55 protein-coding genes (2 of these 55 only partly in view) are annotated in these 55923 nt (G+C 71.2%); 30 read left to right on the top strand and 25 right to left on the bottom strand.

Going from position 1 to position 55923, the window contains the following annotated elements; translation table 11 throughout:
* The 7 genes from rhaI to EDF23_RS12720 all read right to left on the bottom strand — a co-directional run.
* Positions 1–241, bottom strand: the 5' end (the start) of a protein-coding gene (gene rhaI, locus EDF23_RS12750; protein ID WP_131921835.1) for an L-rhamnose isomerase. The gene continues 932 nt to the left of window position 1, outside the view; the window shows 241 of its 1173 coding nt (coding positions 1–241); the start codon lies at positions 239–241; the stop codon falls past the left edge of the window.
* 334 nt (positions 242–575) lie between these two features.
* Positions 576–2882, bottom strand: coding sequence for an alpha-L-rhamnosidase (locus tag EDF23_RS12745; protein ID WP_131921834.1), 2307 nt, complete (start codon positions 2880–2882; stop codon positions 576–578).
* Positions 2883–3002: 120 nt separating this feature from the next.
* Positions 3003–3806 carry a carbohydrate ABC transporter permease gene (locus EDF23_RS12740; RefSeq protein WP_243648916.1) on the bottom strand — a complete coding sequence of 268 codons (804 nt, stop codon included), beginning with the start codon at positions 3804–3806 and terminating at the stop codon, positions 3003–3005.
* Positions 3807–3895: 89 nt separating this feature from the next.
* Positions 3896–4750 (bottom strand): sugar ABC transporter permease, encoded by an 855-nt coding sequence (locus EDF23_RS12735; RefSeq protein ID WP_111084495.1) that lies wholly within the window; start codon positions 4748–4750, stop codon positions 3896–3898.
* An 85-nt stretch (positions 4751–4835) separates the two neighbouring features.
* Positions 4836–6185 carry an ABC transporter substrate-binding protein gene (locus tag EDF23_RS12730; protein WP_131845794.1) on the bottom strand — a complete coding sequence of 450 codons (1350 nt, stop codon included), beginning with the start codon at positions 6183–6185 and terminating at the stop codon, positions 4836–4838.
* 382 nt (positions 6186–6567) lie between these two features.
* Complete coding sequence (locus EDF23_RS12725; protein WP_131921833.1) at positions 6568–7653, bottom strand: LacI family DNA-binding transcriptional regulator; 1086 nt, start codon at positions 7651–7653, stop codon at positions 6568–6570.
* 79 nt (positions 7654–7732) lie between these two features.
* Positions 7733–8743: a LacI family DNA-binding transcriptional regulator gene (locus tag EDF23_RS12720; protein ID WP_123291975.1), complete on the bottom strand. Its 1011-nt coding sequence runs from the start codon at positions 8741–8743 to the stop codon at positions 7733–7735.
* Positions 8744–9181: 438 nt separating this feature from the next.
* On the opposite strand from EDF23_RS12720, the gene EDF23_RS12715 reads away from it, so the two are divergent.
* From EDF23_RS12715 to EDF23_RS12695, 5 genes are all read left to right on the top strand, one after another.
* The gene (locus EDF23_RS12715; protein WP_207895494.1) at positions 9182–10537 is read left to right on the top strand and encodes an MFS transporter; all 1356 of its coding nucleotides are present in this window, start codon (positions 9182–9184) and stop codon (positions 10535–10537) included.
* A complete protein-coding gene (locus EDF23_RS12710) occupies positions 10534–10875 on the top strand; it encodes an L-rhamnose mutarotase (RefSeq protein WP_131921832.1) in 342 nt (113 codons plus the stop codon). Before EDF23_RS12715 ends, EDF23_RS12710 begins: the two co-directional genes overlap by 4 nt.
* A 43-nt stretch (positions 10876–10918) precedes the next feature.
* On the top strand, positions 10919–11350 hold the full coding sequence (locus EDF23_RS12705) for a DNA methylase (protein ID WP_123291978.1): 432 nt from the start codon (positions 10919–10921) through the stop codon (positions 11348–11350).
* 186 nt (positions 11351–11536) lie between these two features.
* Positions 11537–12451, top strand: coding sequence for a metallophosphoesterase (locus tag EDF23_RS12700; RefSeq protein ID WP_131921831.1), 915 nt, complete (start codon positions 11537–11539; stop codon positions 12449–12451).
* A 228-nt stretch (positions 12452–12679) separates the two neighbouring features.
* The gene (locus EDF23_RS12695) at positions 12680–13741 is read left to right on the top strand and encodes an NADP-dependent oxidoreductase (RefSeq protein WP_131921830.1); all 1062 of its coding nucleotides are present in this window, start codon (positions 12680–12682) and stop codon (positions 13739–13741) included.
* A 38-nt stretch (positions 13742–13779) separates the two neighbouring features.
* Here EDF23_RS12695 and EDF23_RS12690 read toward each other — a convergent pair whose 3' ends face one another.
* Genes EDF23_RS12690 through EDF23_RS12680 form a run of 3 tightly spaced genes read right to left on the bottom strand, consistent with a single transcriptional unit; the run spans position 13780 to position 16722 of the window.
* Positions 13780–14658: an ABC transporter permease gene (locus EDF23_RS12690; protein WP_207895493.1), complete on the bottom strand. Its 879-nt coding sequence runs from the start codon at positions 14656–14658 to the stop codon at positions 13780–13782.
* Positions 14645–15607: an ATP-binding cassette domain-containing protein gene (locus EDF23_RS12685; RefSeq protein ID WP_131921829.1), complete on the bottom strand. Its 963-nt coding sequence runs from the start codon at positions 15605–15607 to the stop codon at positions 14645–14647. The genes EDF23_RS12690 and EDF23_RS12685 overlap by 14 nt, the downstream gene beginning before the upstream one ends.
* Before the next feature lie 38 nt (positions 15608–15645).
* Positions 15646–16722, bottom strand: coding sequence for a sigma-E factor regulatory protein RseB domain-containing protein (locus EDF23_RS12680; RefSeq protein WP_165901121.1), 1077 nt, complete (start codon positions 16720–16722; stop codon positions 15646–15648).
* 139 nt (positions 16723–16861) lie between these two features.
* On the opposite strand from EDF23_RS12680, the gene EDF23_RS12675 reads away from it, so the two are divergent.
* On the top strand, positions 16862–18331 hold the full coding sequence (locus tag EDF23_RS12675) for an FGGY family carbohydrate kinase (RefSeq protein ID WP_131921827.1): 1470 nt from the start codon (positions 16862–16864) through the stop codon (positions 18329–18331).
* An 86-nt stretch (positions 18332–18417) separates the two neighbouring features.
* Here EDF23_RS12675 and EDF23_RS12670 read toward each other — a convergent pair whose 3' ends face one another.
* Genes EDF23_RS12670 through EDF23_RS12655 form a run of 4 tightly spaced genes read right to left on the bottom strand, consistent with a single transcriptional unit; the run spans position 18418 to position 23125 of the window.
* Positions 18418–18900 carry a ribose-5-phosphate isomerase gene (locus tag EDF23_RS12670; protein ID WP_123938530.1) on the bottom strand — a complete coding sequence of 161 codons (483 nt, stop codon included), beginning with the start codon at positions 18898–18900 and terminating at the stop codon, positions 18418–18420.
* Positions 18897–20639, bottom strand: coding sequence for a dihydroxyacetone kinase family protein (locus tag EDF23_RS12665; RefSeq protein ID WP_131921826.1), 1743 nt, complete (start codon positions 20637–20639; stop codon positions 18897–18899). The genes EDF23_RS12670 and EDF23_RS12665 overlap by 4 nt, the downstream gene beginning before the upstream one ends.
* A gap of 11 nt (positions 20640–20650) precedes the next feature.
* Positions 20651–21967 (bottom strand): MFS transporter, encoded by a 1317-nt coding sequence (locus EDF23_RS12660; RefSeq protein ID WP_207895492.1) that lies wholly within the window; start codon positions 21965–21967, stop codon positions 20651–20653.
* A gap of 27 nt (positions 21968–21994) precedes the next feature.
* Positions 21995–23125 carry a zinc-binding dehydrogenase gene (locus EDF23_RS12655; protein ID WP_131921825.1) on the bottom strand — a complete coding sequence of 377 codons (1131 nt, stop codon included), beginning with the start codon at positions 23123–23125 and terminating at the stop codon, positions 21995–21997.
* Positions 23126–23230: 105 nt separating this feature from the next.
* On the opposite strand from EDF23_RS12655, the gene EDF23_RS12650 reads away from it, so the two are divergent.
* Together EDF23_RS12650 and EDF23_RS12645 are read left to right on the top strand one after the other, a co-directional pair.
* The gene (locus EDF23_RS12650) at positions 23231–24067 is read left to right on the top strand and encodes a GolD/DthD family dehydrogenase (RefSeq protein ID WP_131921824.1); all 837 of its coding nucleotides are present in this window, start codon (positions 23231–23233) and stop codon (positions 24065–24067) included.
* A gap of 25 nt (positions 24068–24092) precedes the next feature.
* A complete protein-coding gene (locus EDF23_RS12645) occupies positions 24093–25055 on the top strand; it encodes a sugar-binding domain-containing protein (protein WP_131921823.1) in 963 nt (320 codons plus the stop codon).
* A 125-nt stretch (positions 25056–25180) separates the two neighbouring features.
* On the opposite strand, the gene EDF23_RS12640 is transcribed toward EDF23_RS12645, so the two are convergent.
* Positions 25181–25705, bottom strand: coding sequence for a DinB family protein (locus EDF23_RS12640; RefSeq protein WP_131921822.1), 525 nt, complete (start codon positions 25703–25705; stop codon positions 25181–25183).
* A 210-nt stretch (positions 25706–25915) separates the two neighbouring features.
* On the opposite strand from EDF23_RS12640, the gene EDF23_RS12635 reads away from it, so the two are divergent.
* A complete protein-coding gene (locus tag EDF23_RS12635) occupies positions 25916–27448 on the top strand; it encodes an MFS transporter (protein ID WP_131921821.1) in 1533 nt (510 codons plus the stop codon).
* A gap of 240 nt (positions 27449–27688) precedes the next feature.
* Here EDF23_RS12635 and EDF23_RS12630 read toward each other — a convergent pair whose 3' ends face one another.
* The gene (locus EDF23_RS12630; protein WP_131921820.1) at positions 27689–28717 is read right to left on the bottom strand and encodes a GTP-binding protein; all 1029 of its coding nucleotides are present in this window, start codon (positions 28715–28717) and stop codon (positions 27689–27691) included.
* A gap of 57 nt (positions 28718–28774) precedes the next feature.
* On the opposite strand from EDF23_RS12630, the gene ykgO reads away from it, so the two are divergent.
* On the top strand, positions 28775–28897 hold the full coding sequence (gene ykgO, locus EDF23_RS12625; RefSeq protein WP_131879438.1) for a type B 50S ribosomal protein L36: 123 nt from the start codon (positions 28775–28777) through the stop codon (positions 28895–28897).
* Positions 28898–28925: 28 nt separating this feature from the next.
* Entirely contained in the window at positions 28926–29582 is a 657-nt protein-coding gene (locus EDF23_RS12620; protein ID WP_131921819.1) for a histidine phosphatase family protein, read from the top strand.
* A gap of 107 nt (positions 29583–29689) precedes the next feature.
* On the opposite strand, the gene EDF23_RS12615 is transcribed toward EDF23_RS12620, so the two are convergent.
* Positions 29690–31450, bottom strand: a complete 1761-nt coding sequence (locus tag EDF23_RS12615) for a glycerol-3-phosphate dehydrogenase/oxidase (protein WP_131845778.1) — start codon at positions 31448–31450, stop codon at positions 29690–29692.
* A 191-nt stretch (positions 31451–31641) separates the two neighbouring features.
* On the opposite strand from EDF23_RS12615, the gene EDF23_RS12610 reads away from it, so the two are divergent.
* The 4 genes from EDF23_RS12610 to ald all read left to right on the top strand — a co-directional run bounded on the left by EDF23_RS12610 (position 31642) and on the right by ald (position 36285).
* Complete coding sequence (locus tag EDF23_RS12610) at positions 31642–32604, top strand: sugar-binding domain-containing protein (protein ID WP_165901120.1); 963 nt, start codon at positions 31642–31644, stop codon at positions 32602–32604.
* Positions 32605–32653: 49 nt separating this feature from the next.
* Complete coding sequence (locus tag EDF23_RS12605; protein WP_131921818.1) at positions 32654–33613, top strand: AraC family transcriptional regulator; 960 nt, start codon at positions 32654–32656, stop codon at positions 33611–33613.
* Between the two features lie 54 nt (positions 33614–33667).
* Entirely contained in the window at positions 33668–35056 is a 1389-nt protein-coding gene (locus tag EDF23_RS12600) for an FAD-linked oxidase C-terminal domain-containing protein (protein WP_131921817.1), read from the top strand.
* Between the two features lie 128 nt (positions 35057–35184).
* Positions 35185–36285, top strand: a complete 1101-nt coding sequence (gene ald / locus EDF23_RS12595) for an alanine dehydrogenase (protein ID WP_131921816.1) — start codon at positions 35185–35187, stop codon at positions 36283–36285.
* A 101-nt stretch (positions 36286–36386) separates the two neighbouring features.
* Here the strand turns inward: ald and EDF23_RS12590 are convergent, their stop codons facing one another.
* Positions 36387–37187 carry a tryptophan-rich sensory protein gene (locus EDF23_RS12590; RefSeq protein ID WP_131921815.1) on the bottom strand — a complete coding sequence of 267 codons (801 nt, stop codon included), beginning with the start codon at positions 37185–37187 and terminating at the stop codon, positions 36387–36389.
* Between the two features lie 164 nt (positions 37188–37351).
* On the opposite strand from EDF23_RS12590, the gene EDF23_RS12585 reads away from it, so the two are divergent.
* The 7 genes from EDF23_RS12585 to EDF23_RS12555 all read left to right on the top strand — a co-directional run bounded on the left by EDF23_RS12585 (position 37352) and on the right by EDF23_RS12555 (position 44593).
* Positions 37352–38335, top strand: a complete 984-nt coding sequence (locus tag EDF23_RS12585; RefSeq protein ID WP_240347381.1) for a magnesium and cobalt transport protein CorA — start codon at positions 37352–37354, stop codon at positions 38333–38335.
* A 14-nt stretch (positions 38336–38349) separates the two neighbouring features.
* Positions 38350–40464 carry an alpha-galactosidase gene (locus EDF23_RS12580; protein ID WP_207895491.1) on the top strand — a complete coding sequence of 705 codons (2115 nt, stop codon included), beginning with the start codon at positions 38350–38352 and terminating at the stop codon, positions 40462–40464.
* Positions 40465–40524: 60 nt separating this feature from the next.
* Positions 40525–41808, top strand: coding sequence for a chloride channel protein (locus EDF23_RS12575; protein ID WP_131921814.1), 1284 nt, complete (start codon positions 40525–40527; stop codon positions 41806–41808).
* 96 nt (positions 41809–41904) lie between these two features.
* Complete coding sequence (locus tag EDF23_RS12570; RefSeq protein ID WP_123292323.1) at positions 41905–42117, top strand: antitoxin; 213 nt, start codon at positions 41905–41907, stop codon at positions 42115–42117.
* 134 nt (positions 42118–42251) lie between these two features.
* Positions 42252–43544 carry a SufS family cysteine desulfurase gene (locus tag EDF23_RS12565; RefSeq protein WP_131921856.1) on the top strand — a complete coding sequence of 431 codons (1293 nt, stop codon included), beginning with the start codon at positions 42252–42254 and terminating at the stop codon, positions 43542–43544.
* Positions 43541–43990 carry a Fe-S cluster assembly sulfur transfer protein SufU gene (gene sufU / locus EDF23_RS12560; RefSeq protein WP_131921813.1) on the top strand — a complete coding sequence of 150 codons (450 nt, stop codon included), beginning with the start codon at positions 43541–43543 and terminating at the stop codon, positions 43988–43990. Before EDF23_RS12565 ends, sufU begins: the two co-directional genes overlap by 4 nt.
* A gap of 135 nt (positions 43991–44125) precedes the next feature.
* Positions 44126–44593 carry a GNAT family N-acetyltransferase gene (locus EDF23_RS12555; protein WP_131921812.1) on the top strand — a complete coding sequence of 156 codons (468 nt, stop codon included), beginning with the start codon at positions 44126–44128 and terminating at the stop codon, positions 44591–44593.
* An 8-nt stretch (positions 44594–44601) separates the two neighbouring features.
* Here the strand turns inward: EDF23_RS12555 and EDF23_RS19265 are convergent, their stop codons facing one another.
* Together EDF23_RS19265 and EDF23_RS12550 are read right to left on the bottom strand one after the other, a co-directional pair.
* Positions 44602–44754, bottom strand: a complete 153-nt coding sequence (locus EDF23_RS19265) for a hypothetical protein (RefSeq protein ID WP_165901119.1) — start codon at positions 44752–44754, stop codon at positions 44602–44604.
* Between the two features lie 16 nt (positions 44755–44770).
* On the bottom strand, positions 44771–45202 hold the full coding sequence (locus EDF23_RS12550) for a GNAT family N-acetyltransferase (protein ID WP_207895490.1): 432 nt from the start codon (positions 45200–45202) through the stop codon (positions 44771–44773).
* Between the two features lie 63 nt (positions 45203–45265).
* On the opposite strand from EDF23_RS12550, the gene EDF23_RS12545 reads away from it, so the two are divergent.
* Positions 45266–45835, top strand: a complete 570-nt coding sequence (locus EDF23_RS12545; protein WP_131921811.1) for a phosphoglycerate transporter — start codon at positions 45266–45268, stop codon at positions 45833–45835.
* Between the two features lie 24 nt (positions 45836–45859).
* On the opposite strand, the gene EDF23_RS12540 is transcribed toward EDF23_RS12545, so the two are convergent.
* From EDF23_RS12540 to EDF23_RS12530, 3 genes are read right to left on the bottom strand one after another with little or no spacing between them, the layout of a single operon-like run.
* On the bottom strand, positions 45860–46435 hold the full coding sequence (locus tag EDF23_RS12540; protein WP_165901118.1) for a DUF308 domain-containing protein: 576 nt from the start codon (positions 46433–46435) through the stop codon (positions 45860–45862).
* 52 nt (positions 46436–46487) lie between these two features.
* A complete protein-coding gene (locus EDF23_RS12535) occupies positions 46488–46730 on the bottom strand; it encodes a hypothetical protein (RefSeq protein ID WP_243648910.1) in 243 nt (80 codons plus the stop codon).
* A 52-nt stretch (positions 46731–46782) separates the two neighbouring features.
* A complete protein-coding gene (locus EDF23_RS12530) occupies positions 46783–47265 on the bottom strand; it encodes a MarR family transcriptional regulator (RefSeq protein WP_123938545.1) in 483 nt (160 codons plus the stop codon).
* A gap of 61 nt (positions 47266–47326) precedes the next feature.
* On the opposite strand from EDF23_RS12530, the gene EDF23_RS12525 reads away from it, so the two are divergent.
* The 3 genes from EDF23_RS12525 to EDF23_RS12515 all read left to right on the top strand — a co-directional run bounded on the left by EDF23_RS12525 (position 47327) and on the right by EDF23_RS12515 (position 49673).
* Positions 47327–47695, top strand: coding sequence for a VOC family protein (locus EDF23_RS12525; RefSeq protein ID WP_123292001.1), 369 nt, complete (start codon positions 47327–47329; stop codon positions 47693–47695).
* Positions 47696–47761: 66 nt separating this feature from the next.
* Positions 47762–49165 (top strand): LLM class flavin-dependent oxidoreductase, encoded by a 1404-nt coding sequence (locus EDF23_RS12520; protein WP_207895489.1) that lies wholly within the window; start codon positions 47762–47764, stop codon positions 49163–49165.
* Between the two features lie 4 nt (positions 49166–49169).
* The gene (locus EDF23_RS12515) at positions 49170–49673 is read left to right on the top strand and encodes a GNAT family N-acetyltransferase (protein WP_131921809.1); all 504 of its coding nucleotides are present in this window, start codon (positions 49170–49172) and stop codon (positions 49671–49673) included.
* A 4-nt stretch (positions 49674–49677) separates the two neighbouring features.
* On the opposite strand, the gene EDF23_RS12510 is transcribed toward EDF23_RS12515, so the two are convergent.
* Positions 49678–50265 carry a VOC family protein gene (locus tag EDF23_RS12510; protein WP_131921808.1) on the bottom strand — a complete coding sequence of 196 codons (588 nt, stop codon included), beginning with the start codon at positions 50263–50265 and terminating at the stop codon, positions 49678–49680.
* A 117-nt stretch (positions 50266–50382) separates the two neighbouring features.
* Positions 50383–51138, bottom strand: coding sequence for an SGNH/GDSL hydrolase family protein (locus tag EDF23_RS12505; RefSeq protein ID WP_207895488.1), 756 nt, complete (start codon positions 51136–51138; stop codon positions 50383–50385).
* A gap of 173 nt (positions 51139–51311) precedes the next feature.
* Here EDF23_RS12505 and EDF23_RS12500 point away from each other — a divergent pair, with 173 nt between their 5' ends.
* The 4 genes in view from EDF23_RS12500 to EDF23_RS12485 are tightly spaced (at most 55 nt apart) and all read left to right on the top strand, a layout consistent with a single transcriptional unit that may run on beyond the window.
* Positions 51312–52871, top strand: coding sequence for an NCS1 family nucleobase:cation symporter-1 (locus EDF23_RS12500; RefSeq protein WP_131921807.1), 1560 nt, complete (start codon positions 51312–51314; stop codon positions 52869–52871).
* Between the two features lie 55 nt (positions 52872–52926).
* Positions 52927–53691 carry an aspartate/glutamate racemase family protein gene (locus EDF23_RS12495; protein ID WP_131921806.1) on the top strand — a complete coding sequence of 255 codons (765 nt, stop codon included), beginning with the start codon at positions 52927–52929 and terminating at the stop codon, positions 53689–53691.
* Entirely contained in the window at positions 53688–55112 is a 1425-nt protein-coding gene (allB, locus tag EDF23_RS12490) for an allantoinase AllB (RefSeq protein WP_131921805.1), read from the top strand. The genes EDF23_RS12495 and allB overlap by 4 nt, the downstream gene beginning before the upstream one ends.
* 43 nt (positions 55113–55155) lie before the next feature.
* Positions 55156–55923, top strand: the 5' portion of a protein-coding gene (locus EDF23_RS12485) for an alanine--glyoxylate aminotransferase family protein (protein ID WP_131921804.1). It continues 465 nt past the right edge of the window; only the first 768 of its 1233 coding nucleotides appear in the window; the start codon lies at positions 55156–55158; its stop codon lies off the right edge, out of view.

Raw genomic sequence — 55923 nt, 5'->3', positions numbered from 1 at the left:
TGAGGTCGCTGAAGTCGTCGACGAGGTCCCACGGGATGTGCAGTGCCACGGTCGGTGCGAGGCCCGTGTACTTGTGCACCTGGGCGGCGTCGGAGATCTTCTCGTACGGGTCGCGCGGGGTGCCGGGCGTGCTGAACACCTTGAAGCGGGTGCCGGAGTTGCCGAAGGCCCAGCTGGGCAGCTCGATCTGCTGTCGTGCGAGCTGGTCGGCGATGCCGGTGAAGGTCGGGGTCGATGTCATCGTGTCACTTCCTCGTGTGCGATTGAATCGTTTCATACAGTACGGGTCGCGGCGGGCTGCCGCAACCGTGTGGGGTGTGTTGCGTCGCGCACCCCGTTGCGGTCTTCGCGCCCCGGAGAGTCGGGGCGCGATGACCGCACGGGGGCGCGACGCGGGACGGGCGCGGGCGCGATGCGCGCACGGGGCGCGGGACGGGCGCGGGCTGCGCGCCCCGTTGCGGTCTTCGCGCCCCGAAGAGTCGGGGCGCGAAGACCGCCCGGGGGCGCGACGCCGGGTGAGCGCCGTCAGGCGTCCCGCGCACCCACCGTGACCAGCCCACCGTCCGCTCCCCGCGCTACGCCGCCGGCACAGCAGCCGGCGCGCGCAGCTCGTGCGACCCGGCGCCGAGCCGCTGCTCCGCAGCACCCGGTAAGCGCACCACTGCGGTGACGCCCTCCGGCACCTGTGCACGGACGAGCAGCTCGCCGTCGACGAGCTCCCACCGCACCGCGATGTGCCCGTGCACGGAGTCGAGCGACGTCGACGCCCACGTCAGGCCACCGCCCGGCTGCGGTGCGATGAGCACGGAGGCGTACCCCGGTTCGAGCGCCGACAGACCGCCCACCACCCGGTGCATCCAGTCCGCCACGGCACCGAGTGCGTAGTGGTTGAACGAGGTCATCTCACCCGGGTTGATGGTGCCGTCCGGCAGCATCGAGTCCCAACGCTCCCAGACCGTCGTCGCACCCATCGTCACCGGGTACAGCCACGACGGGCACTCCGTCTGCAGCAGCAGCCGGTACGCGTCGTCGAGGTGTCCGGTCTGCGTCAGCGCGTCGGTGATGAACGGCGTACCCGCGAAGCCCGTCGAGATCCGGTACCCGGACTGCTCGGCCAGCTCCGCCAGGCGGTCGCCCGCACGGCGCTCGTCGTCCTCGTCGAGGATGCCGAACACGATCGCGAGCGCGTAGACGGTGGTGCAGTCGCTCCGGATGCGGCCGTCGGTCACGTAGTGCTGACGGAACGCGGCCTGGAGGCCCGTGGCGAGCTCCTCGGCTTCCGTCGCCTCCGCCTCGTGGCCCGTCAACCGCGCCGCCTGCGCCACCAGGGTCGCGCTGCGGTACGCGCACGCCGTCGCGACGACGCCCGGGTCGGCCTTCGCCTTGGCGGCGTCCTCCGGCGGGGCGTCCGGGTCGAGCCAGTCGCCGAACTGGAAGACGGTGTCCCACAGGCCCTCGGGTGACAGGTGGCCCTTGATGCGGCGGAGGTGCGCCGTCATCGAGTCGAGCTGCTCCTCGAGCACCGCGGTGTCGCCGTACGCCTGGTACAGGGTCCACGGCACCCAGACGCCGGCGTCCGACCAGATGGCGGTGGCGTCGGGGGTACCGAAGTCCTCGGCGGGGGAGTACTTGAGCACGTCCGGCACCACGAACGGGATGACACCGTCGGCGTGCTGCTGCTCGAGCCACACGTCGCGGAGCCAGTCGCCCAGGAACGCGCGGGTGTCGAACAGGTAGGACGCCGTCGGCGCGAACGCTGCGATGTCGCCCGTCCAGCCGAGGCGCTCGTCACGCTGCGGGCAGTCGGTCGGGACGCTCAGGAAGTTGCCCTGCATGCCCCGGATGACGTTGTCGTGGAACGTGTTGAGCAGCTCGTGGCTGGACTCGAACGTGCCCGTCCGGGTCAGGTCGGAGCCGACCTGCACCGCGGTGACGGCCGCGCGGAGTTCGTCGAGCGTGCCGGTCCAGCCGTCGACCTGGGCGTACCGGAAGCCGTGGAAGGTGAAGCGGGGCTCGAAGTGGTCCTCGCTGCCGCTCAGGGTGAAGTGGTCCGTCGCCTTCGCGGTGCGCAGCGGGCGGGTGCCGAGCTCGTCGTGTTCGAGCACCTCGGCGTGCTTCAGGGTCAGCACCGTGCCCGCGGGCCCAGAGGCGACCACGCGGAGCCAGCCCACCAGGTTGACCCCGAAGTCGATCAGCGTCGCGCCGGACGGGCTCGTCCAGACCTCGACGGGGGCGATCTCGGCGAGGGGTCGGACCGGCGGCACGGTGTCGGCGACGAGTTCGCGCTCGCCGATGTCGACGGTGCGCACGGCGCTGGTGCGTCCCTCGTGGCCGTCGACGCTCGGTGTGGTGACCTCGCCGGGCGTCAGGAAGGAGCCGTCGCGGAGCCGGGCGTCGATGTCCTCACCGTCGTACAGCTGATCGGCGGTGATCGCGCTGGACAGGGCCTGCCAGTCCGTGTCGGTGGCGACGAGCTGTTCGTGGCCGTCGGCGAAGGTGATGCGGAGCTCGGCGAACCCGGCGGGCTCGTCGGCGTACCAGCCGCCGCCACCACCCCAGGCGAGCCGACCGGCGGCCCAGCCCTTGCCGAGCACGAGTGCCAGCACGGCGGCACTGCCCGCGGCCGTCTCGGTCAGGTGCGCCGTGACGTCGTGCGAGACGACGCGGATGCGCCACTCGTAGCTCGTCCACCCCGGTTCGAGCAGGTGGTCGGAGACGCGTTCGCCACCGAGCCACGCCTCGACGACGCCGAGGGCGCTGACGTCGAGGGTCGCGCTCGTGACCGCGCCGTGGCCGTCGTCGAGGGTGAACTCACGGCGCAGGATCGGTGCGCTCCCGAGGTCGGCGTCGCTCGTGATGAACGGTGCTGTCCAGGCGGTCATTTGGTGTGTCCTTTCACGCGACCGGTCGTCGTCGACCGGTGCGGGGGTCCGGGGCCCGGCCGCCCGCCCGGGTGGGCGGTGCGGCGGAGGCGGGTCGCGCCTCCAGGCCGGGGTCGGGCGTCAGCCCTTGACTGCGCCGCTGGTCATGCCGGCGACGATCTGGCGGTTGAAGAAGATGTACAGGATCAGCGGCGGGATCGTGATGAGCAGGACGTCGGTGAACAGCAGGTTGAGCTGGCTGACCGACTGGCTCTGGAACGAGTAGAGCGTCTGCTGCACCGTGGCGTTCTCGGACCCCGGCAGGAAGTACAGCGGGTTCGTGAAGTCGTTGAACACCGTGACGGACTGCACGAGCACGACCGTGATGATGACCGGCTTGAGCAGCGGCAGCACGACGCCGAAGAACAGACGGATCGGTCCGGCGCCGTCGAGGACGGCTGCCTCGTCGAGCTCCTTCGGGATCGTCGCCACGAACGCCCGGAAGAGCAGGATGCAGAACGACAGGCCGAAGGTCGCCTCGATGAGGATCATCCCGCCCATGGTCTTGAACAGGTTGAGCCCCTGCAGCACCCAGATCGTCGGGACGATCGCGGGCGGGACGATGAGGCCCGCCAGGACGAAGAAGTTGATCACGCCGTTCCACTTGCTCGGACGACGCTGCAGCACGTACCCGACCATCGCGGAGAACACGACCATCACGATCACGCTGCCCACGGTCAGGACCGCACTGTTCAGGAACGCGCGGACGATCACGCCGTCACCGGATCCGAACACGGCCTGCAGGTTCTGCCAGAGCTGCCACTCGGTCGGCAGGCTGAAGCCGAGCTGGTTCGCCTCGGCCGGGTTCTTCATGGCCTGCAGCAGGACGAAGACGAACGGCACCAGGAACACCACGAAGCTGACGACGATGGCGATCGAGCCGATGACCCACCGGCGGGTCCGGCCCGGGTGGCGGTTCCGGCTCGCCGGCGTCGGCGCACGGCCGGCGGTCCGGCGGGGGCTGGTGACGGCGGTCACAGGTCCGCCTCCTTGCGGTTGAGGAGCCACGAGATCGGGACCATGATCGCCGTGACGACCACGAACAGGACCACGTTGCCGGCGGTCGACAGGCCGTAGAACCCGGCCTGGTACTGCTTGTAGATGACGCTCGCGATGACGTCACTGGTGAACCCTGGCCCACCGCCGGTCATCGCCCAGATGAGGTCGAAGGACCGCAGCCCGCCGATCAACGACAGGATGATGACGGTGCCCATCGCGGGACGCGACAGCGGCAGGGTGATGTTCCGGAAGATCGACCACGCGCTCGCGCCGTCGACCCGTGCGGCCTCGAAGTACTCCTGCGGGATCGCCACGATGCCGGCGATGAAGATGAGCGTCGCGATGCCGACGCCCTTCCAGACGTCCACCGCGGCGACGCTCCACAGGGCGAGTGCCGGGTCGGTCAGCCACCCCGGAGTGGGGAGGCCGACCGAGCCGAGGACGCCGTTGATGATCCCGTGGAACGGGTCCATCAGCGCCTTGAACGTGATGCCGATGCCGATCGTCGACACGAGCACCGGGAAGAACACGACCGCCCGCAGGTAGCCGCGCCCCAGCACGGGCGACGTGAGGAGCAGGGCGAGGGCGAGTCCGATGACCACCTTCGCCGCGCTCGTCACGAAGCCGTACTGGAACGTGTGCACGAACCCGGAGACGAGCTGCGGGTCCTGGAAGAACCGGACGAAGTTGTCGAAACCGATGAAGGTCTGGTCGAACAGCGTCCAGCGGGTGAGGGAGAAGTAGAACCCGGCGAAGGTGGGGACCGCGAAGAACACGACGTACAGCGCGATCGCGGGGATGAAGAACCACGCGGGGTAGAACGAGCGCATCCGCTTGCGCGCGGGACCGGTCCCGCCGGAACCCGCTCGGGTCGTCGCCGGCTCGAGTGCCGTCGTGAGTGTCGCGGTCACCGTGTCACCAGCCCTTGATGCCGAGCTGCTGGGCCTGCTGGACGACGTCGTCGTCGTACTGGTCAGCACCCTTGGCCGCGTTGGTGATGCCGGAGCCGACCTGCACGCAGATCTTCTCGAGGTTCGGGCCCTTGATCGGGGACAGGAACTCGAGCGCCGGGCTCGCCTTGCCGTCGTCCAGGTACTTCTGCAGGTCGTCGATCATCGGGGGCACGTCGTCCGGCAGCGAGCAGGTCGAGATGACGTACGGGCCACCGGGGGTTCCGGTGTCGTTCTGCACCTTGCAGCCGTCGGCCGAGTTCGCGAAGGCGATGAACTTCTTCGCGGCGGCGAGCTCGTCACCTTCGGTGGTCTTCGGGATGTACAGGCCGTTCGGCTCCCAGATGGTCAGGTTCGTGTCGTCGGCGTCCTCGGCCGGCAGCGCGAACGCTCCGATGTCCGCGACCGCGTCGGGGCTGTCCTGCTGCAGGGTCGAGATCGCGTTCGTCAGCATCGGGTACTGCGCCCCGGTGCCGTCGGCGAGCATCTTCAGGCCGTTCGCCTGCGTGGCCGAGGCGTAGTCCTCGTTGTAGAGGTCCTTGTCCTTGCCCTCGGCGAGGTGGTCGAAGCCGGCGAGTGCGGGGTCCTTGGCGTAGGACTCCTTGTTCGCGGTGTAGTTGTCCGCCCAGTCCTTGTCCTGCGCCGTGATGTTGGCGAAGTCGCCGAGCACGAACAGCTGGCTGGTCCAGGTGTCGCCGTACGTCTGGATGATCGGGGCGACCTTGCCGGCGTCCTTGATCTTCTCGCTGTTGCTGATGAACTCGTCCCACGTGGTGGGGACGCTGAGTCCGAGGTCGGCGTAGACCTTCTTGTTGTACATGACGCCGCCGCCGAAGCTCGTGCCGAAGGGAGCGCCGTAGACGCCCTTGTCGGTGCTGACGACCTTGGTGAACTGCTCGTCGACGTCCTTCGTCCAGCTCTCGTCGGACAGGTCCACCAGGGTGTTGTCCGGGTTGAGGGCCTGCATGAGCGAACCGGAGTTGTAGTTGAAGACGTCGGCCATCTCGCCGGTCGACAGCTGGGTCTTCACCAGGTTGTCGCCGTCGGTGCCCTGCGGGCGGGTGTCGAACTTGACCGTGATGTCGGGGTTGGCCTTCTCGAACGCCTCGATGAGCGGCTTCGCGGTGGCTGCGGTCGCGGGTGAGTTGTCGGCCTGGTAGGTGATCTGCACCTTGCCGCCGCCTTCGTCGGCGGAACCGCCGGACGAACACGCCGCGAGCCCGCCGATCAGGACCGTGGCGCCGCCGATGGCGACGAGCCGTTTGACGACGGCGCGCTTGGTGAGCGTCCTCGTGGTCAGGGAACGAGCTGACATTCCTTACCTCCTCGTAAGGCCCGGGGCGGGGTACCCCGGGTGAAACGGACCCGGACCCCGCGTCGTCGTGGGCTCCGGTTGCTGCTGTTTAGAACGTTTCAATCAGGATGGAACCACGTGGATTGAAGCGTGTCAATCGCTGTGCCGATTTCGTTACGGGAACGCGCATGCCTGGTGCGCGCGGTCCGCGTTGCCCCACCCGCCCTGCTTCGCCCGCCCTGCTTCGCCCGCCCTGCTTCGCCCGCCCTGCCTCGCCCGCCCCGCCCCGCCCCACCCCACCCCACCCGCGAAAGCGACAGTGTGCCGCGAACTGTTCGCGTGGATCTGTCGCTTTGCCGGACCAGACGGCGTCCCGTGCCGCAGGACTGTCGCTTTCGCGCGCTCAGGCCTCGGTGCGGCGCGGGTCGCTCGGCGCCGTGGCCCGCGCGGCCGCTGCACCGGCGCGGCCGAGCGTGCTCTCGCGGGGCACGAGCTCGCTGCCGAGCACCACGGTGCGGTGGACGTGCATCGGGTCGGAGAGCTCCTCGAGCAGCAGGGCCACCGCCGTCGCGCCCATCTCCTCGCCGTGCATGGTGACCGAGGTCAACGGCACCGCGCCACCCCACGCCACCGAGTTGTGGTCGCACCCCGACACCGGGATGTCCTCCGGCACGCGGATGCCGGCGGCTCGGAGCTCGGAGACGACCGCCATGGCGAGCAGGTCGGTGACGCCCAGGACGCCGTCGGGCCGTTCGGCGACCGGCATCGCGGCGATCCGCGCGCCGGCGTCGGTGCCGCCGGGCGGGTCGATGTCACCGGCGTCGACGTCGACGAGTTCGACTCCGGCGTGTTCCGCGATCGCGCGGAGGAGCCCCGCGCGGCGACGGGCCACCGGCTGCAGGTCGGGCCGGGCACTCACGAAGCCGATGCGTCGGCAGCCCTGCTCGATGAGGTGCTGTGCGGCGACGTACCCGGCCTGCTCGTTGTCGACGACCACCGAGCAGGCGTCCACCTCGGTCGGTTCGTAGTTGACGTAGACGACGGGCAGGCCGTGCTGCTTCGCCGCCTCGACCTGTGCGCGGGACTCCGTCATCGAGGCCAGCAGGATGCCGGACACCCGGGTGCTCTCGAGGAACGCGAGGTGTTCGCCCTGCGCCTCGAGGTCGTTCTCGCTGCTGGCGACGAGCAGGGTGCGCCGGCGTTCGCGGGCGGTCGTGTGCGCACCGCTCACCACGTCCGTGAACAGCGAGTTGCGGAGCGAGGCGACCACGAGACCGATCGCCCGGGTGCTGCCGGACACCAGTGCCCGGGCGTTGCGGTTCGGCGTGTACCCGAGTTCGGCGATCGCGTCGTGCACGCGTGCGGCCGTGGACTCGGCGACCCGCTCGGGATGGTTCAGGACGTTCGAGACCGTCGCCAGCGAGACGCCGGCGCGAGCTGCGACGTGGTGCACGCTCGGCGGGCCGTCGCGCCGGGGGACATGCACCATGCTCCGATCGTAGGCCGCAGCGGCGGCCGGTCCGTGCCGCAGAGCCGGGCAGGCTGGTGGGCAGACGTGAGGCGGTCGGCTACGCGTCGGCGACGGAGGACTGCCGGACCACGAGCTCCGGCGTGAACTCGACGTGCTCGAGGTCGATGCCCTGCCCGAGCTCCACCTGCTTCGTCAACAGCTCGATCGCCTGGCGCCCGAGGTCCTGTGCCGGCTGGCGCACCGAGGTCAACGGGACGACGGCTGCCTCGGCGAAGGCGATGTCGTCGTAGCCCACGATCGCGATCTCGTCCGGCACTGCGATCGTGCCGCGCATGATGAACGCCTGTTCGAGGCCGACCGCGAGCAGGTCGTTCGCCGCGAACACCGCGTCCGGCCGTTCACCGCGGGGGCGTGCCTGGAGTTCTTCGCCGATGCGACGTCCTTCGAGCACCGACAGTGACGCGGTCGGCAGGACCTCGAGCTCGATACCCGCTGCCCGGGCCGCCGACAGTGCCCCGGCGTGCCGGTCGGCGACCTGACGGATGCTGGACGGGCCACCGACGAACGCGATGCGTGTCCGCCCGATGGCCGCGAGGTGCTCGACCGCGATGCGACCGCCCGCGACGTCGTCCACCGACACCGAGGCGAAGTGCTCGTCGTCGGCGCGGCGGTCGACGAGCACGACGGCGGTGCCCTGGTCGCGCAGGCGGGCGAGGCGGGACAGGTCGTCACCGGCGGGGGAGATGAGCAGGCCGGCGACGCGGCGTTCCTCGAACAGGTCGACGTAGGTGCGCTCGCGGTCGGTGGACTCGTCGGAGTTGCCGATCAGGACGGCCAGGCCCTTGTCCATCGCGGCGTCTTCGGCGCCGCGCGCGACGTCGGTGAAGAACGGGTTGCCGCCGTCGAGCACGATCAGGCCGACGGTGGAGCTGCGGCCGGCACGGAGCTGGCGTGCGGAGTCGTTGCGGACGAACCCGAGCGCGGCGATGGCGGACTGCACCCGGTCGACGGTGGTCGGGGCCACCTTGTCGGGACGGTTCAGGACGTTCGACACCGTCCCCAGGGACACGCCGGCGAGCGCTGCCACCTCTCGCACACTGACCGCCATGTGGCCATCCTGGCATCGCACCTGCGCCTCCGGGTGGTGCGCGCCGTGATCTGTGGAAAACGGCGGACGGGAGGCGCGGTGCGGGCTGGGCCCGGGCCTCCCGTCCGGTGGGTGGGCAGGTCCACCGCACGGTGCGAGATTGTGGGTGCGGCCGCGCCCCGTGCGTGCTCCGCTCCGGCGTCGCACCGTGCGTGCTGCGCCGCCACGTGCGAGGTTGGCCGCTCGGTGCGCGCTTGCAGCGCCGCACGGAGCGGGCAACCTCGCACCGAGTGAGCGACCGCGCACCGTGCGGACGCGGGCCCGCACCGCGCGGACGCGGACGCGGGCGCGCCGCACGCGGACGCGCAAAGCACGGACTTGCCAAGGCCCGCCGGGGCGCACTATCGTCTCGCTGTCCCGTTGAAACGATTCACTGGCGAACACGCGAACGGAGGACCAATGGCGGTCCGAATCGGAGCCCGGAGCACCACGGGCTGGAAGGCGACCGTCTCGGTCGCCATGTCGAACTACATCGAGTCGGGGTCGATCATCGCGATCGCCACGAGCCTCAGTCTGTGGCAGGCGCAGTTCCACGTCGGCGACCTCGAGGTCGGTCTGCTGGCGAGCCTGTCGGCGAACGCGTTCGGCGCCGCCGCCGGCGCCATCATCGGCGGACCGCTGTGCGACCGCTACGGCCGGAAGTTCATCTACACCTACGATCTGCTGCTCTACATGCTCGGCATCCTGCTCGCGGTCTTCGCCGGCAGCTACGGCATGCTGTTGGTCGGCTTCATCCTGACCGGCATCGCGGTCGGCGCCGGGGTGCCGGCGAGCTGGACCTACATCGCCGAGCAGGCACCGGCGGACAAGCGTGCGGCCCACGTCGGCACCGCGCAGCTCGCCTGGTCGATCGGCCCGATGGTCGGCTTCGCGTTGGCCATCGCCGCCGCACCCCTCGGACTGCTCGGCAGCCGGCTCATCTTCGCGCACCTGTTCGTCGTCGCCGCCGTCGTCTGGTGGCTTCGCCGCGGGCTGCCGGAGTCGGCGATCTGGAAGGACGAGCGCGCCGCGACCGGCACCGCGAACTTCTTCCACGGGATCACCCAGCTGTTCAGCCGGCGCCGGAACCTGACCGCGATGCTGTTCCTGTTCGGCGTCTACGCGCTCTGGAACACCGTCGCCGGGCAGGCCGGCATCTTCCAGCCGCGGGTGTACTCGGCCACCGGGGTCACGAGCGTGACCGAGCAGTACGGCCTGCAGATCCTGGTGTGGGGCTGCACCGTCGCCGCGACCTACTTCGGCTTCATGCGCTACGGCGACCGGGTCAGTCGACGGTTGCTGTTCGCCCTCGGCGCGGCGCTGGCGATCGTCGCCTGGGCCGTCCTGATCTACGCACCGGCGAACCTCGGCACGCTGCTGTTCTTCGCCGTGGCGTGGGGCATCTCGTCGGGCATCGGCGCCCAGGCGTTCTACGGCCTCTGGACGAGCGAGCTCTTCGCCACCCGGTACCGGGCCAGTGCGCAGGGCGTGCTCTTCCTCGCCGCGCGGGTCATGGTCGGTCTGCTGAGCATCTGGTTCCCGCTGCTGCTGTCCGACATCGGGCTCCGTGCACTCGGTGGACTCATTCTGGGGCTCCTCGCGATGTCGTTCCTGGTCGGCACCATCTGGGCGCCGCGCACGCAGGGCAAGACGCTCGAGGCGATCGAGGCCGAGCGGTACGGCACCGTGACCACCGTCACCGGTACCGTGCGCACCGCCGACGAGCGCGCCGTGCAGGACGCCGAACGGCGTCGCCGCGCCGAGGCCGACCGGTGACCCGCGTCTGCTTCCGACTGCAGGTGCAGGCCGAGCACCTGGACGCCTACCGCGAGCGGCACGCTGCGGTCTGGCCGGCGATGCTCCGGGCGATCGCCACGGCGGGGCGGCGGAACTACTCCCTGTTCCTCGACGACGACGGCCTGCTGATCGGCTACTACGAGACCGACTCGGTGGCCGATGCCGACGCGTCGCTCGCGGCCTCCGAGGTCGCGAGCGCATGGGAGGCGCACATGCAGGACCTGTTCGACGGCGCCACGGGCCGGGCGGACCAGACCGCGCGGGTGCTGCCCGAGGTGTTCAACCTGGAGGACCAGCTGGCTGCTGCCGCCGAGTGAGCAGCGGGGGAGCGGGGAGCGGGGAGCGGGTAGCGTCCGGTCCATGGCCGACGTGACCCACGCCGCGGACCTCGGGATCGACCTGTCCGACGGCAAGCCCCAACAGCTCTACCGGTGGTTCCTCGCGAGCATGCTCTTCGGCCGGCCCATCCGGCAGGAGCAGGCGGCGGCGACCTACCGCGTCCTCATCGACCACGGGTTCACCAGCCCGGGGAAGTTCGCGGGCGCCGGACGCGAGCAGCTGCGGAGGGTTCTGGACGAGGGCGGCTACGCGCGGTTCGACTACCAGATGACCGATGCCCTGCACGAGACGATGCACACGCTCGACGCCGACGAGGGCTCCGTGTCGCACCTGGTGAAGACCGCGGCGTCGCGGAAGGACCTGCGCGAGCGACTCGCCGCGCTCAAGGGGATCGGTCCGAAGACGATCGAGATCTTCCTGCGGGACATCCCGGACGCGGTGCTGCCGGACTGACCGCCGGTGCGTGCCCGGGTGACTTCGTGAGCAGAAACGGTCGAGTCTGACGCCCCGACCCGACCGTTTCTGCTCACGAAGCGCCCACGAAGCGCCCCGCCACGAAGCGCCCCCGCCCCCGCCCACGACCCGCCACGAGGAACCCCCGCCCAGCCCGCCCATCGCCCCCGTGGCTAGCGTGGAGCCATGCAGCCGCCCGCAGCCGGAACCCTCCGCGTCCTCCACCTCTCCGACACCCACCTGACCGGCGACGGCGCCCTGCACCAGGGGTCCGTCGACACCACTGCAGCACTGGACGGCGTGCTCGCCCGCGTCGACGGAGTGCCCGGCATCGGCCTCGTCGTCATCTCGGGCGACGTGTCCGAGGACGGCAGCCCCGAGTCGTACGCCGCCGTCCTCGAGCGGGTCGGCGGATGGGCCGAACGCCACGGAGCCGCCCTCGTCGCGGTCCCGGGCAACCACGACCTGCGCGAGGGCTTCCGCCAGGTGCTGTCCAACGGCCACGTCCTCGGCGAGGGCGGCCGCCCCGTCATGCACACGATGGAGTACCACCCGCCGACGGTGCCGGTGTGGGGGCAGTCCCTCGTCGCCGGCCGGAGGATCGTCACGGTCGACACGAGCGTGCCGGGTGCCGGCTACGGCGAGCTCAGTGACGCCAGCCTCGAACGGCTCCGCACCGCGCTCGCCGGGGACCACGCCCCGCACGGCACGCTCGTCGTCCTGCACCACCCGCCCCTGCCGGCCCCGACCGAGCTGCACGAGGCACTCCGGCTGCAGAACCCCGAGGCGCTCGCCGACGTGATCCGGGGTTCCGACGTGCGCGTGGTCCTGGGCGGGCACTACCACCACCACTTCGCCGGCTCGCTGGCCGGCGTCCCGGTCCTCGTCGCCCCCGGGGTCGCGAACGACACGGACGTCACCGGCTCGTACGACGAGGAATCGGCGTACGTCGACAGCGGCGTCCTCGTCGTCGACGTCGCCGAGGACGGCTCCGTCTGGTCGACGCCGCTGCGCGTCCCACGACCCGACGCCGACCCGCTCGCGTTCCACCTCGACGCCGAGACCGTCGCGTCCGTCATCGCGGCAGCCGGCAAGCACTGAGCGGCAGCCAGCAAGCACCGAGCGGCTGGCGTGCAGTGAGCGCGCGACGCGCACCGGGCGCGCGAGGCGTACTGGACGTGCGCGACCGACGGACGGGAGGCCCGTGGCGGCGCCGCCACGGGCCTCCCGTCCGCTCGTCGGTACCGCCCACGGCCGGTACCCCGCCTGCTCGGGCTGCACGCGGGGAAACCGAGTAGGCCGGACGCACACGCCAGCGAAGGAGCACCCATGCGGAACGGCAAGGCAGTCCAGTACGACCGGTACGGCGACTTCAGCGTGGTCGAGCTCGTCACCCAGGAGAAGCCGACGGCCGGCCCCGGCGAGATCGTCGTCGAGATCGTCGCCGCCGGGCTGAACCACATCGAGCGCTTCCTGCGCGAGGGGAAGCTCCGGGACCACATCGAGCTCGAGTTCCCGGCACGGCAGGGCGTCGACTTCGCCGGCATCGTCCGGGCGCGGGGCGACGGCGTGAAGGACCTGCGGGTCGGTGACGAGGTCATGGGGCACGCACCCCAGGGCGGCTCGCACGCGAACTGGATCGCGGTGCCGCGTGGTGCCGTCATCAAGAAGCCCGAGTACGTCGGGTGGGAGGTCGCCGGTGGCCTGTACCTGGCCGGGTGCACGGCGGTGTCGGTGGTGCGATCGCTCCGCCTCGGGCCGGACGACACCGTCGTCATCACGGCTGCTGCGGGCGGTGTCGGCCACATCGAGAGCCAGCTGGCGCACGACGCCGGTGCGACCGTGATCACCCTCGGCAGTGCGCGCAACCACGACTACCTGCGGCAGATCGGCACGCTGCCGGTCGTGTACGGCGAGGGCGAGGAAGACCGCATCCGAGCGATCGCGGACGGCCGACCGATCACCGCCTTCATCGACAACCACGGGGAGAGCAACGCCGAGCTCCTGGCCGAACGCCTCGGGGTCAGGGACGAGCGCTTCGTGTCGTCGGACGAACGCCGCGACATCGAGCTGCGGTTCCTGCGCGCCCCGGCAGAGGACGAGGAGACTCGTGAACTCCTGACCACGTTGGCGAAGGCCCTGCAGGAGCGCCGCTTCCAGGTGCTCATCTCGGGCTTCTACCCGTTCGAGTACATCGTCGAGGCGTACGAGGACCTGGCCGAGATGAAGTCACGCGGCAAGGTCGTCATCGGGATGCAGACGGTCGAGACCGGAGCGCGGCTCGACTGGTACCGCTCCGAGAAGGCCCGCGACCTGCGGGACCGGTACGCGGATGCGCGCGGCTCGGAGGCGGAGACGATGGCGGGCGGCTCGGCGAGTCCGGCGAGCTGACGGCGGTCGAGCTCGGCGGTCGGGCCCGGCGGTCAAACTCAGCTCAGGATGTCCTTCGCGGCGAACCGGCTGTACGCCAGCGCGCCGAACACGACGACGTAGCCGAGCTGCAGCAGTGCGTTCGACGCGAACGAGTCGAACGAGATCGGGTCGCGGAGCAGGTCGCCGAACCCCAGCCACTGGTGCGAGAACAGGTACGGGTGCAGCCAGTCGAGCTGGGGGAGCTGGTCGAGGACCTGGGAGGCCCCGGCCAGCACCACCGTCGCGGCCATCGCCCCGACCGGCACGTTCGTCAGTGTCGAGGCGAACATGCCGATCGCCACGAGTCCGAGCATCGACATCGCCACGTAGAGGGCGAGGAGCAGTGCCCGACCGGCGTACGACGCTCCGCCGACCTGGGTGCCGGACAGCAGGGTGACCGGACCGATCGGGAACAGCACGGCACCGATCGCCGCACCGACGAGCACCACGAGCAGCGTGGCCGCCAGGCAGAACGCGACCGCGCCGGCGAACTTGACCAGGATGAACCGCACCCGGCCGGTCGGTGCGACGAGCAGGTAGCGGATGGTGCCGTGGCTGGCCTCGCCCGCGACGGTGTCGCCCGCGACGACGCCGACCGTGAGCGGCAGGAACAGCGGGATCGACACCGTCAACGCGGTGAACGCCACGAACAGGCCGTTGTTGGTGATGTCGCCGAGGAACGCCGGGCCGCCGTCGTCACCGTCGGTCGTCAGCTTCACGGCGACCGCGATCAGGACGGGGACGAGCGCGAGCGCCCCGAGCATCGCCCAGGTACGGCGACGTCGGAACACCAGCGCGAGTTCGGAGCCGAGCAGGGCGAAGGGACGTTGGCGGCGCGGGGCCTCGGCCTCGGCATCGGCGTCGGGCAGTGCACGGGCAGTGTCAGGCAGCGACATCGAAGCCCTCTCCGGTGAGCGCGACGAACAGGTCCTCGAGCGTGCCGCCGCCGACCGTCAGCCCACGGACGCGGACGTCGGCGCGGACGAGTTCGGCGGTGATGGTCTCGGGCAGCAGCTCGTGCGGCAGGTCGGCGACCAGGACGTCCGCGCCGCCGTCGTGCCGGGGGACGAGTCCGAGCCTGCTCAGCACGCTGCCGGCCTGCCCGACGTCGGGCGTGCGGACGGTCACGGTGCGTGCTCCGGCGGACCGCAGCTCGTCGAGTTCGCCCTGCGCGACGAGCTTGCCGGTGCGCATCACCGCGGCGTGGGTGCAGACCTGCTCGATCTCGGCGAGCAGGTGGCTCGACACGAACACCGTCGTGCCGTCGTCCGCCAGGGACCGGATGAGGTTGCGGACCTCGCGCGTGCCCTGCGGGTCGAGGCCGTTCGTCGGTTCGTCGAGCACCAGCAGGTCGCGCGGGGAGAGCAGTGCGTTCGCCAGGCCCAATCGCTGCTTCATGCCGAGCGAGTACGCGTGCGCCTTCTTGTCCGCCGCGTGCGTCAGGCCGACACGGTCGAGGGCGCTGGCCACGCGGGCCGTGCGGGTGCGCGGGTCCGACGTGGGGTCGGCCGCGTCGAAGCGCTGCAGGTTCGCGCGCCCGGACAGGTACGGGTAGAAGGCCGGCCCCTCGACCAGGGCGCCGACGCGCGGCAGCACCTGGTGGAGCGCCTTCGGCATCGACCGGCCGAGCACCTCGATCGTGCCGCCGGTCGCGCTCGACAGCCCGAGCAGCATCCGGATCGTCGTCGTCTTGCCGGAGCCGTTCGGCCCGAGGAACCCGAACACCGCGCCGCGCGGCACCGACAGGTCGATGCCGTCGACGGCGCGCTGCTTGCGGAAGACCTTCTGGAGGCCCGTGGTGCGGATCGCGAGCTCGGTGCCCGTGGTCGGACGGGTCGCGTCCACGGCGGCCGGTTCCGTCGTGCGCGCGGGTTCCGGTGCGCTCACTTCGCGGCGGCGACCAGCGACGACACCGGCACGGCACCGGCGAGGACCCGACCGTCGTCGGTCAGGTAGACCGACACGAGCGAGGTCTGGACGGCACGGCCGCCGTCGACGGCCTTCGTGAGCTGGCCGAGCAGGCCCGAGGCCTCGTCGCCGAGGGACGACTGGTCCACGGTGCCGGCGGGGAGCTCCGCGATCGTGCCCCAGCCCTTGCCCGTGAAGGTCGGCTCGTCACCGTCGTGCGCACCGCGGGCGTGGTCGCCCTTCGCGTGCGCACCGTGCTCGGCGTCGGACAGGTCCTTCTCGGTGACCTTCGCGTTCGACGGGGGCGCGAAGTCGAAGAGCCGTGCGGCCGGTGCGCCGTAGTCGAGGCTCGTGAACCCGACCTGCACCGCGGGGTCGTCCTGCCCGGCGGCCTGGATCGTCGCGCGCAGCGGGAGCCCGGTCTGCTGGTCGACCGCCAGTCGGACGGTGCCGACCAGGGTGTCGGAGGACTTCGGCGTCAGCGTGATCTGCCAGGCGTCGTGACCCGCGACGCTGACCTCGGTCGACTTCGAGACCGTGGTGCTGGGGGTGATGGCGTCGATGGCCTGCTCGGCGATGTCGGTCGGCGTGGTGGCGCCGTCCTGCAGGTCCTTCGCGGTGTCGGAGGGGAGGGTCACGTGCGTGGCCGTGCGCTCCTTCGAGTCCCAGGTCCAGACCTCGGACCCGTTGCGGACCACGTCCTGCTCGGCGAGCTGCTGCGTCAACTGCACGCGCTGCTTGTCAGCGCCGTCGACGTACACGCGGGCGGTGTGCGACGAGGTGAGCAGCCCGAGCACGTCCGAGGCGTCGCCCTCGAGCGAGGAGCCGCCGGAACCGGTCGGCAGTTCGGGGAGTCCCAGGTCGCTCGACTGCGAGAGCTTGCCGGAGTACTGCGCGTCCGAGGACTTCGCGATGCTGGCGATGACGTCGGCCGCGGTCGGGTTCGTCCCCGCGATCGGGTCGTTCGCCGCGTTCGCGATCATCGGGGCGGCGACGGCGCCGGCGACGACCACCGGCGCGATGACTGCTGGCAGCCAGGCTGACTTCTTCATCGGGTTCCCCTCGTGGAGCATCGGAGTCGTGAGTACGGTACGTCCGGCCCCCGACAGGACGCTGGGCGTCGACGGATCGCGATCGTTCGTAGACTCGGGGCGCGACCGACGGCGGTCGCGTGGCGGCGAAGGAGGCGGCATGCGGGCGGTGCTCGGTCTGGACATCGGGACGTCGAGCACGAAGGCGCTGCTGGCCCGGTTCGACGGCACCGTGATCGCCGAGGTGAGCCGCCGACACGACGTCGACCGTCCGGCCCAGGGACTGGTCGAGATGGACGCGGCCGTGTGGTGGGACGAGTTCACGACGCTGACGCACGAGCTCCTCGCGCTCGTCCCCGATGCCGACGTGCAAGCCGTGGGCGTGAGCGGCATCGGCCCCTGCGTCCTGCTGACCGACGACGCGGGTGATCCGCTGCGCCCGGCGGTCCTGTACGGCATCGACACCCGGACGGCCGACCTGCTCGACGAGGTCACGGCGGAGCTCGGGGGCGAGGACACGATCCGCGCCCGGTGTGGCTCCGGACTGAGCACCCAGGCCGCCGGCGCGAAGCTCGCGTGGGTCGCCCGCCACGAGCCCGACGTCTGGGAGCGCGCGGTCCGGTTCACGATGCCGGCGTCCCGCGTGGTGGAGCTGCTGACGGGGGAGTACGTCCTCGACCACCACTCGGCCAGCCAGACCACGCCGCTCTACGACGTCCACGAGAACACCTGGATCACCGAGTGGTGCGAGCAGCTTGCGCCCGGCCTGCCCCTGCCGCGGCTGCTGTGGTCCGGCGACCAGGCGGGCGTGGTGACGCGCGAGGCGGCCGCGGCCACGGGCCTCCCGGTCGGTATCCCCGTGACGGCCGGCACCATCGACGCATGGGCGGAGGGCGTGAGCGTCGGGGAGTCCGTGCCGGGCCGGATGTTCCTGCAGTACGGCACCACGATGTTCATGATCGCGCCGACCGCCGAGCCGACGCCGGTGCCGGGCATGTGGACGACGGTCGGGACGCACCCGGGGCAGCCGAGTGTGTCGGGTGGGATGGCGACCTCCGGGGCGATCACCGACTGGCTGCGTCGGCTGGTCGACGGCGAGTGGCCGACGATGCTCGAAGAGGCTCGGTGTGCGGGCATCGGCGCGAACGGGCTGCTGATGCTGCCGTACTTCGCGGGGGAGCGGACGCCCATCGCCGATCCGGACGCGCGCGGGGTGATCGCCGGGCTGACGGTGCGGCACACGCGTGGGGACATCTACCGGGCGACGCTCGAGGCGACGGCCTACGCGGTCCGGCACAACATCGAGGTACTGCGTGCGGCCGGAGTCGAGGTCCGCGAGCTCGTCGGGGCCGGCGGCGGGTTGCTCGGACGGCTCTGGCCGACGATCGTGAGCGACGTGACCGGGCTGCGGCAGACGGTGCCGTCGGTGACCGTGGGAGCGTCGTACGGGTCGGCGTTCTTGGCGGCGCAGCTCGTGGCCGACGTCGACATCCGGCAGTGGAACCCGCCGGCCACGGTCATCGAGCCGGACCCCGTCGCGACGGCGGCCTACGAGCCCGGGTACCGCGACTACCGCGAGCTCTACGAGGCGACGAAGGCCGTCGTGCACCGGCTAGCCGCGCGCAGCTGACCGTTCGACACCGCGCAACGGACACAGCACCGCGCAGATGCACGGTGCTGTGTCCGGAGCCTGGTTCCGCGGGAGTGCCGCCGCGCCTACGCCTGGGCGTCGACGCCGGCGGGCGCGCTGCCGTCGTACTCGCAGATGGCCTGGACCTTCGAGGCGCTCGCGCTCGTCCGGTCGAACTCGTAGCCCAACCACTCCTTCGCCATCCGGCGGGCGACCTCGACGCCGACGACGCGCTGGCCCATGCAGAGGACCTGGGCGTCGTTCGACAGGACCGAACGCTCGACCGAGAACGAGTCGTGCGCGGTGACGGCCCGGATGCCGGGGACCTTGTTCGCCGCGATCGCGACGCCGAGTCCGGTGCCGCAGATCAGGATCGCGCGGTCTGCTTCACCCGACGCGACGAGTCGTGCAGCATCGACGGCCACGTGCGGGTAGGCGGTGTGCCCGTCCGCGTCGACACCGACGTCGACGACCGACGCCACCCGCGGGTCGGCCTGCAGGTCCTGCTTGATGATCTCCTTGTAGTCGAACCCGGCATCGTCCGAGCCGATCACGAGACGGTACGTCATGCGTGTGTTCCTTCCAGTTCGTTCGCACGGGCAGCGAGGACTTCGCCGACCCGCGTGAGGATCATCCCCATCGAGGTGGCACCCGCGTCGGGTGTCCCCAGGCTCTTCTCCGCCAGCGGCCGGGCACGCCCGACCTTCGGCGTGAGGTCGGCTGTCTTGTCGGCCTCGTCACGAGCGACTTCCGCTGCAGCCTGCCACGCGTCGGTGAGCGAGGAGCCAGCCGACACCGAGGTCCGCAGTGCATCCACGAACGGCAGCAGTGCGTCGAGCAGCGTCTTGTCCCCGCGGGACGCCCCGCCCAGGTGGACGATCGAGTCGGCGAAGGCCTGTGCGGCCTCCACGACGTCGGACGCCTCGTACGCGGAGCGGTCGTCGCGCAGCGACCGTCCGAAGGCCTCGAGTGCCGCACCCCACAGGACTCCCGAGGTGCCGCCCGCGAACTCGGCCCACGCGTCACCGGCGCGTCCGAGGACGAAGGCGACCCCTGCCTCCTGGCCGACCCGGTCGACTGCCTTCCGAGCCGCGCCGATCCCCTTGACCATGCCGCGTCCGTGGTCGCCGTCGCCGGCGACGGCGTCGATGCGGCCGAGCTCCTCCTCGTGCTCCCGCAGGAGCGCGTCGATCGCCTCGATCGCGTCGCGTGCCGTCTGCGCGGCCTGCCGGGAGGCATCACTCGCGTCCGGCACGGCCGTCGCCTCGTCCTCGGCGTCGTCCACGGCGTCGGCCGGCAGCAACGCTGCGATCGGCGCGGCCGCCTTGCGGTACGCGGGCGTGTAGGTGTCGGCGCGCCACAGGGGGTCGAGCTCGTCGTCGAGCCACTGCAGGGTCAGCGAGCAGCCGCCCATGTCGAGGCTCGTGACGAGTTCGCCGACCTCGGGTTCGACGATCTCGAGGCCGGCGTCCTGCAGCAGCGGGAGGACGCGTCCCCAGAGCAGGAACAGTTCCTCGTACTTGGTGTCGCCGAGGCCGTTGAGGATCGGGGCGACCCGGGTGCCCGCGTTCGCCGGTCGGTCGGCGAGGAGTCGTTCGACGAGCAGCGCCGCGAGGTCGGTGGCGCGGAGCAGTGGGACGTCCTCGATGCCGGGTTCACCGTGGATGCCGAGCCCGAGTCCGAGGTGGCCGTCGGGCACGGTGAAGAGCGGCTCGGTGGCGCCGGGCATGGTGCACCCGGAGAACGCGACACCGATCGTGCGGGTGGCGGCGTTCGATGCGTTGCCGAGGCGCTCGACCTCGTCGAGGTCCGCGCCCGCGGCGGCCGCGGCACCCATCGCCTTGAAGACCGAGAAGTCCCCGGCGATGCCACGACGCTTCGACTCCTCGTCGGCGCTCGCGATGTCGTCCGTGACCACGACGATCCGGGTGTCGATGCCCTCGGCGCGGAGCCGCTCGGCGGCGAGCCCGAAGTTCATCGTGTCACCGGCGTAGTTGCCGAACGACAGCACGACGCCCTTCCCCTGGTCGGCCGCCTTGGCGACCGAGTACACCTGCGCGGTGGACGGCGAGGTGAAGACGTTGCCGACGACGGCGCCGGTGGCGAACCCCGGGCCGACGATCCCGCAGAACGCGGGGTAGTGGCCGGAACCGCCGCCGACGACCACCGCGACCTGGGGGTCGGCGCCCTCGGTGGGCAGGGTGACGACGCCGCCGTGGACGCCGCGGACGCGGTCGGCGTAGAGCGCGAGCCAGCCGGCGAGCTGGTCCTCGGCGAACTCGTCGGGGGCGTCGTGGATCGTGGTCATGCTGGAGTCCTTCAGTGGGAGGTGCGGGTGCCCTGCGGCACCTTGAGGAAGTGGATCATCACGAACGCGCAGGCGTACAGGCCGACGAACGTCCAGGTCGCGGCCTGACCGCCACCGCCGAGCGCGAAGACCGCGGCGACCACACCGGTGCCGAGGAACGCCGCGCCGCCGGCCGCCGTCGTGTACATCGCCATCGCGGCGCCCTTGTGCTCGGGGGCGAGCGCCGGCATGATCGCGCCCATCGGCACGAAGCCGGCGAGCAGGCAGCCGAACACGCAGCCGGCGACGACGGAGAGCACGTAGCCCCAGTCCGACCCGGCGGGGACGAGCTGTGGGACGTACCACCAGGCGATGAGGCCGAGGGCGGACCCGACGATGCCGAACCACTTGACGGTGCGCTGCCAGCCGATCTTGTCGCCGACCCAGCCGAACAGGGCGTTCACCAGGATGTTCGTCGCGTAGACGCACACGGTCATGAGCAGCCAGCGGCTCTGGCCCCACCCGCGCTCGTTCGCGATCACGGCGGGCAGGACGACGAACATGCCGAACTCGGGCGCGGTGTTGATCAGGCGGACCAGGAAGCCCATCAGGATCTTCGGCCGGGTGACGGTCAGGCGGATGCCGCTCGTCAGCACCTGCCAGGCGCTCTCACCGGCCGGTGCGATGCGGGAGAACCCGTTCGGCAGCCGCACGCCGAACAGCATGATGAGGAAGCCGATCACGACGAGGCCGATCGAGGCGACCATCGCGCCGGTCTCACCGATCGTGCCGCCGCCGAACACCGGGATGGCGCCGATCGCGAAGAGGGAACCGAGCGTCGGCAGGCCACCCGTGAAGGCGACGTAGAACCAGCCGACCGCCGAACCGTTCCGCTCGACCGGGGTGGTGATGTTCACCCAGACCAGGAACGCGAAGGCGAAGAGCGGGTAGCCGAAGCCCCGGACGGCGTAGGCGACGGCCGCGAACGGCACGCTGCCGATGTTCAGCGCGAGCAGGAAGAGCACCTCGAAGACGACCCAGACGGCGAACCCGAGGATCATCACCCGGCGCGGCCCGATCAGGTCGGAGAGGGCGCCGGAGACGTAGCTGCCGATCAGGGCGGCGAGGCTGTAGAAGGTCACGATCGTCGCGACGGTGGCCTCGGGGCTGCCGAGGACCGCGACCATGTGCGGGGTGATGAAGTTCGACTCGACGCCGTTCCCGGTCATGAAGACCAGGACGGCGACGAACCCGAGGGCGAGCGGGCGGGGGATCCCCATCCGGTCGAGGCGGCCCTCGGCGCGAGGGGTCGTGGGCGCACCGGTGGCGCGCTGTGTCGTCGTTGACATGCTTGCTGACTCCAGGGGTCGGCGGGCTCAGGCCTGCAGGGACGGGAGGATCGAGACCTTGACGCTCGCGCCGGCGGAGTCGCCGACCAGGTCGAGGGCCTCTTGGAACCGCTCGAGCGGGAACTGGTGCGTGCAGATCTCCGACATCGGCAGGGTCTCGGCCTCGAGCAGCTTGATCGCCGCCGGCCAGGTGTGCGGGCCGAGGTGGGCGCCCCGGACGTCGAGCTCCTTGTCGTCCGAGATGATCGACCAGTCGACGGAGACGGTGTCCTTGAACACCGAGTACTCGACGAAGGTGCCGAGCTTGCGCAGCAGGTTGAGGCCCTGGGGGACCGCGGACGGGTGGCCGGTCGCCTCGATGTAGACATCGGCGCCGTAGCCGTCGGTGAGCTCCTTCACCCGGGCGACCGCGTCGTCCTCGGCAATGTTGATCGTCAGGTCCGCGCCGACCTTGCGGGCCAGCTCGAGCTTCGCCTCGACCACGTCGAGGGCGATGATCCGGAGCGGGTTCTTCTGTCGAGCACCAGCGATCGCGGAGAGGCCGATCGGTCCGGCGCCGGCGATCACGACCGTGTCGCCGAACTTGATGTCGCCCCGCTCGACGGCGTGGAACGCGCAGGACAGCGGCTCGGCGAACGCGGCGACCTGACCGGGCAGGGCGCTCGACACCGGGTGGGTCAGGGCCTTGGCGGGGACGAGCACGTACTCGGCCATCGCGCCGTCGTAGCCCTTGAAGCCGAACATGTCGTGGACGTTGCACATCCAGTACGCGCCTTCGAGGCAGTAGCGGCACTCCCAGCACGGCACGATCTGCTCGCACGCGATGCGGTCCCCGAGCGAGACCTTCCGCTTCGCCAGGGTGTCGTCGTCGCCGGAGACGATCGTCCCGACGAACTCGTGCCCGGGGATGCGGTCCGTCTCGGCCCAGGCGGCGCGGTTCTCGTCACCCCAGAACTTCGCGGCGCCGTGGTAGCACTTCAGGTCGCTCGCGCAGATGCCGACGGCGTCGGTGCGGAGCAGGAGCTCGCCGGGGCCGGGCGTCGGCACGGGGCGTTCCTCGAGCCGGTAGTCGCCCGGGCCGTGGACGACGACGGCTCGCATCGTCGTGGGGATGGTCGTGGTGGCGGTCGTGGCCGCGTTCTCGGTCGTCGTCGACATGCGCTGCTCCTTCGTTGGATGGCTTCGGCGACGACTGTACACCTCGCAGAACGTTTGTCCAGAACACAATTTCTGCTAGGTTCGACCCGACGCAAAGGAGCGAACATGACGACCAGCACCACCACCGACTTCGCCGCAGCCCTGCGCCCGGGCCCGGACACCGTCGACCTGACGAACGACTTCACCGGTCGCACCGCAGTGGTGACCGGCGGCGCCTCCGGCATTGGGCACGCTATCGCCCGGGCACTCGCCGCACGGGGTGCGCGGGTCGCGATCGTCGACGTCCGTGCGGACGGCGCAACGACGGCGGCGGCCGACCTGCCGGGCGCGGCCGATGCACCGGGCGCGGCCGCGGGCCTCCATGCCGGGTTCGGCTGCGACGTGACGGACGAGACGTCCGTGGCGCGCACCGTCGCCGACGTCGTCGCACAGTTCGGCCGCATCGACGTGCTCGTCAACTGCGCCGGGATCGCCGCCCTCGCTCCGGCGGACGAACTGTCCGCCGAGACCTGGTCGAGGACGATCGACGTCAACCTGACCGGCACCTTCCGCGTCGCCCAGGCCGTCGGTCGGCACATGCTCGCCGCCGGGTACGGGCGCGTGGTGAACATCGCCTCACAGGCCGCGCACGTCGGCATCGACGGGCACGCCGCCTACTGCGCCTCGAAGGCGGGCGTCATCGGACTCACCCGTGTGCTCGCGCTCGAGTGGGGCGGTCGCGGCGTCACCGTCAACACCGTGTCGCCGACCGTCGTGCTCACCGACCTCGGCCGTGCCGCGTGGGCGAACGAGAACGGCATCCGGCACCAGGACGAGATCCCGACCGGCCGCTTCGCCACCCCCGACGAGATCGCCGCCGCGGTGCTGTTCCTGGCGGGGGAGTCGAGCGCGATGGTGAACGGCGCCGACCTCCGGGTGGACGGCGGGTTCACGATCCGCTGAGGTGTGCCGGGGATACGATCGGCGCATGTCCGCCGAGAACCCTACCGCCGAGGGTGCCCGGACCCGGTTCCCGCTCGACACCGTGTACCAGGCGGCGCGGATGTACTACCTCGAGGACGCCACCCAGGTCGAGATCGCTTCGCGCCTCGGTGTCTCGCGTCCGACGGTGTCGCGGCTCGTGGCCGAGGCGCGCAAGGCCGGACTCGTCCGCATCGAGGTCGTCGACCCGTTCCAGGACGAGACCGTCGCGCTCGCCGAACGGCTGCAGGTCGTGCTCGGCATCCGAGCAGTGCACCTGGCCGCCGTCACGCACACCGCCACGCTCGGCGCCGACCTCGCCGCACCCCTCGCCGCAGCGGTCGAGGGCATGGGACTCGTCCCCGGCGACGCCGTCCTGATGTCGTCGGGCCGCACGGTGTACGACGTCGCACACGCCGGCATGCCGAGCCTGCCCGGCGTGCAGCTCGTCCCGACGGTGGGCGGCCAGGCCGACCCGATGCCGTGGTTCCAGACGAACGAGATCACCCGGACCGCTGCGGAGCACTCCGGAGCGATCCCCGCCTTCCTGTTCGCGCAGGCGCTGCCGTCGCCCGCGATGCGCTCCTCGCTCGACGAGGACCCGGCCTTCCAGCACGTCGTCGGGCTCTGGGGCCGGGCGAAGGGCGCGATCCTCGGAATCGGGGCGCCGACCCCGACGCGCGATGCCCTGGCGCGGGGCATCCCCGTCGAGGACGCCGCGTTCGACCACGCCGCCGGTGACGTCTGCCTCAACTTCTACGCCGCGGACGGCTCGCCCATCGAGTTCCCCGGCAGCGACCGGATGGTCCGGACCTCACGCGAGGTCCTGTCCGGTGTGCCGCACGCCGTCGGCGTCGCCGTCGGGAGCGCCAAGGTCGGCAGCATCGTCGGCGCTGTGCGCGGAGGGCTCGTCAACGAGCTGGTGTCGGACGCCGCGACGGCCCGCGCCCTGCTCGACGCGCTCGCCTGAGCGCTCTGCTCGGCGCCTGCAGGTGCGCGTTCCTTCCCAGAACGGGCGCGATGGAAGGCGCTTTCGGGCATACCTGGTCGTTTCTTCGTGGCAGGTACGCCCGATTCCGGCAGGTACGCCCGAACCTAGTGCGTGCGCCGCACGTCCCACAGGTGGTGGACGGGGTCGTGCGCGTAGTACGTCGCGAGGCTCGCGACGGTGAAGGCGCTGCCGTCCGACCGCAGTCCGGTGCGCTCGAGCTGGTCGTCACGGACCTCGTCGAACGCCCGCGCTGCCCGGTGTGCGGCCTCGCCGAGCTCCCGGACGACGACGGCCGGGTCCTGCTCGCCGTACTGGTCCTGGACCGCTGTGGCGTCCTGGTCCCAGTTCGGGAACGTCGGGGCGTCCTCTGTGAGCATCAGGGCGAGCCGCTCGGTCATCTTCCGGTGCACGTCGCGCACGTGGGCGCCGTACTCGAGTGCCGACCAGGTGTGGTCGTCGGGACGCTCGCGCACGTCATCCCGGCCGAGTTCGGTCGGCCACGCGGTCGTGTTCGCGTCGATGATCCCCGGCACGTCGCGGATCGACACCGTGGTGCCGTCGTAGCCGCACTCGGGGCAGGTGCCCTCGATGACCCAGGTCCAGCTCTTCGTCTCGGGTTCGATCGCCATGCGCCGATGTTATGTCCTCGTTACTCAGCCTGGCGGATCCGCAGACGCATGCGGATCGGGCCTTCCCCCCGTTCGGGTGACACGCCGCTGCCTGGGAATCACCGGCCAATGACATTTCGGTTGCTCGGTAACGTCGCTCGCTGTTCCCGAGCCGGTCTCCGCCGGCCCGAGCCGGTCCCTGCCGGCTCGTCACGATCCTCGAGGAGAGACATGGGCTCCGATCCCAGCCATACCCCGACCCGGCCGCACCGACGTCTGCGCGAGAGCGACGTCACCGTGGTCGACAAGAGCATGATGCGCCGCGCGGTGAGCGGCATGGTCGTCGGCAACACGATGGAGTGGTACGACGTCGGCGTCTACGGCTACCTGGCGGTCACGATGGGGAAGGTCTTCCTGCCGACCGCCGAGCCCGCCGTGCAGATCCTGTTCAGCCTCGGTGTCTTCGCTGCGACGTACATCGCCCGTCCGCTCGGCGGCATCGTCTTCGGCCGTCTCGGCGACCGCATCGGGCGCCAGAAGGTGCTCGCGACGACGCTCATCATGATGGCGGCGTCGACGTTCCTCATCGGAGCGCTGCCCGCCTACGCGACGATCGGGGTGTTCGCACCGGTCGTGCTGGTCGTGCTGAAGCTGGCGCAGGGGTTCTCCACCGGCGGTGAGTACGCCGGTGCGACGACCTTCGTGACCGAGTACGCCCCGGACCGTCGCCGCGGGTTCTTCGCGAGCATCCTGGACTTCGGCAGCTACCTGGGCTTCGCGCTCGGTGCGACCGTGGTCTCGGTGCTGCAGATCACCCTCGGCGAGGACGCGATGGTCGCCTACGGCTGGCGCTTCCCGTTCCTGGCGGCCGGTGTGATCGGCGTCGTCGCGATCTGGTTCCGTCTGCGCATCGAGGAGTCGCCGGTGTTCCAGGCGACCCAGGCCGCGCAGGAGGCCGCGTCCGAGACCCGCGCGTCCTTCGACGGGGAGCGTCCCGCGAACGTGCTCGTGATGGTCCGAGACCACTGGCGGCCGATCGTCATCGCGATCATGCTCGTCGCGGCGTCGAACACCGTCGGGTACGCCCTGACCTCGTACATGCCGACCTACCTGACCGACTCGCTCGGGTACTCGCCGCTCGACGGCACACTGCTGACGATCCCGGTGCTCCTGCTCCTGGCGGTCATGCTCCCGCTCACCGGCAAGCTGTCCGACAAGCTCGGTCGACGCGTCGTGATGTGGATCGGTGCCGCGACGACCGTGGTGCTCGTCGTGCCGGCGTTCATGCTGATCGGGCACGGTGCGCAGTGGTCCACGCTGGCCGGACTCGGGCTGCTCGCACTGATGACCGCGCTGTGGGTGTCGAACCAGGCGGCGTCGCTGCCGGCGCTGTTCCCGACCTCGACGCGGTACGGCGGCATGGGCTTCGCCTACAACATCGCCATCGCGGTCTTCGGTGGGACCACGCCTCTGATCGTGCAGGCGCTGCTGACCGTGACCGGGGACGAACTCGCCCCGGCGTACTTCTTGATGGCGATGAGCGTGGTCGGTGCGATCGGCGTCTTCTGCATGAAGGAGTCCTCGCGCCGTCCGCTGCCGGGTTCGATGCCGGCGGTGGAGACCGAGGCCGAGGCGAAGGAACTCGTGCTCACGCAGGACACGAACCCGAACCTGGACCTGGGGGACCTGCCGTTCGCCGCGCAGGACGCCGCCGCCCGGGCCGCGGGCGAGGCCGCCGACGCCGAGGGCGTGCCGGCGCGCTGACGCCGGGGGCGCTCGCGACGCGACCACGGGCGGGAGGCGCGGTGCAGGTCCGACCTGCACCGCGCCTCCCGTCTGTGCGTGCGCATGGTGCGACGATCCACGCGTCGATCGACTCGTGTTCTGTCGGAAGATGCGCACGCACGGGATGCGTGTGCATGCTGCGACGATCCACGCGTCGATCGACTCGTGTTCTGTCGGAAGATGCGCACGCACGCACGCACGCACCCGCACGCACCCGCCTCACTCGTGCCGGTGCTCCGACGCCGGGTCCACCGCCGGCCACACGGGGAACGGGTCCGCCCACCCGCGCCACAGATCCGGCCCGGCCAGCAGCTCCGGCGGCGTGAGCAGCGCCCCGTCGAGGGCACGTTCGATCGCCCGCACGTCGAGCCGCTCGCCGACGAACCACAGCGCCTGCCCGATCGGGGCGTCGGCGTCCCACGACGGGTTCGCGGTGGGGTCGAGCGCGAGCATCGCCCCGAAGCTCGACCACGAGCCGACGTGGTCCGGGCGTGACGCCAGCCGGAAGAACCCCTTCGAGCGGAGCACCCGGCCCGAGCTACCGGCGGCCAGGTCTCGCTCGATCACGGTGGCCAGTCGCCCGGGGTGGAACGGCAGCGGCTCCCGGTAGCGCATCGCGACCAGGTCGTCGCGGGCGTCCCGGCCGGTGTCGGCGCCGCTCGACAGGGCGCGCATCCACCCGGCGCCCGAGGCCAGGACCCGAGCGGCCCCGCCGTTCGACGCGGGCAGGTCGCGCGCGGTCCGGAGTGCGGGCAGCGCCACGATCTCGGCCTGCGGTGCGAGCCGGTGCAGCAGTGCGACCAGTGCGCGACGGCGGCGCAGGGACAGTGGCGCGAGACGGTCGAGCGCGATGACGGTCGCGTACTCGACGAGGGACGCCACCCGGTCGGCGGCCACGAACGCGTCGTCGACGTCGGACCACAGCAGGTGGGCGATGTCGTCGGCACGCAGTACCCCGACCACGTGTCGGAGCACCCGGTCGTCGCCGGTCTCGCTCCGGGCGGCGTTCGCGAGCATCATGCCCACGGCGCGGGCGTCGGAGCCGGGTCGCAGGGTGACGACGAGGCCGTGGTCGGCGTCGGGGCCGCAGGCGCGGTCGAGGTGGTCAGCCCGCTCGGCGACCGCGCGGGCCGCTGCGAACGCGCTCCCGTCCACGTGCATCCGGTGCCCGGTGGTGATCCGGGCGGCGACGCGGTCGGCGTCGGCCTCGTGGAGGGCGGTGACGAGGGTGATGGCAGCAGCACGCATGTCGGGTACCCTACCTGAAAACCGTTCTCAACAAGAGAGCGCCGACGGAGGAGAACCATGAAGGTCCGCAACTCGCTCAAGGCACTGAAGAAGATCCCCGGCTCGCAGGTCGTCCGTCGCCGCGGCCGGGCCTACGTCATCAACAAGCAGAACCCCCGCTGGAACACCCGCCAGGGCTGACGTCGGCGGTGGTCCGTAGGGTGGATCCATGCGACTGCTGCTCATCCGCCACGGCCAGACCCCCGCGAACGTGAACGGCGTCCTCGACGCCGAGGTGCCCGGACCCGGACTGACCGAGCTCGGCCAGCAGCAGGCGGACGCCCTGCCGGCAGCCCTGGCCGACCGGGGGATCGAGCGGCTCTTCGCCTCCACCATGGTCCGGACGCAGATCACCGCGGCACCCCTGGCGGCGTCGCTCGGGCTCGAGCCCGTCGTGCTGCCCGGTCTGCGTGAGATCGAGGCCGGGGACACCCAGGGCAAGAGCGACAAGGTGTCCGTGCAGCTGTACATCTCGACGGTGCACGGCTGGTCCGGCGGGGACCGCACGACCCGGATGCCGGGGGCGGAGAGCGGGCTCGAGTTCTTCGAGCGGTACGACGACGCCGTGCGGCAGATCGAGGCCACCGGCGTCGGCGTGGCGGCGGCGGTGAGTCACGGTGCGGCGATCCGTACCTGGGCGAGCGCGGCCGCCGACAACACCCCGGACCACTTCGGCACCAAGCGTCACCTGGAGAACACCGGCATCGTCGAGCTCGAGGGGTCCTTCGCCGACGGCTGGCACCTGGTCGACTGGGAGGGCGAGCCGATCGGTGGTGACCAGCTCATCGACCGCACCGCGCTGGACCCGACCGGCGAGCGCTACTGACGCAGGGTCGCCGACGCGACCAACGGCTCGCGAAGGCGACCTCATGACGGACGGGAGGCCCGGTACCAGCTGGTACCGGGCCTCCCGTCCGAATGCGGTCGCGTCGACTACGCGAGCTGCGACGCCGACGCCTGTGCCGTTGCGGACGTCAGCGGCACGATCACGCGGTGCGCCTCGCGCAGCACGTCGAGCGTGCGCTGGACCTCGTCCGCGCGCTCCTCGGGCGTCCAGTCGAGCGCCCCGGCGAGCACGTCGGCCAGCTCGTCGAGCAGGTCGATCGTGACACCGCCGACGAACGCGAGGTTCGTGCGGCGCAGCACCACGTCGACCAGGTGGACGGCCTGCTCGTGCTCGGCGAAGTACGCGACCTCGGCGCGGGTGAGCGACGGGTCGGACTCGAGCGCCTCGACGGGGCCGTCGGTCAGGACGTCCACGACCTCGGCGGCACGGGTGCCGTAGCGCTCCAGCAGGCCTTCGACCAGGGACTCGTCCAGACCGTCACGGTGCGAGGTGATCCACAGGGCGCGCTGCGCGTCGGTGGTCGGGAACTCCTTGCCACCGCCGATCGCCATGCCGGTGGTGTCGACCTTGCGGGTCATCCCGAGCTTCGTGGTGGCCTCGGTCGACAGGTGCGCGGCGAGGGCGCGGAACGTCGTCCACTTGCCGCCGACGAGCGACAGCACGGTCGACTTCGGCAGCCCGGCGATCTGGGTGTCCACGATCCGGTAGTCACGCGAGACGAAGCCGGGGGCGGTGTCCTCGTGGCGGGGGAGCGGGCGGATGCCGGAGTAGCTGTAGACGATGTGGTCGCGGGTGACGTCGATCTGCGGGAACACGTGCTTCACGAGCCCGAAGAAGTAGTCGATCTCCTCGTCGGTGGTCGTGACCGGCTTCGAGGGGTCGGCGTCGATGTCGGTCGTGCCGATGAGGACCCGGCCCTTGAGCGGGTAGATGAGGACGATGCGTCCGTCGTCGTTCTCGAAGAACAGCTCGCGGCCCTTGGTGGCCTCGAGCAGCTCGTCGTTCTGGACGACGATGTGCGAGCCCTTCGTGCCGCCCATGAACTTCGTCTCGCCGCCGAACGCCTCGTTCGTCAGGTCGGTCCAGGGGCCGGATGCGTTGATGACGACCTCGGCGGTGAACACGAACTCCTCGCCGGTCTCGCGGTCGCGCAGCAGCACGCCGCCGTCGCGGGTGCCAGCTGCCTCGACGTAGTTCGTCGCGCGGGCGGTCGCGGCGGAGCCGGTCCCGGTGCCTGCGGCGATGCCGTCCTTGAGGACGTCGAGGGCCAGGCGCTCGGGCTCGTGCACGCTCGCGTCGTAGTAGGTGCCCGTGTACTTCAGGTCCTTGTTGAGGGCGGGCATGTCCTCGAGCGCGGCCTTCTTGGTGCGGAAGACGTGCTTCGGGACGGAGCCGCCGTCGCGCGAGAAGGAGTCGTAGATCGTCATGCCGATCTTGATGAGCATCGCGCCGCGCTCCTTGGTGGAGCGCTGCTTGTGCGTCAGCATGCGCAGCGGGGCGTTCATGATGCCGGAGAACGTCGAGAAGATCGGCATCGTGGTCTGCAGCGGCTTGACGTAGTGCGGGGCGATGCGGATGAGGCCGTTGCGCTCCTGGACGCTCTCGCGCACCAGGCGGAACTCGCCGTTCTCGAGGTAGCGGATGCCGCCGTGGATCATGTGGCTCGACGCGGCGGACGCACCGGAGGCGTAGTCGCCGCGCTCGACCAGGGCGACGTCGACGCCCTGCAGCGCGAGGTCGCGGAACGTGGCGATGCCGTTGATGCCGCCGCCGACGACGAGGACCTGCGCGTTCGGGCGCTCGGTGAGGGCGGTCACCGTGTTCCGGGGCTGTGTCTTCTTCGACATGGTTCGTCGCTTCCTTCGTCTGTTCTCGTGGTCAGGATCGATCGTGCGCCGGTTTGGGAGGTCGGGCAACTTGCGTGCACGAACGTGCAGCACACGTGTCGTGCGCTCCGATCCGGGGGCCGGGAGGCACGACAGGGGTTGCAGAGGCCCTGCACGTCCGTGCATGGTTGCGTTCGACAGATCGGAGCACCATGAGCGATGCGGCTCAGCCCATGCGCACGCAGCAGGCGCTGCGCGCCGCCCACCTGTACTACCTGCAGGACCTGACGATGGACGCCATCGCGGACGAACTCGCGACCTCGCGGTCCTCGGTGTCGCGCCTGCTGAAGTACGCCAGGGACACCGGTCTCGTCGACATCCAGATCCGCTCACCCCTGGACCAGGCGGCCGCGCTGAGCCGCAGCATCCGCTCGCGGTTCGGGGTGCACGCGCACGTCGTCCCGGTGCCGGACCACACGAGCGACGTCGACCGGCTGGAGCGGGTCGCCCTGTCCGCCGCGCGGATCCTGACGCAGTACGTCGAGTCGAACATGGTGATCGGGATCTCGTGGGGCTCGACGGTGAGCGCGGTCAGCCGGTACCTCGTGCCGAAGACCACCCACGGCTCGACGATCGTGCAGATCAACGGCGCCGCGAACACACGGACCACGGGCATCGTCTACGCCTCGGAGATCCTGCGGCGGTTCGGCGAGGCGTACGGCGCGTTCGTGCAGCAGTTCCCGGTGCCCGCGTTCTTCGACGACCCCGCCACGAAGGAGGCGCTGTTCCGCGAGCGCTCGATCCGCCGTGTGCTCGACCTGCACGAGCGGATGGACCTGGTCGTGTTCGGTGTCGGCGCCCCGCAGGCCCCGGTGCCGTCGCACGTGTACTCCGGCGGCTACCTCGACCCCGCCGACCGCGACGAGCTCACGAAGGCCCAGGTCGTCGGGGACGTCTCGACGGTGTTCTACCGGGCCGACGGGTCGTGGCGGGACATCGGCGTGAACGCGCGCGCCGGCGGGCCGGACCTCGACACCATCAAGCGCGCTCCGCGTCGGGTCTGCGTCGTCGCGGGCCGGTCGAAGGCCGCGTCGTTGCGGGGTGCGCTGGCGTCCGGGCTCGTCACGGACCTGATCCTGGACGAGAGCGTCGGGCAGGCGATCCTGCAGCCCTGAGTCAGGATGTGACCCGGTTCTGTCGGGGGTGCCGGGTACGGTCTCGGCCATGGTGATCTCGATGGACCGACCGGGCGGCCGGTACTCCCGTCGCGTGGTCGGCACGGACGTCGACCAGGCGCTCGCCTTCTTCGGGCGCGACTACGACTTCCGGGCACCCGCGGTCCGGCGCACCCGCCCCACCGCGCACTGGGACTTCGCCGGCGTCGGCGACGACCGGATGTCGCTGCGGTCGTCGCGGTTCATGGTCGACCTGCGCAGCGAGAGCCAGGTCGACGACGAGTTCCTGGTGGCCTGGATGCGGAGTGGCTCCAGCCGGATCACCTGCGGCGGCGAGACCTGGGCGCTCGAAGCCGGCGTGCCCGTCGTGCTGCCGTTCGCCGAGCCGTACTCCCTGCACCACCGCGACATCGCGCTGAACCTCGTGCACCTGGACCGCGACTTCGTCCGGGCGATCGTCGGCGAGGACGACTTCGCCTTCGAGCCGATGCAGCGCCCGACGGCTGCGGGCACGGCCGCGTGGCAGGACGTGGTCCGGACGCACGCGTCGACGTGGCTCGACGTGGACCACGACCTCGACCCGATCGCGCAGCGCGACATCGCCGAGGCCTTCGCGACCGCTGCGATCCGTGCGTTCCCGCAGCGCGATCGCTGGCGCTCGACCGTGGCCGGCGGCGGTCCGGAGCACGGGCGCGTCCGCCGGGCGCTCGACTTCGTGCACGAGCACGCCCGCGAACCCATCGGCACACCCGAGATCGCCGCGGCGGCGGGGCTCAGCCCGCGCGGGCTGCAGCAGTCCCTGCGACGGCACCTCGACCAGACGCCCGGCGACCTGCTGCGCGAGGTGCGGCTCGACGGTGCGCGGGCAGACCTGCTCGGGGGTGCGCGCGACGAGACCTCGGTCGCCGAGATCGCCCGGTCGTGGGGCTTCGGACACCTCGGGCGGTTCTCGGCGACGTACCGTGCCCGCTTCGGCGAGCTGCCGAGCGAGTCGCTCCGCACGCGCTGACCGCCGTGGGGGCACCGAGCCGGGGAGTCCACCCGGCGGCGGTAGCGTGACGACATGGACACCGTCGTCACCGAGCTCCGTTCCGCACTGCAAGACCCCGACGGCACCGTCGTCCGGACCGAACCGGGCGTGCTCGACGCCGCGCGGACCGACAAGTCCGGCTGGATCGCCCCTGGCGGTCCGGTCGCGGTCGTCGAGGCCCGCACCGTCGAGCACGTGCAGGCGACACTCCGGACCTGCTCGGCCCTGGGCGTCCCCGTCGTTCCGCGCGGCGCCGGCACCGGTCTGGCGGGTGGCGCGAACGGCACCGAGGGCACGGTGGTCCTCAGCGTCGCGCGGATGGACCGCATCGTCGAGGTGTCCGTCGAGGACGAACTCGCCGTCGTCGAACCCGGGGTGCTCAACGGTGCGCTGAACGCCGCCGTCGCCGAGCACGGGCTGCGCTTCGCACCGGACCCGGCGAGTGCGGCGATCGCGAGCGTCGGCGGGAACATCGCCACGAACGCCGGTGGTCTGCGGTGCGTGAAGTACGGCGTCACGCGCGAGGCCGTGCTCGGACTCGACGTCGTGCTGGCGGACGGCCGGCTCGTGTCGACCGGCCACCGCACCGTCAAGGGGGTGACCGGTCTCGACCTGACGGCGCTGCTCGTCGGGTCCGAGGGCACGCTCGGTGTCATCGTCGGCGCGACGGTCCGACTCGTGCCGATCCCGGCGGGGGAGCCTGCGACCCTCGGGGCCGTCTACCCGTCCGTGCAGCAGGCGGCAGCCGCGGCAGCGGCCGTCGTGGCGGGAGCGGATCGGCCGTCGACGGTCGAGCTGCTGGACGCCCTGGCCCTCGAGGGGATCGCGGCGTACCTCGGACCCGAGGTGATCGTCGAGACGGTGGGGAGCACCGCGGCGGGCGGGGTCTTCCTGCTCGTGGAGTTCGACGGCCCGGGCGCGACCGAGGCCGCGCTGGGAGCCGTGCCGCGCCTCCAGGCCGAGGGCGGAACCGTGCACCTGGCCGGGTCGGAGGCGGAACGCGAGCGCCTGCTGACGATCCGCCGGTCCTTCCACGCCGCGATGGAGTCGCGAGGCCGGGTGCTCATCGAGGACGTCGCCGTGCCGCGCAGCCGGCTCGCCGAGATGTTCGCCCGCGTGGAGGAGATCGGTCGCGAACACGGTGTCCCGATCCCGACCGTGGCGCACGCCGGCGACGGCAACCTGCACCCGAACTTCGTCTTCGACGGCGACGAGGTGCCGGCTCACGTCTGGGACGCCGCCGACGCGATGTTCCGTGCCGCGATCGAGCTGGGGGGCACCCTGACCGGCGAGCACGGCGTGGGGGTGTTGAAGCGTCGGTGGATCGGTGACGAGCTCGGCGACGACGTGCTCGAGCTGCAGCGGGGGATCCGACGGGTGTTCGACCCGGCAGGCATCCTGAACCCGGGCAAGGTCTTCTGAGCGACTGATCGCCGAATCTCATCGCACGGATGCGCCGTGCGTCGTCAGGATCTTCGACCGTAACGTCACCGCAACGAATCCGGCGCTGAATGGTGTGGACGAGAGCACCACCCACGAAGGAGTCTGCGATGCGCATCGGCGTCCCCACCGAGATCAAGAACAACGAGTACCGCGTGGCGGCCACCCCGGCGGGTGTCGCGGAGCTGGCGCTGCACGGCCACCAGGCCCTGGTGCAGGCCGGAGCCGGCACCGGGTCGGCGTTCCCCGACGACGAGTACCGCACCGCGGGCGCCGAGATCGTCGACACCGCCGCCGAGGTCTGGGCGCGCGCCGAGCTGATCCTGAAGGTCAAGGAGCCGGTGGCGTCCGAGTACCCGCTCATCCGTCCGGGCCAGGTGCTCTTCACGTACCTGCACCTGGCGGCCGACCGCCCGCTGACCGACGCGCTCATCGACTCCGGAGCCACCGCGATCGCCTACGAGACCGTGCAGCTGCCGGACCGCTCGCTGCCCCTGCTGTCGCCGATGTCCGAGGTCGCCGGGCGGCTGTCCGCCCAGGTCGGCGCCTACAACCTGATGCGCACGAACGGCGGACGCGGGCTGTTGCTCGGTGGGGTGCCCGGCACGCCGAAGGGTCGTGTCGTCGTGATCGGCGGTGGGGTCGCGGGCGAGCACGCGGCGACGATGGCGCTCGGCATGGGGGCCGACGTCACGGTCTTCGACATCAGCCTGCCCCGCCTGCGCGCGCTCGACGCCCGGTTCGACGGGCGGATCACCACGCTGCGGTCGTCGGCGCACGCCATCGCGGAAGCCCTGCGGGACGCCGACCTGGTGATCGGTTCCGTGCTCATCCCCGGGGCGTCCGCGCCGAAGCTCGTCACCGACGCCATGGTCGCGGACATGCGGCCGGGATCGGTACTCGTCGACATCGCGATCGACCAGGGCGGCTGCTTCGAGGGCTCGCACCCGACCACCCACGACGACCCGACGTTCGCGGTGCACGACACCGTGTACTACTGCGTGGCGAACATGCCCGGTGCCGTCCCGCGCACGAGCACGATCTCGCTGACGAACGCGACGCTGCCGTACGCCGTCGCGATCGCCGACCGCGGGTGGGAGGCCGCGCTGGCCGCCGACCCGTCGCTCGCCCTCGGCCTGAACGTGCACGCCGGCCAGGTCAAGAACGAGGCCGTGGCGGCCGCGCACGGCTTGGTGGCGTCGGCGCGGTAGGCCGGCCGCCTGCGGACCCGGCGCTGGCGCGCGTTGTTTCGCGCTCAGCGACAGTTCACGCAGCCTCGCGGCCGTGAACTGTCGCTGAGCGCGAATGTTGGCTACGCCGTGCGCGCCGCCAGGCCACGCGCGCCGGACCAACCCGCCCGTGTCCGCACGGCGACCGTCACCACCACGACCGCGGCGGCTGCGACCACCGCGGCCACGGCGGTCGGCGTCGACACCAGCGGACCGTCGAGCCGCGCGACCGCCACCCACGCCAGACCCCAGGCCAGGGACAGCATCGGCGCCAGGCGACCCCGACCCCACACCGCCAGCAGCAGCCCGACGAGCCCGGCCACCGCTGCGACGAGCACACCCCAGACGTCCTGCCCGAGGTCGAAGCCCCGGAAGCCCGCTGCCGTCAGCACCGCGGCCGTGTTCGCTGCCGTCGCGACGCACACCCACCCGAGGTAGAGGCCGAACGTGCCGTCGGTGACGATCGCCTCGACGACGCCGGAGGGCTTCGTCCGTCGCAGGATCGTGAACGTCCAGACCAGCACCGCGAGCAGGGCCACGATGATCGGTTCGCTCGCCCACAGGAACCCGAACTGCACCGACAGGATCCACGCCGCGTTGAGCAGCAGGGACAGGATCGCCGGCACCGCTAGCTTCGCGTGCCGGTCATCGTCCGACGTGCGGAAGAGCTGGCGGATGGCGTAGGCGATGAGGCCGACGTAGACGACGCTCCAGATCGAGAACGCCGGGCCGTCCGGTGCGATGGCGGTCGACGACGCGGACAGTGCTCCGCCGGCAGCGTCTTGGATCGGCGTCCCGCCGGCGGCGCCGGACCCGACGAACGCCCCGACCACCGCGACGACGGCACTCACGGCGACTGCGATGCGCTTCCAGATCCTCTTCATGACCGTTCCCTTCGTCAGCATGCTGATGACCTGCACCGTAGGCGGGCGGTCCTGTCGGGCGCGCAGCGTGCGTTCAGCCTGTGGGGGACGGCGGACGGGAGGCCCGTGGCGGGCCCGCCACGGGCCTCCCGTCCGAAAGCCGGTCACCTGCGTACGGTGGTCGCGTGAGCGTCGAGATGAACACCGTGTACGTCGACCGGATCGCCCCGATGGCGAGTCCGTCGCTGGACGACACCTTCCGGATGCTCGACGAGCAGGGCGCGAGCGCGTGCATCGTGCTGTACCAACCGGACGCGCAGGAGCTCGGCGACGTCGCGGTCGCGCTCGGCCTGCACGAGCTCGCGGTCGAGGACTCCGCCGAGGGGCACCAGCGACCGAAGCTCGAGCGGTACGGCTCGACGCTCTTCGTGGTCCTCAAGCCCGCGCTCTACAACGACGGGCAGGAAGAGGTGGCGTTCGGCGAGGTGCACGCCTTCGTCGGAGAGGACTTCTTCCTCGTCGTGGTGAAGGCCGACCCGCGCGGCAAGCCGACCGTCCCGCGAGCACTGCAGCGGATGAGCGGCAAGCCCGGCCTGGTGACGGTCGGACCGCAGGCGCAGCTCTGGGCGCTCATGGACACGATCGTCGACGGCTACGTGCCGGTGATCGACGGGCTGGAAGAGGACATCAACCAGATCGAGGACCAGCTGTTCGCGGGCGAGGCCGGGGTCTCGCGGCGCATCTACGAACTGTTCGGCGAGGTCGTCGACTTCCAGCGTGCGGCGCGCCCGCTCATCCACATCATCGAGAACCTGCACCGCGGCGCCGAGAAGTACCACCTGCCGATCGAGATGCAGCGCCGGTTCCGCGACGTCCTCGACCACGCCATCCGCACGGTGGAGCGGCTGGACACGTTCCGGCAGCTGCTGCAGAACGCCCTGACGGTCGACTCGACGCTCGCGGCGCAGAAGCAGAACGACGACACGAAGCGGATCTCCGGCTGGGCGGCGATCCTGTTCGCCCCGACGCTCATCGCCGCCATCTACGGCATGAACTTCACGCACATGCCCGAGCTGACGTGGACCTGGGGCTACCCGCTGTCGATCGTGGGGATGATCCTGTTCGCCGCGATCCTGTGGGTCGTGTTCAAGGTCAAGCGCTGGTTCTGAGGAAGACTGGGGCCGTGACCTCGTACGACCTCGTCCACCTGACCGCCGGGGGCGTCTCCCTCGTCCTCGACTGCCGTGACCACGCGCTGCCCGCGGTGGTCCACTGGGGAGCAGCCCTCGGGCCACTCGACGACGACGCGCTCGTCGCACTCGCCGACGCGGACGTCGCCCCCGTGGCCCAGAACGAGATGGACGACCCCGTCCGTGTCGCCGTGCTGCCCGAGCCGAACCGCGGGTGGAGCGGACGACCCGGCCTGGCCGGACACCGCGACGGCCACGACTGGTCGCCGGCGTTCACCGTGCGGGCGCTCGACGTCACCGACACGACCGTCACGGCCGAGGCTGCCGACGACACCGCGGGGCTCGCGGTCCGGCTGACGATCGAGGTGCTCGTCTCCGGACTCGTCCGTGCCCGGGCTGCCGTCACGAACACCGCCGACGGCGTCTACACGGTGGACGACCTGACGGTGGCGATGCCGATCCCGTCCGGTGCGCGCGAGGTCCTGGACTTCGCCGGTCGGTGGGGCAAGGAACGCACCCCGCAACGCCGTGAACTCGTCGTCGGCACCCACCAGCGTGAGAGCCGCAAGGGCCGGACCGGCGCCGACGCCGCGACCGTCCTGACGGTGGGGGAGCCCGGCTTCGGCTTCGCCCGCGGGCAGGTCTGGGGCGTGCACACCGGGTGGAGCGGGAACCACCGGCACCACGCCGAACGCCTGTCGACCGGGCGCCAGGTGATCGGCGGCGGCGAACTGCTGCTGCCGGGCGAGGTCCGGCTCGGCACGGGCGAGACGTACGAGGGGCCGTGGGTGTGGTTCACCCACGGTGACGGGCTCGACGACCAGGCCCGACGCTTCCACCGGTGGCTCCGCAGCCGGCCGCAGCACCCGACGACTGCGCGGCCGATGACGATCAACGTCTGGGAGGCCGTGTACTTCGACCACGACCTCGCCCGGCTGACCGACCTGGCGGAGCGCGCCGCGGCCCTCGGGGTCGAGCGGTACGTGCTCGACGACGGGTGGTTCCGCGGCCGCCGGAACGACCACCTCGGGCTCGGTGACTGGTACGTCGACGAGGACGTCTGGCCCGACGGGCTCGGGCCGATCGTGGACCGTGTCCGGGCCCTCGGCATGGAGTTCGGCCTGTGGTTCGAACCCGAGATGGTGAACGAGGACAGCGACCTCGCCCGCGCCCACCCGGAGTGGATCATGCAGGCGGACGGCCGACTGCCGATGCGGTCCCGCGACCAGCAGGTGCTCGACCTGGCGATCCCCGAGGCGTACGAGTACGTGCTCGAGCGGATGACGGCGATCATCGGCGAGTACGGCATCGAGTACGTCAAGTGGGACCACAACCGCGACCTGGTGGAGGCCGGGTTCCCCGGTGGCGGCGCGGCGGTGCACGAGCAGACCCTGGCGACGTACCGGCTGATGGCGACCCTGAAGGAGCGCTTCCCGACGCTCGAGATCGAGTCGTGCGCGTCGGGTGGCGCCCGGGTCGACCTCGGCGTGATCGAGCACACCGACCGCGTCTGGGTGTCCGACGACATCGACCCCCTCGAGCGGCAGCAGATGCACCGGTGGACGCAGCAGCTCCTGCCCCCGGAACTCCTCGGCGCGCACATCGCGAGCGGCAGGAACCACTCGACGGGCCGCGTCCACGACCTGGCCTTCCGGGCCGGCACCGCGCTCGTCGGGCACCTGGGCATCGAGTGGGACCTCACCGAGGCGACGGCGGAGGAGTCGGCGTCGCTGGCCGAGTGGATCGCGCTGTACAAGGAGCTGCGCGGGCTGCTGCACGGCGGCGACCTGGTGCGGATGGACGAGGTCGACGACTCCCGGCTCGTGTACGGCACGGTCACGCCGGACCGGCAGCACGCCGTCTTCTTCCTGGCGAGCATCGGGCGGTCCGAGGTGTCCGGCACCGGCCGGGTCACCTTCCGCGACCTCGACCCGGACGTCTCGTACCGCGTCGACCCGATCGTGGTCGGTGACGGGCACGGGATCGTCCGGCCGGACTGGTGGAGCGGCGCACGGGTGTTCAGCGGTCGGGTGCTCGGCACGGTCGGCCTGCACCCGCCGCTCATGCCCGCCGACTGCGTGGTCCCGTTCCGGCTGACGGCCGTCTGACGACAGGCGGGACGACCGGGAGGCCCGGTGCCGGTGATCGGAGCCGCTAGGGTTTCCGACATGCCGCGCTCCGGACACGCGACCCCCGTCTGGGCGCTCAAGCTCGCCGTCGTCACCGCCCTGGTGGGCGTCTCCGGCGGCATCGCCGGCATCGCCGTGTGGCTCGCGCTGCAGCTCATCCAGTTCGTGGCCTTCGGGTACGGCTTCGGTGGGCACCTCGAGGCGGCGGACGCACCGTCGGCGCTGAACCGGTTCCTCGCCCTCGTGGCCGCCGGTGTCCTGACGGGCTTCGCCTGGTGGGCGCTCCGGCGCTGGGGGCGTCCGATCGTGTCGGTCACCGCGGCGGTCGGCGGCAAGCGGATGCCCGCACTCGCGACCCTGGCGAACGCCGGCGTGCAGATCCTGGCGGTCGGGCTCGGCGCCTCGATCGGCAAGGAGGTCGCCCCGCGCGAGGTCGGCGCCTGGCTCTCCCAACTCGTCACCCGTCGTGCCGGTCTCACCCCGCGCGAGACGAAGATCCTGGTCGCCTGCGGAGCGGCAGCGGGCCTCGCCGCGGTGTACGACGTCCCGCTCGGCGGTGCGCTCTTCGCCGTCGAGGTCCTGCTCGGCGAGATCAGCTTCGCCACGGCCCTGCCCGCGTTCGCCACGAGTGCGGTCGCCGCGTTCGTCGCCCGGCTCGTGATCCCGGACGAGGTGCTCTACCACGTGCCGGCGATGCACATGTCGCCGTCGCTGCTCGTCTGGGCGATCGTCGTCGGGCCCGTCCTCGGCCTGGCGGGCGTCGGGTTCGTGAAGCTCACCAACCGGCTGCAGGGCATCGCGCCCAAGGGCTGGCACCTGCTCGTCGTGCTGCCGGTGGTGTTCGCCATGGTCGGGCTCATCGCGGTGCCGTTCCCGGAGATCCTCGGCAACGGGCGGGCGCTGGGCCTCGTCGCGATGAACGCCTCGCTCGACGACGACACCGTCGCCGGCCTGGCGCCGATCGTGCTGCTCCTGCTGCTCGGCGTCGTCCGCACGATCACCACGTCGGCCACGATCGGTGCCGGCGCGGTCGGCGGCACCCTGACACCATCGATCGCGATCGGTTCGGCGATCGGCGGCGGCCTCGGGGGCGCGTGGCTCCTGCTCTGGCCGGCTGACGGCCCGGGCCTGGCGGCCTTCGCGTTCGTCGGCGCCGCGGCGTTCCTGGCGACCACGATGCGGGCCCCGTTCACGGCGCTCGTCCTGGTGGTCGAGTTCACGCAGGAGGGCACCGACATCCTCATCCCGTCGCTGCTCGCGGTGTCCGGGGCGGTCGCGGTCGGGTACGTCCTGGCACGTCGACGCAGCGCCCAGATGGTGTGAACACTTCGTCACGTTCCGGGACAGACGACGGTTCTGCGGCCTACGATCTGCGGCATGACGGAGCGACGGGCTCCGCACCGAGCTGAGGAGCAGGCCATGGCGGGGTTCGACGACATCACGAAGAAGGCCCAGGACTTCCTGAAGGACAACAAGGTCCAGGACGCCCTGAAGAGCGAGAAGGCCGAGGACATCAGCGACAAGGTCCTCGGGGGCGTCGCCGACGCGGTCAAGAAGGCCACCGGCGGCAAGTACGACGACAAGATCGACGGTGCCCGCGACGCTGCGGACAAGAAGATCGGCAACGAGTAGCCCCACCGTGCGACGGCCCAGGACCCGGCGTGGTCCTGGGCCGTTCCCGCGCCGACTGGACGCCGTCGGGAACAACGGCCACCATTGACGGGTTGCTCCGGACAGCAACACCAGGAGGACGAGACGTGACAGTCGTGGCGCCGAACCAGCCGCTCACCGAGGCCGATGTCGAGACGATCAAGTCGGACTTCCCGATCCTCGCGCAGGACGTGAACGGGCAACCGTTGGCGTACCTGGACTCCGGGGCGACGGCGGAACGCCCGACCCAGGTCCTCGACGCCGAGCGCCGGTTCCTCGAGCACGACAACGCCGCCGTGCACCGCGGCGCGCACACGCTCGCGGCGCTGAGCACCGATGCCTACGAGGACGCCCGCGCCACCGTCGCCGACTTCATCGGCGCTGCCGGTCCGAGCGAGGTCGTCTGGACCGCGAACGCCACCGACGCCCTCAACCTCGTCGCCTACGGCATCGCGAACGCCAGCCGTGGCCGCGGCGGGGTCGACGCCGCTCGCTTCCGCATCGGACCGGGCGACGAGATCCTGGTCACCGAGGCCGAGCACCACGCGAACCTCGTGCCGTGGCAGGAACTCGCCGCGCTGACCGGCGCGACGCTCCGCTGGGTCCCGGTCGCCGACGACGGCACCTGGACCGCCGAGGACGCCGCGGCCCTGATCACCGACCACACCAAGGTCGTCGCGTTCGCACACGTCTCCAACGTCACCGGCATGGTCGCGCCCGTCGAGCAGATCGTCGGTCTCGCCCACGCCCGTGGCGCACTGGTCGTCCTCGACGCCTGCCAGTCCGCGCCGCACCGGCCGCTCGACGTGCAGCAGCTCGGCGTCGACTTCGCCGCGTTCTCCGGGCACAAGATGCTCGGACCGAACGGCATCGGCGTGCTCTGGGGCCGCAGCGAGCTGTTGAACGCGCTGCCCCCGTTCCGCACCGGCGGGTCCATGATCACCACCGTGACCATGGAGGCGTCGGAGTTCATGCCGGCACCCGAGCGGTTCGAGGCCGGTACGCAGCCCGTGTCGCAGGCCGTCGCCCTGGCCGAGGCCGTCCGCTACCTGCAGGGCATCGGCATGGAGCGTGTCCGCGCGCACGAGGAGCACCTCGCCCGGCGCATGCTCGACGGCCTGGCCGCCGTCCCCGGCATCCGCGTGGTCGGTCCGCCGGTCGGCGTCCCGCGATCGGGCCTGGTGTCGTTCGACGTCGACGGTGTGCACGCCCACGACGTGTCGCAGTACCTCGACGCGCAGGGCATCGCCGTCCGCTCGGGGCACCACTGCGCCCAACCCCTGCACCGCCGACTCGGCCTGGTCGCCACCAGCCGCGCGAGCACCTACGTCTACACGACCGAGCACGACGTGGACCGGTTCATCGCGGCCGTCGGCGAGGTCCGCGGCTACTTCGGAGCGACCGTATGAACTCCCTCGACAGCCTGTACCAGCAGGTCATCCTCGACCACGCCAAGGCCCGGCACGGCGACGGCGACCTGCCCGACGCCGACGCCTCGCACTTCGAGCGCAACCCCACGTGCGGCGACGAGATCACCGTCCGCATCCGTCTCGAACCGGGCACCGACCGCATCGCCGGTCTCGCCTGGCAGGGCGACGGCTGCTCGATCTCGATGGCCTCGGCATCGGTCCTCACCGACATGGCGGTCGGCCGCACGGTCCCGGAGCTCCTCGCACTGACCGACGAGTTCCGCACGATGATGCGCTCCCGCGGCGTCGGCGAGCCCGACGAGGACGTCCTCGAGGACCTCATCGCCTTCCACGGCGTCTCGAAGTTCGTCATGCGGGTCAAGTGCGGCATGCTCGCCTGGGTCGCGGCGGAAGCCGCCGCGCGTGAGGCGACGGCGTCCCGCTGAGCCGGGTGCGGCTCGCGATCGCGACCACGTGACGGCCAGGAGGCCCGGTGCGGGCCCGCCACGCGCCTCCCGTCCGCAGCTGGTCACCGACCGGGCCCCGAACGGCTTGAATGGTGTGCCTGTCGGAGGGGCGCGATGATCTTCGAGACGGAGCGACCCGGCGCAGGCAGGGCCGACGCGATCGTGCGGGACTACCTGACCGAGGTCGCGTCGCGGTGGTACCGGCGGGCGGCGACGCCGGCCGAGGTCGACCGCGCGATGCTCGACGAGCCCTTCGACGACCTGCAAGGGGACTCCGGGCTGTTCGTCGTCGCCTCGGACGGGGGAGCGGTGGTCGCGTGTGCCGGCGTGCGTTTCGTGGGTGTCGTCGGTGAGCTGACGAAGGTTTTCACGCTGCCGGATTGCCGCGGTCGCGGTGTCGGTTCGGCACTCCTGCGGCACGTCGCGGAGGTCAGCCGGGCGCGCGGGATCACGTCGCTGCGGCTCGACACCCGGGCCGAGCTCGCCGAGGCCTGCGCGCTGTACGAACGGCTCGGGTTCGTGCAGGTCGCGCCGTTCAACGACGACCCGTACTCCGACCGCTGGTACGCGAAGGTGCTGTAGCGCCCGGCTCAGGGGCGGTACTCGTCTCGCGGCTTCGTGGATCGGGTAGGTGGCTGGGCCGGTGCGGTGGCACCGCCGGAACCGATGGCGCTCAGTACGGCGGCCAGGTACTGCAGCGTGGTCAGCACCACCCGGCCGATGGATCGCAGGACGTGGCTCATGCGGCGAACCTATCGTTCAGACGTGACGATGCGTCATGAAGACGTCGACGTCGCCCTCGGTGTCGACGACGAAACCGTGCCGTTCGTAGAGCCGGCGCGCGGCGCTGCCCTGCAGGACGTTGAGTCGCGTCGCACCCGCGTGGGGTTCGGCCAGGACGGTCCGGAGCACTGTCGATCCGACGCCCCGCCCCTGGACCTCCGGCGCGAGGTAGAAGTGCTCGACCCAGCGGGTGTCGTCGTCGATCCGTGTGGCGATCGAGCCGACATCGCGGCCGTCGACCACGACGACACGGGTGTGCTCGGGCGCGAAGGCATCACGCATCCGCCCGCGGACCCGGACCGCGTCAAAGCGGCCGAGACGCTCCAGGTCGGCACGGAGGACCTGCGCACGCAGCTCGACGAGCCACTCGATGTCCTCGGGGATGCTGTTCCGCAGTGTGACGTCCACCCGTCGAGCCTAGGAGTCGTCGGCGTGGATCCCGTGCTGGTGATCGGCTCGTACCCTGGTCCGATGGATCAGGACGGTGTCATCGACCTCGTGGCGGCACGCCGCGCCTCGGCCGGGCACCCCATCGTCGTCGGCATCTCGGGGTACTGCGGCTCCGGGAAGTCCACGCTGGCGCGCAGTCTGGCCGGGACGGTGCCGGGCGCGGTGCGGATCCGTGGAGACGACTTCCTCGATCCGGAGCGGTCCCACCGGCGGTCGGGTGACTGGGACGGTGTCGATCGGGAGCGTCTGACGTCGTCCGTCCTCGAACCGCACCGGACGGGGCGAGCGAGCACGTTCCAGCGGTTCGACTGGTCGGTCCGGGCACTCGGTCCCGCGGAGCCACTGCCGACGACGGACGTCGTGGTCGTCGACCTCATCGGCCTCTTCCACCCCGACGCGATGCCGCACATCGACGTGGCGGTCTGGTGCGACGTGGACCTCCACACCGCCGCTCGTCGCGGCATGGCCCGCGACCGCCGGCTCGGACGTGACCACGACGACCTGTGGCAGGACGTGTGGATCCCCAACGAACGCGACTTTGAAGCGCAGTTCGCCCCGAGGGACGCTGCCGACGTCGTCTTCGACGGGTGACGAACCCCCGCACAGAGGCCGTGGTCAGGCCGCTCGACCGGCGGTCGTGGCGGACCGGTGAGCGCGTCCGACGGTGACCCCGAGGGCGATCTGCACGATGCCGAACAGGATCAGGAAGCCCGCGATGGCGACGACGGCCAGCGCTGCCCCGATGGACGGCAGGTTGATGACGAGCACGCCGATGACGATGCTGAGCACCGCGGCGCCGATCGTCAGGGCACGGTTCGTCGGTGTCGGGGCGTAGAGCAGGGTGATGCCCTCGACCAGCCAGGCGAAGCCGATCACGAACGCGATCCACCGCACCCCGACCGGCGGGGCGACGAGCGCCACGATGCCCCCGGCGAGGATCAGCGCACCGAGGACGACCAAGCCGATGCGGCGGCCGGTGCCGATCCCGTGGGCGAACGCACGGACGATCATCGACAGGCCGGACACCAGCAGGTAGATGCCGAACACCCACGCGACCGCGAACAGCGTCGCGTGCGGGAGCACGAGTGAGGCGACACCGACGAGGACCGCCACGATGCCGACGATCAGCAGCGCGGTCCATAGTCGTCGATCCCCGCCGACGTCGGTGACGACGTCGTCCTGCAGCGCCATGGCGTCCGCCCTTCCCTGAGAGGATCTGGTCCTGCGCGCTTCTGCGTCAGGGCTACTCCTCGGAACTGCCCGTGTCCGGTGCCGATACGGACGCATCGGTCCGCGCGGGGTTGATGCGGCGTGGCGGACGCGCTGGCCACGTGACGAGCAGCAGCACCGCGAGCGGGCCGAACAGCAGCGTCAGGAGGAACCAGGTCCACGCCGATCGGTTCCGGGTCCGGGCGTACCCGCCGGCGAGCATCGCGACGCTGAGCCAGAGGCTCGACAGGTACAGGCCGGTGAAGTCCTCGTGCACGAACGGTTCCCTTCGAGAGATACATCAATACCGGTCGAAGGGTAGCGCGTCCTCAGACCGTGCTGGCCTCGTCGTTGGTGGTGCGGCGGAGTGAGCGCACCATGCTGCGCAGCGCCCCCCGCGCCGCCACCTGCTGCTCACCCGACAACCCGTCGAGCATCCGGACCTCGACGCCGCGGACAGCCGCGCTCGCGAGCTCGAGGCTCGCCCGCCCGCTCGCCGTCAACCGCGTCGGGAGCGCCTTGCCCACCGGCGCCTCGGTGGCCCGCGTCACGAAGCCGTCCCGTTCCAGGGCCTGCAGCAGCACGTTCATCGACTGCCGCGTGACGAAGGCGCCGCGTGCGAGCTCGGAGTTCGACAGCCCGGGCCGCTGTGCCAGGAGTTCGAGGCACGAGTAGTGCGTCATCGTCATGCCGAGCGGGCGCAGCACGGCCTCCATCGCAGCGCGGAGCGCGCTCGCGGCTTCCTTGAGCAGGTATCCGAGGGACGTCTCGAGGTCGATGACGTCGCTGCTGTCGGTGCCGTCTTGACTCATGTCAGGAGTCTGACATAGGTTGTGCCGTGTCAGAAAACTGACACAACCGAAGGAGCACCACATGCCCGTCACCGGCCCCGACTTCATCTCCCTGCAGACCCGCGACCTGGCGGCGTCGCAGGCGTTCTACGAGCAGTACCTCGGTCTCGTCCGCTCCCAGGCCGGCCCGCCACACGCCGTCGTCTTCGAGACGACGCCCATCGCCTTCGCGCTGCGGGACGTCGTCCCCGGCACCGACCTCGACGCGGTCTCGCAGCCGGGCATCGGCGCGGCGATCTGGCTGCACGCGACCGACGTGCAGGCCATCCACGACGCCCTGGTGGCCGACGGCCACACGATCGTGTCGGCACCGATCGACGGCCCGTTCGGCCGGACGTTCACGTTCGCCGACCCGGACGGCTACCAGGTCACGCTCCACGACCGCGCCTGAGCTGCGGCCGTCACGCTTCGTCACGATGGATGACGGACGCAGACCCCGCACGTAGCGTCGCCAGGCGTGACCAGCAGCAGCGAACCCCGGCAGATCCGCTTCAACGCGTTCGACATGAACTGCGTCGCCCACCAGTCCTCCGGGCTGTGGCGGCACCCGCGCGACCGATCGCGGGACTACCGCGACCTGACGTACTGGACGGACCTGGCGAAGACGCTCGAAGGCGGGGCGTTCGACGGCATCTTCATCGCCGACGTGCTGGGCACGTACGACGTGTACGGCGACTCGAACGAGGCCGCGCTCCGCACGGGCTCGCAGGTGCCGGTCAACGACCCGATCCTGCTGGTGTCGGCGATGGCGTCGGTGACCGAGCACCTCGGCTTCGGGATCACGGCGGGCACGGCGTACGAGCACCCGTACCCGTTCGCCCGGCGGATCTCCACGCTCGACCACCTGACCAAGGGGCGCGTCGGCTGGAACGTCGTCACCGGCTACCTGCCGAGCGCCGCAAGGAACATGGGCCAGACCGACCAGCTGTCGCACGACGACCGCTACGACGTGGCCGACGAGTACCTCGAGGTCCTCTACAAGCTGTGGGAGGGCTCGTGGGAGGACGACGCGGTCGTCGCCGACCGCGCGTCCGGCGTCTTCACCGACCCGGCGAAGGTGCACCCGATCGAGCACCACGGCAAGCACTTCGACGTGCCGGGCATCCACCTGTCCGAGCCGTCGGTGCAGCGTTCGCCCGTCATCTACCAGGCGGGCGCGTCGCCGCGCGGCATCCGCTTCGCAGCGGAGAACGCCGAAGCCGTCTTCGTGGGCGCACCGACCGTCGAGCAGCTCGCGTCGACCGTCGCGAAGGTCCGTGACGCCCTGGAGGCAGCTGGTCGCGACCGCTACGCCGCTCGCGTCTACACGCTGCTCACCGTTATCACGGACGCCACCGACGAGCTGGCCCAGGCGAAGTACGAGGACTACCTGTCGTACGCGTCGGAGCTCGGTGCGCTGGTGCTCAACTCCGGCTGGATGGGCGTCGACCTGTCGCAGTGGGACCTCGACGAGCCCCTCGGCGATGTCGAGTCCAACGCGATCCAGTCGGCTGCGGCCAACATCGCGGCGGCCACCGGCGAGGACGGCAGCTCGTGGACGATCCGCGACCTCGCCCGGCACACCGCGATCGGCGGGCTCGGGCCGGTCGCCGTCGGCGGGGGCGCGACCATCGCCGACCGGCTGCAGGAGATCCAGGAACGCACCGACGTCGACGGGTTCAACCTGGCGTACGCGGTGACCCCGGGCACGTGGGAGGACGTCATCGAGTTCGTCATCCCCGAACTCCGGGCGCGCGGGGCGTACCCGACCGGCTACGAGCCCGGTTCGCTGCGGCACAAGCTGCACGGCCGCGGTGACCGGCTGCCCGAGGAGCACCGTGGAGCGTCGTTCAGGATCGGCAGCAGCGCGGTCGTAGGCTGACCGGGTGATCGAACCGTCCGTGTCCGTGCGTCCAGCGGCCCCGGACGAGGTGTCGGCCTGTGTCGACCTGTGGGTCGCAGCGGTCGCGGCACGGGACAGCGTTCCGGAATCCGACGCGGTGCGAGCCCGCGCGGCGTCGAAGTTCGACGTACCGCGCGTCGCACTGCTCGTCGCTGCCGGATCGGCCGGTGCGATCGACGGCTTCGCGCTCGTGACGGCACCGGGGTCCGGACGGTCGACCGACCCGTCCGACGCCGCCTACCTGTCGCTGCTCGCCGTCCGCCCGGACGTGCAGGCGCGGGGTGTCGGGCGTGCGCTCCTGGCCGCATCGGTCGACGCGGCGTCGGCGGCGGGACACCCCGCGGTGGTCCTGCACGCACTCGCCGGCAACGAGCGGGCGCTGCGGCTCTACGAAGCCGGCGGGTTCCGGGCGGACGGGGTCGAGTTCCCGCACGCCCTGACGGGCGGGCCGACGCGGACGTACATCGCGACGGCCCCGGCGCGCTGAACCGTCAGACGCGCCACTTCGGTCGCGGGGCGTGGTCCTCGTACGACTGCCGACTCGGGTAGGTGATCAGCTCGACCGTCGATCCCCACGGCGTTCCGACGTACACGAACCGGTTGCCGAACCCGCCCTCGTTGCCGCCGAGGTCACGCGGGTCGGCGTACCGCTGGCCGCCCGCCGTCTCGATGTGCGACAGCGCGTGGTCGATGTCGTCGACGTAGAACGCCACGTGCTGCCAGCCGAGGTCGCTCGCGCGGACGGCCGGGCGCTGGTCGGGGCCGTGGTACTCGAAGAGCTCGAGTCCCGGCCCGTTCGGCAGCGCGAGCATCCGCAGTGCCCCCTGGGCCATGGTCTTCGGGATGCCGAGGCGCCGCTGGACGTCGGGTTCACCGCGGAGCGGTTCGCTCCGGAGGAACCGGTCGTACAGGGGGACGGCGTCGAGTCCCAGGACGAAGAAGTCGGTGGCCTGGTCGATGTCGGGCACGGTGAGGCCGATGTGGTCGATGCCGTGTGCGGTGCTGGGGGTGCCCGTCGGGGTGGTGACGGTTGCAGGACGTGTCGCGGTGGTGCCGGATGGGCGTGGCGCAGTGTGCATGGTGCCGTCTCCCCTGAGTTCGGCTCGGACGTGGATCACCCGAGTAGAACGGCTGCGCGCGGGGGAGGACAAGCGGAGCGCGGGACGCGTGCGGAGAACCGCCGCGATCGTGCGTGATCAATCGACGGGCGTCCACGCCGGGTACGTTGCCGAGCGTCCGTCGCCCGAGGACCGCCGGGTGACACGGCGCTGCACCCAGGGCAGGACGTGCTCGCGGTAGTAGCGGAGTTCCTCGGAGAGTCGGGGGCGACCGATCTGTTCGGACGCCGGCTCGATCGGTGCCGGTCCGTCCTGGATCGCGTGCAGGGCGAGGTCCGCGACGCGCTGGTGGCCGGTGTCGTTCATGTGCAGCCGGTCCTCTGACCAGAACTCCGCACGGCGCAGGTGCGGGTCACGGGACACGTCGACGAAGGGCAGGTCGTACCGCCGGGCGAGGTCGGCGAGGGCGTCCGCCCAGGCGTCGCCGCGCGCGTTGATGAGGCGTCCGAGGGGGAGCCGTGCGCTCGGGTCGGCGGGGCTCAGCAGTGCCAGCCGGACCCCGCGGGCCAGGACCGTGTCGACCGCCGCTTCGAGCGGTGCGATGAGGGCGTGGGCGTCGAACCGTGGCCGCAGCAGGTCGTTGCCGCCGGCGCAGAAGGTGATGAGCGTCGGGGTGGGGTCGAGCGCCAGTGCAGCGTCGAGTTGCTCTCCGAGGACCCCGGCGAGCAGGCGCCCGCGGACCGCGAGGTTGGCGTACCGGACGTCAGCGTCGTGCACTCGGGCCATGCCGCTCGCGAGTCGACCGGTCCAGCCGGGGAACGGTACGGCGCCGGCGTCGCCGATGCCCTCCGAGAAGCTGTCGCCGATCGCGACGTAACGGATGGTGTCGGGCATGCGGCCATCATCGTGCACATGTCTGTGCACGTTCTGGTGTGGAACGAGCGTTTCAGGACAGCGACCACGACACACGACCGTTACACGAGGGAAACGGCGGGCGCGAAGAGGCTCCCTAACTTCTGTGGTGGAGGCGATCACCGCCTCCCCACCCCACTCCCTCGGAGGACGCCATGGCTACCGATCTCGTGACACCCGTCGCAGCGCCCCACGCCCCCACCACGACCGCCGCACCCGCTGGTGCCGGTGTCGTCAAGCCCGGGTACGACCCGGCGCTCACGAACGAGGACCTCGCCCCGCTGCGCAAGCAGAGCTGGACGAGCTACAACTTCTTCGCCTTCTGGATGTCCGACGTGCACTCGGTCGGCGGCTACGTCACCGCCGGGTCGCTCTTCGCACTGGGCATCGCGAGCTGGCAGGTGCTCATCGCCCTGGTGGTCGGCATCCTGATCGTGCAGGTCTTCGCCAACCTCGTCGCCAAGCCGTCGCAGCGCACCGGCGTGCCCTACCCGGTCATCAACCGTGCGGTGTTCGGGGTGCTCGGGGCGAACGTGCCCGCGATCATCCGCGGGCTGATCGCGATGGCCTGGTACGGCGTGCAGACGTTCCTCGCCGCGCAGTCGCTCAACATCATCTTCCTGAAGTTCATCCCCGCCTCGGCCGGGTTGCTCGACCACTCGTTCCTGGGGCTGTCAGCGCTCGGGTGGATCTCGTACGCGATCCTGTGGGTCGCGCAGGGGGCCCTGTTCTGGATGGGCATGGAGGCCATCAAGAAGTTCATCGACTGGGCGGGCCCGGCGGTGTACGTCGTGATGATCGCGCTGGCGATCTACCTCGTCAGCCAGGCCGGCATCGGCAACATCTCGTTCACGCTGTCGGTGGGGGAGCCGCTCTCGTTCGGCGCGTCGATCCCGGTCATGCTCTCCGCGGTCGCCCTGGTGGTCAGCTACTTCTCCGGCCCGATGCTCAACTTCGGTGACTTCTCGCGCTACGGCAAGTCCTTCGCGGCCGTCAAGCGGGGCAACTTCTGGGGCCTCCCGATCAACTTCCTGTTCTTCTCGTTGCTCACCGTGCTGTGTGCGAGTGCGACCGTGCCGGTCTTCGGCAAGCTCATCACCGACCCGATCGAGACCGTGCAGGCGATCGGCGCCCCGTTCGCGATCCTGCTCGGCGGCCTGACCTTCGTCACGGCGACGGTCGGCATCAACATCGTCGCGAACTTCATCAGCCCCGCGTTCGACTTCTCGAACGTCGCTCCACGCAAGATCTCGTGGCGAGCCGGCGGCATGATCGCCGCGGTCGGCTCCGTGCTGCTGACCCCGTGGAACTGGTACGGCAACGACCAGGCAATCCTGTACACGCTCGGGGTGCTCGGCGCCCTCATCGGTCCGCTGTTCGGCATCCTGATCGCCGGGTACTACATCGTCGGGAAGCAGCGCATCGCCGTCGACGACATGTACACGAAGGACACCTCAGCCCGGTACTGGTACCGCGGCGGCTTCAACCCGAACGCCATCGGTACCCTCGTCGTCACCGGGGTGGTCTCGGTCGCCAGTGCGGTCCTGCCGCCCGCGCTCGGGATCCTGCCGGGGCTGAACAACTACAGCTGGTTCATCGGCTGCGGCCTGGGACTGGTGGTCTTCTGGGGCCTCGAGCGGGTCCGGCCGAGCATGCCGGAGCTCGCCTCGGACGACCCGACGGTCGACGACGGCGCCGCCGTCGGACGAGCCTGACACGCCCCGCACCACCAGCGACACCCGCACCGCCCGCACCACCGGAAGGACCCCGATGCGCATCCGCGTCGTCAACCCGAACACCACCGCCTCGATGACCCGCTCGATCGGCGTCGCCGCCACCGCGGTCGCCGGCCCGGGCACCATCGTCGAGGCGGTGAACCCCACGATGGGCCCGGCGTCGATCGAGAGCCACTACGAAGAGGCGCTCGCGGTGCCGGGGCTCCTCGAGCAGATCGCGCTCGGGGAGCAGGACGGCGTGGACGCCTACGTCGTCGCCTGCTTCGGTGACCCGGGCCTCGACGCCGCGCGGGAGCTCGCCGCCGGGCCGGTCATCGGGATCGCCGAGGCGGGCTTCCACGCAGCGGCGATGCTCGGGCGCCGGTTCGGCGTCGTGACGACCCTGGCGCGGACGACCGGACGGGCCCACGAGCTCGCCGAGCGCTACGGCTTCGCGTCGCTCGTCACCGAGATCCGGGCGTGCGAGGTCGCGGTGCTCGAGCTCGACGACCCCGCTTCGGGCGCACGCGCCCTGGTGATCGAGGAGTGCCGGGCCGTCATCGCCGGCGGAGCCGACGCGGTCGTGCTCGGCTGCGCGGGGATGGCGGACTTCTGCGCCGAGGTCTCGCGGGCGATCGGGGCACCGGTCGTCGACGGCGTCGCCGCGGCGACCGTGCTCGCCGAGTCGCTCGTGCGGCTCGGGCTCTCGACGGGCAAGCACGGCGAGTACGCCGCCCCGCCGACGAAGGCGATGTCGGGTCTGCTGGCGGGCTTCGAACGCCAGCCGGCGGCGGGCGCGACGGTCGGGGCGGGCGCATGACGGGCCTCCCGGCCGACGGCAGCACCGGGCCCCGCACCGACGTCGACACCGACACCGTCGCGGACCTCGTCCTGCGCGCAGACCGCGCCTGGATCGACGGAGCCTTCCGCCCCGCAGCGGTCGTCGTGCGCGACGGCCGCGTCGACACCGTCCTGCCGGTCGACGCGCCCGTGGCCGCCGTCGACGACCGCACCGTGCCGGCCGACCAGGTCCTGCTGCCCGGCCTCGTCGACACCCACGTGCACGTCAACGAACCCGGACGCACCGAGTGGGAGGGGTTCGCGTCCGCGACCCGGGCCGCCGCACTCGGCGGGGTCACGACCATCATCGACATGCCGCTCAACTCGATCCCCGCGACGACGACGGTCGAGGCGCTCGCCGTGAAGCGCGCGAGTGCCGAGGGGCGGGTCGCCGTCGACGTCGGGTTCTGGGGCGGGGCGGTCCCCGACAACGCCGGCTCGCTCGGCGCACTGCACGACGCGGGCGTCTTCGGGTTCAAGTGCTTCACCGCGCCGTCCGGGGTCGACGAGTTCCCGCACCTCGACGCCGACCAACTGCGCGACGCGATCGAGGAGGTCGCCCGGATCGACGCCCTGCTCATCGTGCACGCCGAGGACCCCGAGTTCCTGGTCGACCACGCTGCGCTCGGCGGGCACTACGAGGACTTCCTCGCCACCCGCCCGGTCGACGCCGAGCGGTCCGCCATCGCGCGGGTCATCGACGGCGCACGGGCCACCGGCGCCCGGGTCCACATCCTGCACCTGTCCGACGCCGGTGCGATCCCGATGATCCGCGCCGCGAAGGACGACGGCGTCCGGATCACGGTCGAGACCTGCCCGCACTACCTGTCGTTCGAAGCGGGGTCCATCCCCGACGGCGCGACCGAGTACAAGTGCTGCCCGCCGATCCGTGACGACGCGAACCGCGACGCCCTGTGGGCCGGTGTGCTCGACGGCACGATCGACATTATCGTGTCGGACCACTCGCCGTCGACCGCCGACCTCAAGGTCGACGACTGGGGACTCGCCTGGGGCGGGATCGCCGGCCTGCAGGTCGGCTTCCGGGCCGTCTGGACCGAGGCCCTCCGCCGCGGCGTCCCGCTCGAGGTGCTGTTGCCACTGTTCACGACCGGTCCGGCAGCACTCGTCGGCTTCCCCGACCGCGGGGTCATCGCCCCCGGTGCGCTCGCCCACTTCGCCGTGTTCGACCCGTCCGCCACGGCGGTCATCGACGTGGCCGGCCTGGCACACCGCAACCCGGTCTCCGCGTTCGCCGGCCTGGAGGCCCGTGGCCGCGTCACCGAGACCTGGCTGCGCGGGCGCGTGGTGGCGTCCACCGCGTCGGGCGTCACCGCCGTCGAGGGGCAGCTCGTCGCGGCTCCCGTGACCGCGGACGCCCGGGTCACCGAAACACGTCTGTAACGATCGTTCCGGTACGCTCGTGACCGGAACGGAAGGACCAACCATGCACCCCGTGAACCCGCCAGCCCGCCTCCTCATGGGCCCCGGCCCGATCACCGCCGACCCGCGTGTGCTCCGCGCCCTGTCGACCCCGCTCGTCGGGCAGTACGACCCGTGGATGACCTCCGCCATGAACGACACCCAGGAGCTCTACCGCGGTGTGTTCGGCACCACGAACGAGGCCACCGTGCTCGTCGACGGCACCTCGCGCGCCGGGATCGAAGCGGTGCTCGTGTCGCTCCTCGTGCCGGGTGACCGCGTGCTCGTGCCGGTGTTCGGCCGGTTCGGGCACCTGCTCGCCGAGATCGCCGGCCGTGCCGGGGCCGAGGTCCACACCATCGAGACCGCGTGGGGTCAGGTGTTCACGCCGTCCGCGATCGAGGACGCCATCGTCCGTGTCCGGCCGAAGGTGCTGGCGATCGTGCAGGGCGACACCTCCACCACGATGAACCAGCCGCTCGACGAACTGGGCGCGATCTGCGAGCGGCACGGCGTGCTGTTCTACACCGACGCCACGGCGACCGTCGGCGGCAACCCGCTCGAGGTCGACGCCTGGGGCATCGACGCCGTCAGTGCCGGCCTGCAGAAGTGCCTCGGCGGGCCGTCCGGCAGCGCGCCGGTCACCGTCTCGCCGCGTGCGACCGCCGTGCTCGACGAGCGCCGCAGCGTCGAGGCGGGCATCCGCGAACCCGGTGACGACGTCGCCGACGAGCCGATCCGCTCGAACTACCTCGACCTCGCGATGATCCTGGACTACTGGGGTCCGCGGCGG

The organism is Curtobacterium sp. PhB128, from assembly GCF_004340725.1.
Classification (GTDB): domain Bacteria; phylum Actinomycetota; class Actinomycetes; order Actinomycetales; family Microbacteriaceae; genus Curtobacterium.
This window is presented reverse-complemented; position numbering and strand designations above follow the sequence as displayed.

Coding starts and splice junctions, on each gene's coding strand:
- EDF23_RS12745 (WP_131921834.1), bottom strand. CDS start 2,882: ATGACCGCCTGGACAGCACCGTTCATCACGAGCGACGCCGACCTCGGG.
- EDF23_RS12735 (WP_111084495.1), bottom strand. CDS start 4,750: ATGCGCTCGTTCTACCCCGCGTGGTTCTTCATCCCCGCGATCGCGCTG.
- EDF23_RS12730 (WP_131845794.1), bottom strand. CDS start 6,185: ATGTCAGCTCGTTCCCTGACCACGAGGACGCTCACCAAGCGCGCCGTC.
- EDF23_RS12725 (WP_131921833.1), bottom strand. CDS start 7,653: ATGGTGCATGTCCCCCGGCGCGACGGCCCGCCGAGCGTGCACCACGTC.
- EDF23_RS12720 (WP_123291975.1), bottom strand. CDS start 8,743: ATGGCGGTCAGTGTGCGAGAGGTGGCAGCGCTCGCCGGCGTGTCCCTG.
- EDF23_RS12715 (WP_207895494.1), top strand. CDS start 9,182: ATGGCGGTCCGAATCGGAGCCCGGAGCACCACGGGCTGGAAGGCGACC.
- EDF23_RS12705 (WP_123291978.1), top strand. CDS start 10,919: ATGGCCGACGTGACCCACGCCGCGGACCTCGGGATCGACCTGTCCGAC.
- EDF23_RS12700 (WP_131921831.1), top strand. CDS start 11,537: ATGCAGCCGCCCGCAGCCGGAACCCTCCGCGTCCTCCACCTCTCCGAC.
- EDF23_RS12695 (WP_131921830.1), top strand. CDS start 12,680: ATGCGGAACGGCAAGGCAGTCCAGTACGACCGGTACGGCGACTTCAGC.
- EDF23_RS12690 (WP_207895493.1), bottom strand. CDS start 14,658: ATGTCGCTGCCTGACACTGCCCGTGCACTGCCCGACGCCGATGCCGAG.
- EDF23_RS12680 (WP_165901121.1), bottom strand. CDS start 16,722: ATGAAGAAGTCAGCCTGGCTGCCAGCAGTCATCGCGCCGGTGGTCGTC.
- EDF23_RS12675 (WP_131921827.1), top strand. CDS start 16,862: ATGCGGGCGGTGCTCGGTCTGGACATCGGGACGTCGAGCACGAAGGCG.
- EDF23_RS12670 (WP_123938530.1), bottom strand. CDS start 18,900: ATGACGTACCGTCTCGTGATCGGCTCGGACGATGCCGGGTTCGACTAC.
- EDF23_RS12665 (WP_131921826.1), bottom strand. CDS start 20,639: ATGACCACGATCCACGACGCCCCCGACGAGTTCGCCGAGGACCAGCTC.
- EDF23_RS12660 (WP_207895492.1), bottom strand. CDS start 21,967: ATGTCAACGACGACACAGCGCGCCACCGGTGCGCCCACGACCCCTCGC.
- EDF23_RS12655 (WP_131921825.1), bottom strand. CDS start 23,125: ATGTCGACGACGACCGAGAACGCGGCCACGACCGCCACCACGACCATC.
- EDF23_RS12650 (WP_131921824.1), top strand. CDS start 23,231: ATGACGACCAGCACCACCACCGACTTCGCCGCAGCCCTGCGCCCGGGC.
- EDF23_RS12645 (WP_131921823.1), top strand. CDS start 24,093: ATGTCCGCCGAGAACCCTACCGCCGAGGGTGCCCGGACCCGGTTCCCG.
- EDF23_RS12640 (WP_131921822.1), bottom strand. CDS start 25,705: ATGGCGATCGAACCCGAGACGAAGAGCTGGACCTGGGTCATCGAGGGC.
- EDF23_RS12635 (WP_131921821.1), top strand. CDS start 25,916: ATGGGCTCCGATCCCAGCCATACCCCGACCCGGCCGCACCGACGTCTG.
- EDF23_RS12630 (WP_131921820.1), bottom strand. CDS start 28,717: ATGCGTGCTGCTGCCATCACCCTCGTCACCGCCCTCCACGAGGCCGAC.
- ykgO (WP_131879438.1), top strand. CDS start 28,775: ATGAAGGTCCGCAACTCGCTCAAGGCACTGAAGAAGATCCCCGGCTCG.
- EDF23_RS12620 (WP_131921819.1), top strand. CDS start 28,926: ATGCGACTGCTGCTCATCCGCCACGGCCAGACCCCCGCGAACGTGAAC.
- EDF23_RS12615 (WP_131845778.1), bottom strand. CDS start 31,450: ATGTCGAAGAAGACACAGCCCCGGAACACGGTGACCGCCCTCACCGAG.
- EDF23_RS12610 (WP_165901120.1), top strand. CDS start 31,642: ATGAGCGATGCGGCTCAGCCCATGCGCACGCAGCAGGCGCTGCGCGCC.
- EDF23_RS12605 (WP_131921818.1), top strand. CDS start 32,654: ATGGTGATCTCGATGGACCGACCGGGCGGCCGGTACTCCCGTCGCGTG.
- EDF23_RS12600 (WP_131921817.1), top strand. CDS start 33,668: ATGGACACCGTCGTCACCGAGCTCCGTTCCGCACTGCAAGACCCCGAC.
- ald (WP_131921816.1), top strand. CDS start 35,185: ATGCGCATCGGCGTCCCCACCGAGATCAAGAACAACGAGTACCGCGTG.
- EDF23_RS12590 (WP_131921815.1), bottom strand. CDS start 37,187: ATGAAGAGGATCTGGAAGCGCATCGCAGTCGCCGTGAGTGCCGTCGTC.
- EDF23_RS12575 (WP_131921814.1), top strand. CDS start 40,525: ATGCCGCGCTCCGGACACGCGACCCCCGTCTGGGCGCTCAAGCTCGCC.
- EDF23_RS12570 (WP_123292323.1), top strand. CDS start 41,905: ATGGCGGGGTTCGACGACATCACGAAGAAGGCCCAGGACTTCCTGAAG.
- sufU (WP_131921813.1), top strand. CDS start 43,541: ATGAACTCCCTCGACAGCCTGTACCAGCAGGTCATCCTCGACCACGCC.
- EDF23_RS12555 (WP_131921812.1), top strand. CDS start 44,126: ATGATCTTCGAGACGGAGCGACCCGGCGCAGGCAGGGCCGACGCGATC.
- EDF23_RS19265 (WP_165901119.1), bottom strand. CDS start 44,754: ATGAGCCACGTCCTGCGATCCATCGGCCGGGTGGTGCTGACCACGCTG.
- EDF23_RS12545 (WP_131921811.1), top strand. CDS start 45,266: ATGGATCAGGACGGTGTCATCGACCTCGTGGCGGCACGCCGCGCCTCG.
- EDF23_RS12540 (WP_165901118.1), bottom strand. CDS start 46,435: ATGGCGCTGCAGGACGACGTCGTCACCGACGTCGGCGGGGATCGACGA.
- EDF23_RS12530 (WP_123938545.1), bottom strand. CDS start 47,265: ATGAGTCAAGACGGCACCGACAGCAGCGACGTCATCGACCTCGAGACG.
- EDF23_RS12525 (WP_123292001.1), top strand. CDS start 47,327: ATGCCCGTCACCGGCCCCGACTTCATCTCCCTGCAGACCCGCGACCTG.
- EDF23_RS12510 (WP_131921808.1), bottom strand. CDS start 50,265: ATGCACACTGCGCCACGCCCATCCGGCACCACCGCGACACGTCCTGCA.
- EDF23_RS12505 (WP_207895488.1), bottom strand. CDS start 51,138: ATGCCCGACACCATCCGTTACGTCGCGATCGGCGACAGCTTCTCGGAG.
- EDF23_RS12500 (WP_131921807.1), top strand. CDS start 51,312: ATGGCTACCGATCTCGTGACACCCGTCGCAGCGCCCCACGCCCCCACC.
- EDF23_RS12495 (WP_131921806.1), top strand. CDS start 52,927: ATGCGCATCCGCGTCGTCAACCCGAACACCACCGCCTCGATGACCCGC.
- allB (WP_131921805.1), top strand. CDS start 53,688: ATGACGGGCCTCCCGGCCGACGGCAGCACCGGGCCCCGCACCGACGTC.